The organism is Amycolatopsis sp. 505 (assembly GCF_031625235.1).
Classification (GTDB): Bacteria; Actinomycetota; Actinomycetes; order Mycobacteriales; family Pseudonocardiaceae; genus Amycolatopsis.
Genome location: NZ_JACKQP010000009.1, coordinates 453,590 through 508,850, shown reverse-complemented (window position 1 = coordinate 508,850; position 55,261 = coordinate 453,590). Strand labels below are relative to the sequence as shown.

Annotated in this window: 55 protein-coding genes (2 of these 55 cut by a window edge); 34 read left to right on the top strand and 21 right to left on the bottom strand. The window is 70.5% G+C overall.

Translation table 11 applies throughout. The features are described 5' to 3' along the window. On the bottom strand, positions 1–292 hold the beginning of the coding sequence (gene ilvA / locus H5965_RS33240; protein ID WP_310974725.1) for a threonine ammonia-lyase IlvA. It extends 965 nt beyond the left edge of the window; only the first 292 of its 1,257 coding nucleotides appear in the window; it begins with the start codon at positions 290–292; the stop codon falls past the left edge of the window. Between the two features lie 88 nt (positions 293–380). Between ilvA and H5965_RS33235 the strand changes: the two genes are divergently transcribed. Together H5965_RS33235 and H5965_RS33230 are read left to right on the top strand one after the other, a co-directional pair. Next, entirely contained in the window at positions 381–872 is a 492-nt protein-coding gene (locus H5965_RS33235; protein ID WP_310974724.1) for a SigE family RNA polymerase sigma factor, read from the top strand. Then, entirely contained in the window at positions 869–1,852 is a 984-nt protein-coding gene (locus H5965_RS33230; protein WP_310974723.1) for a hypothetical protein, read from the top strand. The genes H5965_RS33235 and H5965_RS33230 overlap by 4 nt, the downstream gene beginning before the upstream one ends. Here H5965_RS33230 and H5965_RS33225 read toward each other — a convergent pair whose 3' ends face one another. Both H5965_RS33225 and H5965_RS33220 read right to left on the bottom strand, forming a co-directional pair. Then, on the bottom strand, positions 1,853–2,203 hold the full coding sequence (locus tag H5965_RS33225) for a DUF2510 domain-containing protein (protein WP_310974722.1): 351 nt from the start codon (positions 2,201–2,203) through the stop codon (positions 1,853–1,855). Positions 2,204–2,256: 53 nt separating this feature from the next. Beyond that, on the bottom strand, positions 2,257–3,681 hold the full coding sequence (locus tag H5965_RS33220; protein ID WP_310974721.1) for a short-chain fatty acyl-CoA regulator family protein: 1,425 nt from the start codon (positions 3,679–3,681) through the stop codon (positions 2,257–2,259). Positions 3,682–3,910: 229 nt separating this feature from the next. Between H5965_RS33220 and aceA the strand changes: the two genes are divergently transcribed. Beyond that, the gene (aceA, locus tag H5965_RS33215; RefSeq protein WP_310974720.1) at positions 3,911–5,191 is read left to right on the top strand and encodes an isocitrate lyase; all 1,281 of its coding nucleotides are present in this window, start codon (positions 3,911–3,913) and stop codon (positions 5,189–5,191) included. Positions 5,192–5,287: 96 nt separating this feature from the next. Then, positions 5,288–6,895, top strand: a complete 1,608-nt coding sequence (gene aceB / locus H5965_RS33210; RefSeq protein WP_310974719.1) for a malate synthase A — start codon at positions 5,288–5,290, stop codon at positions 6,893–6,895. A 142-nt stretch (positions 6,896–7,037) separates the two neighbouring features. Here aceB and H5965_RS33205 read toward each other — a convergent pair whose 3' ends face one another. Further along, positions 7,038–7,610, bottom strand: coding sequence for a helix-turn-helix domain-containing protein (locus H5965_RS33205; protein WP_310974718.1), 573 nt, complete (start codon positions 7,608–7,610; stop codon positions 7,038–7,040). Positions 7,611–7,700: 90 nt separating this feature from the next. Here H5965_RS33205 and H5965_RS33200 point away from each other — a divergent pair, with 90 nt between their 5' ends. Both H5965_RS33200 and H5965_RS33195 read left to right on the top strand, forming a co-directional pair. Next, positions 7,701–8,159, top strand: coding sequence for a nuclear transport factor 2 family protein (locus tag H5965_RS33200; RefSeq protein ID WP_310974717.1), 459 nt, complete (start codon positions 7,701–7,703; stop codon positions 8,157–8,159). A gap of 45 nt (positions 8,160–8,204) precedes the next feature. Continuing rightward, the gene (locus H5965_RS33195) at positions 8,205–8,996 is read left to right on the top strand and encodes a class I SAM-dependent methyltransferase (protein WP_310974716.1); all 792 of its coding nucleotides are present in this window, start codon (positions 8,205–8,207) and stop codon (positions 8,994–8,996) included. A 4-nt stretch (positions 8,997–9,000) separates the two neighbouring features. Here H5965_RS33195 and H5965_RS33190 read toward each other — a convergent pair whose 3' ends face one another. Continuing rightward, entirely contained in the window at positions 9,001–10,278 is a 1,278-nt protein-coding gene (locus H5965_RS33190; RefSeq protein WP_310974715.1) for a glycosyltransferase family 4 protein, read from the bottom strand. Between the two features lie 112 nt (positions 10,279–10,390). On the opposite strand from H5965_RS33190, the gene H5965_RS33185 reads away from it, so the two are divergent. Next, entirely contained in the window at positions 10,391–12,154 is a 1,764-nt protein-coding gene (locus H5965_RS33185; protein WP_310974714.1) for a sugar-binding domain-containing protein, read from the top strand. Positions 12,155–12,252: 98 nt separating this feature from the next. Here H5965_RS33185 and H5965_RS33180 read toward each other — a convergent pair whose 3' ends face one another. From H5965_RS33180 to H5965_RS33170, 3 genes are read right to left on the bottom strand one after another with little or no spacing between them, the layout of a single operon-like run. Continuing rightward, a complete protein-coding gene (locus H5965_RS33180) occupies positions 12,253–12,741 on the bottom strand; it encodes a glutathione peroxidase (protein WP_310974713.1) in 489 nt (162 codons plus the stop codon). An 11-nt stretch (positions 12,742–12,752) separates the two neighbouring features. Then, complete coding sequence (locus tag H5965_RS33175) at positions 12,753–14,258, bottom strand: glycoside hydrolase family 57 protein (RefSeq protein ID WP_310974712.1); 1,506 nt, start codon at positions 14,256–14,258, stop codon at positions 12,753–12,755. After that, positions 14,255–15,028, bottom strand: a complete 774-nt coding sequence (locus tag H5965_RS33170) for a methyltransferase domain-containing protein (RefSeq protein WP_310974711.1) — start codon at positions 15,026–15,028, stop codon at positions 14,255–14,257. Before H5965_RS33170 ends, H5965_RS33175 begins: the two co-directional genes overlap by 4 nt. A 53-nt stretch (positions 15,029–15,081) precedes the next feature. Between H5965_RS33170 and H5965_RS33165 the strand changes: the two genes are divergently transcribed. Beyond that, positions 15,082–15,507, top strand: coding sequence for a hypothetical protein (locus tag H5965_RS33165; protein WP_310974710.1), 426 nt, complete (start codon positions 15,082–15,084; stop codon positions 15,505–15,507). Here the strand turns inward: H5965_RS33165 and H5965_RS33160 are convergent. After that, positions 15,485–16,330, bottom strand: coding sequence for a DegV family protein (locus H5965_RS33160; RefSeq protein ID WP_310974709.1), 846 nt, complete (start codon positions 16,328–16,330; stop codon positions 15,485–15,487). The genes H5965_RS33165 and H5965_RS33160 overlap by 23 nt on opposite strands. Positions 16,331–16,573: 243 nt before the next feature. Between H5965_RS33160 and H5965_RS33155 the strand changes: the two genes are divergently transcribed. The 4 genes from H5965_RS33155 (at position 16,574) to H5965_RS33140 (ending at position 20,170) form a co-directional block, all read left to right on the top strand. Beyond that, on the top strand, positions 16,574–17,359 hold the full coding sequence (locus H5965_RS33155) for an electron transfer flavoprotein subunit beta/FixA family protein (protein WP_310974708.1): 786 nt from the start codon (positions 16,574–16,576) through the stop codon (positions 17,357–17,359). A gap of 28 nt (positions 17,360–17,387) precedes the next feature. Then, on the top strand, positions 17,388–18,347 hold the full coding sequence (locus tag H5965_RS33150) for an electron transfer flavoprotein subunit alpha/FixB family protein (RefSeq protein WP_086846599.1): 960 nt from the start codon (positions 17,388–17,390) through the stop codon (positions 18,345–18,347). A 159-nt stretch (positions 18,348–18,506) separates the two neighbouring features. Then, a complete protein-coding gene (locus tag H5965_RS33145; protein ID WP_310974707.1) occupies positions 18,507–19,289 on the top strand; it encodes a GNAT family N-acyltransferase in 783 nt (260 codons plus the stop codon). Next, on the top strand, positions 19,286–20,170 hold the full coding sequence (locus H5965_RS33140) for a lysophospholipid acyltransferase family protein (RefSeq protein WP_310974706.1): 885 nt from the start codon (positions 19,286–19,288) through the stop codon (positions 20,168–20,170). Before H5965_RS33145 ends, H5965_RS33140 begins: the two co-directional genes overlap by 4 nt. A 51-nt stretch (positions 20,171–20,221) precedes the next feature. Here H5965_RS33140 and H5965_RS33135 read toward each other — a convergent pair whose 3' ends face one another. Continuing rightward, complete coding sequence (locus H5965_RS33135; protein ID WP_310974705.1) at positions 20,222–21,124, bottom strand: NADP-dependent oxidoreductase; 903 nt, start codon at positions 21,122–21,124, stop codon at positions 20,222–20,224. A 154-nt stretch (positions 21,125–21,278) separates the two neighbouring features. Here H5965_RS33135 and H5965_RS33130 point away from each other — a divergent pair, with 154 nt between their 5' ends. From H5965_RS33130 to mnmA, 4 genes are all read left to right on the top strand, one after another. Next, positions 21,279–22,562 (top strand): response regulator transcription factor, encoded by a 1,284-nt coding sequence (locus H5965_RS33130; protein WP_310974704.1) that lies wholly within the window; start codon positions 21,279–21,281, stop codon positions 22,560–22,562. A 44-nt stretch (positions 22,563–22,606) separates the two neighbouring features. Continuing rightward, a complete protein-coding gene (locus tag H5965_RS33125; protein ID WP_310974703.1) occupies positions 22,607–23,974 on the top strand; it encodes an MFS transporter in 1,368 nt (455 codons plus the stop codon). Positions 23,975–24,038: 64 nt separating this feature from the next. After that, positions 24,039–25,235, top strand: coding sequence for a cysteine desulfurase family protein (locus tag H5965_RS33120; RefSeq protein ID WP_310974702.1), 1,197 nt, complete (start codon positions 24,039–24,041; stop codon positions 25,233–25,235). 4 nt (positions 25,236–25,239) lie between these two features. Continuing rightward, entirely contained in the window at positions 25,240–26,331 is a 1,092-nt protein-coding gene (gene mnmA, locus H5965_RS33115) for a tRNA 2-thiouridine(34) synthase MnmA (protein ID WP_310974701.1), read from the top strand. Between the two features lie 7 nt (positions 26,332–26,338). Here mnmA and H5965_RS33110 read toward each other — a convergent pair whose 3' ends face one another. The 5 genes from H5965_RS33110 to H5965_RS33090 form a co-directional block, all read right to left on the bottom strand. After that, the gene (locus H5965_RS33110) at positions 26,339–27,607 is read right to left on the bottom strand and encodes a DUF222 domain-containing protein (protein ID WP_310974700.1); all 1,269 of its coding nucleotides are present in this window, start codon (positions 27,605–27,607) and stop codon (positions 26,339–26,341) included. Positions 27,608–27,800: 193 nt separating this feature from the next. Next, on the bottom strand, positions 27,801–28,253 hold the full coding sequence (locus H5965_RS33105) for a GNAT family N-acetyltransferase (RefSeq protein ID WP_310974699.1): 453 nt from the start codon (positions 28,251–28,253) through the stop codon (positions 27,801–27,803). A 10-nt stretch (positions 28,254–28,263) separates the two neighbouring features. Then, the gene (locus H5965_RS33100) at positions 28,264–28,665 is read right to left on the bottom strand and encodes a GNAT family N-acetyltransferase (RefSeq protein WP_310974698.1); all 402 of its coding nucleotides are present in this window, start codon (positions 28,663–28,665) and stop codon (positions 28,264–28,266) included. 74 nt (positions 28,666–28,739) lie between these two features. After that, on the bottom strand, positions 28,740–29,783 hold the full coding sequence (locus H5965_RS33095) for an MBL fold metallo-hydrolase (RefSeq protein ID WP_310974697.1): 1,044 nt from the start codon (positions 29,781–29,783) through the stop codon (positions 28,740–28,742). A gap of 104 nt (positions 29,784–29,887) precedes the next feature. Further along, on the bottom strand, positions 29,888–30,712 hold the full coding sequence (locus H5965_RS33090) for a phospholipid scramblase-related protein (protein WP_310974696.1): 825 nt from the start codon (positions 30,710–30,712) through the stop codon (positions 29,888–29,890). Between the two features lie 121 nt (positions 30,713–30,833). On the opposite strand from H5965_RS33090, the gene H5965_RS33085 reads away from it, so the two are divergent. From H5965_RS33085 to H5965_RS33070, 4 genes are all read left to right on the top strand, one after another. Then, positions 30,834–31,871 carry a methionine synthase gene (locus tag H5965_RS33085; RefSeq protein ID WP_310974695.1) on the top strand — a complete coding sequence of 346 codons (1,038 nt, stop codon included), beginning with the start codon at positions 30,834–30,836 and terminating at the stop codon, positions 31,869–31,871. A gap of 85 nt (positions 31,872–31,956) precedes the next feature. Further along, positions 31,957–32,661: a hypothetical protein gene (locus H5965_RS33080; protein WP_310974694.1), complete on the top strand. Its 705-nt coding sequence runs from the start codon at positions 31,957–31,959 to the stop codon at positions 32,659–32,661. A gap of 11 nt (positions 32,662–32,672) precedes the next feature. Continuing rightward, complete coding sequence (ligA, locus tag H5965_RS33075) at positions 32,673–34,853, top strand: NAD-dependent DNA ligase LigA (protein WP_310974693.1); 2,181 nt, start codon at positions 32,673–32,675, stop codon at positions 34,851–34,853. Continuing rightward, on the top strand, positions 34,846–35,340 hold the full coding sequence (locus H5965_RS33070) for a GNAT family N-acetyltransferase (RefSeq protein WP_310974692.1): 495 nt from the start codon (positions 34,846–34,848) through the stop codon (positions 35,338–35,340). Before ligA ends, H5965_RS33070 begins: the two co-directional genes overlap by 8 nt. Positions 35,341–35,406: 66 nt before the next feature. On the opposite strand, the gene H5965_RS33065 is transcribed toward H5965_RS33070, so the two are convergent. After that, positions 35,407–36,060 (bottom strand): amino acid-binding protein, encoded by a 654-nt coding sequence (locus tag H5965_RS33065; protein WP_043781008.1) that lies wholly within the window; start codon positions 36,058–36,060, stop codon positions 35,407–35,409. A gap of 236 nt (positions 36,061–36,296) precedes the next feature. On the opposite strand from H5965_RS33065, the gene gatC reads away from it, so the two are divergent. The 8 genes from gatC (at position 36,297) to H5965_RS33025 (ending at position 44,262) form a co-directional block, all read left to right on the top strand. Next, a complete protein-coding gene (gene gatC / locus H5965_RS33060) occupies positions 36,297–36,596 on the top strand; it encodes an Asp-tRNA(Asn)/Glu-tRNA(Gln) amidotransferase subunit GatC (RefSeq protein WP_310974691.1) in 300 nt (99 codons plus the stop codon). After that, entirely contained in the window at positions 36,593–38,110 is a 1,518-nt protein-coding gene (gene gatA, locus H5965_RS33055) for an Asp-tRNA(Asn)/Glu-tRNA(Gln) amidotransferase subunit GatA (protein WP_310974690.1), read from the top strand. The genes gatC and gatA overlap by 4 nt, the downstream gene beginning before the upstream one ends. Next, positions 38,107–39,612 (top strand): Asp-tRNA(Asn)/Glu-tRNA(Gln) amidotransferase subunit GatB, encoded by a 1,506-nt coding sequence (gene gatB / locus H5965_RS33050; RefSeq protein WP_310974689.1) that lies wholly within the window; start codon positions 38,107–38,109, stop codon positions 39,610–39,612. The genes gatA and gatB overlap by 4 nt, the downstream gene beginning before the upstream one ends. Then, positions 39,609–40,139, top strand: a complete 531-nt coding sequence (locus H5965_RS33045; RefSeq protein WP_310974772.1) for a hypothetical protein — start codon at positions 39,609–39,611, stop codon at positions 40,137–40,139. The genes gatB and H5965_RS33045 overlap by 4 nt, the downstream gene beginning before the upstream one ends. 244 nt (positions 40,140–40,383) lie before the next feature. Next, complete coding sequence (locus H5965_RS33040; protein WP_310974688.1) at positions 40,384–41,478, top strand: Gfo/Idh/MocA family oxidoreductase; 1,095 nt, start codon at positions 40,384–40,386, stop codon at positions 41,476–41,478. Next, a complete protein-coding gene (locus H5965_RS33035; RefSeq protein ID WP_310974687.1) occupies positions 41,475–42,395 on the top strand; it encodes a PmoA family protein in 921 nt (306 codons plus the stop codon). Before H5965_RS33040 ends, H5965_RS33035 begins: the two co-directional genes overlap by 4 nt. Next, a complete protein-coding gene (locus H5965_RS33030) occupies positions 42,392–43,120 on the top strand; it encodes a cupin (protein ID WP_310974686.1) in 729 nt (242 codons plus the stop codon). Before H5965_RS33035 ends, H5965_RS33030 begins: the two co-directional genes overlap by 4 nt. Next, positions 43,120–44,262: a Gfo/Idh/MocA family oxidoreductase gene (locus tag H5965_RS33025; RefSeq protein WP_310974685.1), complete on the top strand. Its 1,143-nt coding sequence runs from the start codon at positions 43,120–43,122 to the stop codon at positions 44,260–44,262. The genes H5965_RS33030 and H5965_RS33025 overlap by 1 nt, the downstream gene beginning before the upstream one ends. Before the next feature lie 113 nt (positions 44,263–44,375). Here H5965_RS33025 and H5965_RS33020 read toward each other — a convergent pair whose 3' ends face one another. Then, the gene (locus tag H5965_RS33020) at positions 44,376–45,584 is read right to left on the bottom strand and encodes a PQQ-dependent sugar dehydrogenase (protein ID WP_310974684.1); all 1,209 of its coding nucleotides are present in this window, start codon (positions 45,582–45,584) and stop codon (positions 44,376–44,378) included. 64 nt (positions 45,585–45,648) lie between these two features. Between H5965_RS33020 and H5965_RS33015 the strand changes: the two genes are divergently transcribed. Next, positions 45,649–46,557: a 2-hydroxyacid dehydrogenase gene (locus H5965_RS33015; protein ID WP_310974683.1), complete on the top strand. Its 909-nt coding sequence runs from the start codon at positions 45,649–45,651 to the stop codon at positions 46,555–46,557. 37 nt (positions 46,558–46,594) lie between these two features. Then, positions 46,595–47,170 (top strand): DoxX family protein, encoded by a 576-nt coding sequence (locus H5965_RS33010; RefSeq protein WP_310974682.1) that lies wholly within the window; start codon positions 46,595–46,597, stop codon positions 47,168–47,170. Positions 47,171–47,391: 221 nt separating this feature from the next. Here the strand turns inward: H5965_RS33010 and ilvD are convergent, their stop codons facing one another. Beyond that, complete coding sequence (ilvD, locus tag H5965_RS33005; RefSeq protein WP_310974681.1) at positions 47,392–49,236, bottom strand: dihydroxy-acid dehydratase; 1,845 nt, start codon at positions 49,234–49,236, stop codon at positions 47,392–47,394. A gap of 126 nt (positions 49,237–49,362) precedes the next feature. Beyond that, complete coding sequence (locus H5965_RS33000; protein WP_310974680.1) at positions 49,363–49,803, bottom strand: PH domain-containing protein; 441 nt, start codon at positions 49,801–49,803, stop codon at positions 49,363–49,365. Between the two features lie 324 nt (positions 49,804–50,127). Between H5965_RS33000 and H5965_RS32995 the strand changes: the two genes are divergently transcribed. The 4 genes from H5965_RS32995 (at position 50,128) to H5965_RS32980 (ending at position 53,893) form a co-directional block, all read left to right on the top strand. After that, positions 50,128–52,020: an acetolactate synthase large subunit gene (locus H5965_RS32995; RefSeq protein WP_310974679.1), complete on the top strand. Its 1,893-nt coding sequence runs from the start codon at positions 50,128–50,130 to the stop codon at positions 52,018–52,020. A gap of 1 nt (position 52,021) precedes the next feature. Beyond that, complete coding sequence (gene ilvN / locus H5965_RS32990) at positions 52,022–52,528, top strand: acetolactate synthase small subunit (protein WP_003080760.1); 507 nt, start codon at positions 52,022–52,024, stop codon at positions 52,526–52,528. A gap of 32 nt (positions 52,529–52,560) precedes the next feature. Continuing rightward, positions 52,561–53,574 carry a ketol-acid reductoisomerase gene (gene ilvC, locus H5965_RS32985; protein ID WP_086842286.1) on the top strand — a complete coding sequence of 338 codons (1,014 nt, stop codon included), beginning with the start codon at positions 52,561–52,563 and terminating at the stop codon, positions 53,572–53,574. Positions 53,575–53,644: 70 nt separating this feature from the next. Beyond that, positions 53,645–53,893: a DUF397 domain-containing protein gene (locus H5965_RS32980; protein WP_310974678.1), complete on the top strand. Its 249-nt coding sequence runs from the start codon at positions 53,645–53,647 to the stop codon at positions 53,891–53,893. On the opposite strand, the gene H5965_RS32975 is transcribed toward H5965_RS32980, so the two are convergent. Beyond that, positions 53,890–54,756 (bottom strand): nuclear transport factor 2 family protein, encoded by an 867-nt coding sequence (locus H5965_RS32975; RefSeq protein WP_310974677.1) that lies wholly within the window; start codon positions 54,754–54,756, stop codon positions 53,890–53,892. The two genes, H5965_RS32980 and H5965_RS32975, sit on opposite strands and share 4 nt — an antisense overlap. 70 nt (positions 54,757–54,826) lie before the next feature. Next, positions 54,827–55,261, bottom strand: the 3' end of a protein-coding gene (locus tag H5965_RS32970; RefSeq protein ID WP_310974676.1) for an ankyrin repeat domain-containing protein. The gene runs 882 nt beyond the window's last position; 435 of the gene's 1,317 nt are visible here — the last part of the coding sequence; the start codon falls outside the window, past its right edge; it ends in the stop codon at positions 54,827–54,829.

The following is a 55,261-nucleotide window of genomic DNA, read 5'->3' as shown; positions in this document are numbered from 1 at the left end:
TGGCGCCGAGCCGGCGGCACGCGTACGCGACGCCCTGTGCGTGGTTGCCGGCGCTGGCGCAGACGACGCCTCTCGCACGGACGTCCTCGTCGAGCTGGACGATGAAGTTGTACGCGCCGCGGATCTTGTACGACCGGACGGTCTGCAGGTCCTCGCGCTTCACCCAGACCTGCGCGTCCACCCGGGACGACAGCCGGGCGCTCGGCTCCAGGGGCGTCCGGGTCACCACCCCGGCCAGCCGCTCGGCGGCCTTTTCGATGGTCGCCGCGGTCACCGTGTCGATGTCGTGCACCCCGGTGAATCTACGACTCGGGCGTCCCGGGCAACCGGCCGGGCCTCCGGGCGCATCAAAGGGGTGTCGAACGAGATGGGGGTCGCCGATGGACGCCGGATTCACCGAGTACGTGACCGCGCGGGCGGGATGGCTGCGCAAGGTCGCGTACTTGCTCTGCGGCGACTGGCACCGGGCCGACGACCTGGTCCAGTCGGCGGTCACCCGGCTCTACGCGAACTGGCCGCGGGCCGCCCGCGCCGACAACGTCGACGGCTACGTGCGCCGCACGCTGGTCAACACGTTCCTCGCCGAACAGCGCACGTCGTGGTGGCGGCGGGTGGATTTGCGCGAAAACGACCAGGACCCGCCCGTGCCCGGCGCGGACGTCGAACTGGCCCTCGACCTGCGGGCGGCCCTGGAACGGCTGCCGGCCCGCCAGCGGGCGACCGTCGTCCTGCGCTACTTCTGCGACCTTCCGGTCGCGGAGACCGCGCGGGCGCTGGGCTGCTCCGAAGGCACCGTCAAGAGCCAGACCGCGAAGGCCGTGAACGCGCTGCGCGAGCTGCTGGGCGAACCGATCCGGGAGGGACGAGCATGACCGACCACGAGCTGGCCACCAAGCTGAAGGAACTGGCCGAGACGCCCGCTCCGCCGCCGCGGATCGACCTCGACCGCGCGCGCCGGGTCGGCGGACGCCGTCGTCGCCTGCGGACCACCGCGCTGGTCCTCGGCTGTGCCGCGTTCGTGACGGCGGGCGGCGTGACGGCGGTGTCGCTGTTCCGGCCGGTCCCGCCGCCGGCGACCACGCCGGTGGCCACCGCACCCTCGCCCACGTCCGTCACGCCGGCGCCCACCGACAACCCGATGGTGGCGAAGGCGAGCTTCGGCTGGGTGCCCGAGCAGATCAAAGGCATCGAGTACGCCGTGGGCGAGCACGGCGACACCGTGCTGGCCGTCGGCCAGGGCGAGCTGGCGCCGATGATCTGGTTGTCGGTTTACGACCAGGACCCACCCCTCCCGCACAACCTCGGCGGGCAGCCGACCCGGATCCCGGTCCGGATCGGCGACCGCGACGGCTACTGGCTCACCACCGACCCGGCCGATCCGCTGAACCACGGGAGCGCCTACCTGCAGTGGCAGGCCCCGGACGGCCGGTGGGCCCGGCTGAACGCGTACTACCTCGCGGTCCCGGACCTGCAGCAGGTGCTGACGCGGGTCGCCGGTGATGTCAGGTTCGGCACCCGGGCGGTGCCCCTGCCGCTGCACATCACCGGCCTGCCGGGGACGTTCCACCTCAGCGACGGTTACCTGCGGCGCCGCGCCGACCAGGACGGCGTCCCGTGGCGGCTGGTGCTGCAGTACACATCGGACGGCGCACTGGTCACCATCAACGTCTCGCCGCCCGGCGGCCCCACCGACGGCCTCGGCGAACCGCAGTGCGTGACGAAGAACGGGTTGAAGGCCTGCGTTTCGTTCGACCAGCCGAAGATTAGCGGCATCACCGCGAAGGAACTCCTGAACCGGATCACCGTGCTCGGCCCGGACGAGGCGAAGTGGACCACGCACGTGATCGGGTGATCAGCGCGGCGGCGTCTGCGTGTGCTCGGTCCAGCGGGTCCCGTCCCACCAGCGCAGGACGCCGGGGGCGCCCGGGTGGGCGTACCAGCCGGGCGGCGGCCCCTGGCGCGCGGACGGCTGGGCGGTCACCGGCGCGGGGTAGGCGTTGCCACGGCTCTCGCCGCCGCGATCGTGGAGGCTCAGCTTGTGCCCGCACGCCCGGCAGTTCGGGGTGAAGGCCTGCACGACCGCGACCCCGCCCGCCGTCGCGACGTTCGCCCCGAGCTTGCCCTGCCGGCGCCCGAATTCGGCGACGGCCGAGTTGGTGCAGCGCTTGCAGTTGGTGCAGCCCGTCCGGACCCGTTCGGCCATGGCGACCCCCTGCCGGGGACGTCGCCGCTGCCCGGTGGCTCGTTACCGGGTGCTCATCCCTTGGGCACTGCCGGGTACGGGACGAAGGTGCTGGTGTTCTCGTCCACGGTGAGCTGCTTGCCGATCGTCGGGAACGCGCGCTGCGAGCACGCCGGGCGTTCGCAGACTTTGCACCCCATCCCGATCGGCGTCGCGGCGGCGGGTTCGTCCAGGTCGAGACCGGTCGAATAGATCAGCCGCCCGGCGTGGCGCAGTTCGCAGCCCAGCCCGACCGTGAACGTCTTGCCCGGGCTGCCGTAGCCGCCGATGTTGCGCGACACCGTGCGCGCGATCCAGAAGTAGCTCTTCCCGTCGGGCAGGGTGGCGATCTGGGTGAGGATCTTGCCCGGCTGGGTGAAGGCCTCGTAGATGTTCCACAGCGGGCACGCCCCGCCGACCCGGGAGAAGTGGAACCCGGCCGCCGACTGCCGCTTCGACATGTTCCCGGCCCGGTCCACCCGCACGAACGAGAACGGCACCCCGCGCTGCTTGGGCCGTTGCAGCGTGGACAGCCGGTGGCAGACCGTCTCGAACCCGACGCCGTAGTGGTCGCAGAGCCGCTCGATGTCGTAGCGGAACCGTTCGGCCGCGGCCAGGAACGGCCCGTAGGGCAGGATCAGCGCCCCGGCGAAGTAGTTCGCCAGGCCGACGCGGGCGAGCGAACGGGCCGCCGGACCGGAGAACGCCCACGAATCGGCCAGTTCGGTGATGAGGTCGTCGTACTCGAGCAGGGCGATCTGCGAAGCCATCCGGAACGCCTGCTGCCCGACCCGCAGGCTCGGCGCCAGCCGCAGCACCCGCGTCACCGGCTCGTAGCGGTGCTGCTGGCCGGCGGCTTCGTCGATGCCCTCGCTGGTCACCTCGACGCCGTAGCGCTGGGAAAGCCGTTCCTTCAGCGCGCCCAGCACCTGTCCGCGCAGCAGCGGGATGTCCGCCGCCATCTTCTCGGCGCGTTCGTCCAATTCCGCGACATAGTTCTCGCGCTCGTAGAAGAAGTCGCGGACCTCCTCGTGCGGCAGCGGCGCGGCGGCGCTCCCGTGCAGGCCCAGCCCGTTTTCCGTGGTCAGCGCGGCGGTGCTCTCGACGGCGTTGCGGTAGCTGCGGTGCAGCTTGACCAGCGCCTGGGCGATCGCCGGGAGGTTCGTGGCCAGATCGTTGAGCTCGCTGGTCGTGACGTCGATGCCGAGGACCTCGTCGAGCAGCGCTTCCTTGACGTCGGCGACCAGCCGGGACGTGTCGTTGTTGGCGAAGAACTCGGTGTCGACGCCGAACGCCTGCGTGATCCGCAGCAGCACCGGCACGGTCAGCGGGCGCGAGTTGTGCTCGATCTGGTTGAGGTAACTGGGTGAGATCTCCAGCACACGGGCGAGGTCGGCCTGGCTCATCGAGCGGCTTTCGCGGAGGTGCCGCAACCGGGCGCCGGCGAAAGTCTTCTCCATCCGAGGCCTCCTTTCCGGAAGGTTTCCGGCCCTGAACGGTTACGTGAACGGTCAAGAACGCGGATTTTCGATCACTTGCGAACCGGCCGATTCGCAACCTTTGCAAAGAGCGTACGTACCCTTCGCACAAATTGGCAAATTGGACGACTGGACCGAGTTTTCGCTGGCGTGTCAGGGTCAGGCCAAGCAAGGCGAGCAATCGCAAACTTCGCAACACCGGGAGAGTCCGATGACGGAACAGGCCAAGCAGGCGGCCGCGGAGCTGGCCGCGCAGTGGGCGAACGACCCCCGCTGGGCGGGCGTGCAGCGCTCCTACTCGGCTGAGGACGTCGTCAAGCTGCGTGGCAGCGTCGTCGAGGAGCACACCCTGGCCCGCCGCGGCGCGGAGAAGCTGTGGGACCTGCTGCACACCGAGGACTACATCCACGCACTGGGCGCGCTCACCGGCAACCAGGCCGTCCAGCAGGTCCGCGCGGGCCTGCAGGCCATCTACCTGTCCGGCTGGCAGGTCGCGGCCGACGCCAACCTGGCGAGCCAGACCTACCCCGACCAGAGCCTGTACCCGGCCAACTCGGTGCCGGCCGTGGTCCGCCGGATCAACAACGCGCTGGGCCGCGCCGACCAGATCAGCTGGGCCGAGGGCAACACCGACATCGACTGGTACGCCCCGATCGTCGCCGACGCCGAGGCCGGCTTCGGTGGCCCGCTCAACGCGTTCGAGCTGATGAAGGGCATGATCGCGGCCGGCGCCGCGGGCGTGCACTGGGAGGACCAGCTCGCGTCCGAGAAGAAGTGCGGTCACCTCGGCGGCAAGGTCCTCATCCCGACCAAGCAGCACGAGCGCACGCTGAACGCCGCCCGCCTCGCCGCGGACGTGCTCAACGTGCCGTCGCTGATCGTCGCCCGCACCGACGCCCAGGCCGCGACCCTGCTGACCAGCGACGTCGACGAGCGCGACCAGCAGTTCCTCACCGGCGGCCGCACCGCCGAGGGCTTCTACGAGGTCCGCAACGGCATCGAGCCCTGCATCGAGCGCGGCCTGGCCTACGCCCAGTACGCCGACCTGCTGTGGATGGAGACCTCCGAACCGGACCTCGAGGTGGCGCGCAAGTACGCCGAGGCGATCAAGGCGAAGTTCCCGGACCAGATGCTGGCCTACAACTGCTCGCCGTCGTTCAACTGGAAGAAGCACCTGGACGACGCGACGATCGCGAAGTTCCAGCGCGAGCTCGGCCACATGGGCTACAAGTTCCAGTTCATCACGCTGGCCGGTTTCCACGCGCTGAACTACTCGATGTTCGACTTGGCGCACGGCTACGCCCGCGAGGGCATGACCGCCTACGTCGACCTGCAGGAGCGCGAGTTCGCTTCGGAGAGCCGCGGCTACACCGCGACCAAGCACCAGCGCGAGGTCGGCACCGGCTACTTCGACCAGGTCGCCACCGCGCTGAACCCGGAGAGCTCGACCACCGCGCTCAAGGGCTCCACCGAAGAAGCCCAGTTCCACTGATCCCGGCCGCGGCCTGACGACGGCAACCCCCACCGTCGTCAGGCCGCGACCTTCCCCCTTCTTTCCTTCCCTGCCCACAGCTCGCGGAGGCACCCCATGGTTGATCGGCTGAACTACCGCATCGAGGTCACCGGCCCGGTCGAGGGCCGGTTCGCGGAAATCCTGACCCCGGCGGCACTCGACTTCCTGGCCAAGCTGGACAACACGTTCGCCGGTCGCCGGCGCGAGCTGCTCGACGCCCGCCGCGTGCGCCGCGAGGAACTGCAGTCCGGTGAGAAGCCGCTCGGCTTCCTGCCCGAGACCCGCCGGATCCGCGACGACGAGTCGTGGCACGTCGCCCCGACCGCGCCGGGCCTGGAGGACCGCCGCGTCGAGATCACCGGCCCGACCGACCGCAAGATGACGGTCAACGCGCTGAACTCCGGCGCCAAGGTCTGGCTGGCGGACTTCGAGGACGCGACGTCGCCGACGTGGCACAACGTCATCGACGGCCAGCTCAACCTGTTCGACGCCATCCGCCGCAACATCGACTTCACCACCGAAGCCGGCAAGCGCTACACCATCGGCGACGACCCGGCGACGATCGTCGCGCGGCCCCGCGGCTGGCACCTGGTGGAGAAGCACATCCGCATCGACGGCCGCCCCGTGTCGGCCAGCCTGGTCGACTTCGGCCTGTACTTCTTCCACAACGCGCGCCAGCTGCTCGCCCGCGGCGTCGGCCCGTACTTCTACCTGCCGAAGCTGGAGAACCACCTCGAAGCGCGCCTGTGGAACGACGTCTTCCTGCTGGCCCAGCGCGAACTCGGCATCCCGCGCGGCACGATCCGCGCGACCGTGCTGATCGAGACGATCACCGCCGCGTTCGAGATGGACGAGATCCTCTACGAGCTGCGCGAGCACGCGGCGGGCCTCAACGCCGGCCGCTGGGACTACATCTTCAGCCTCATCAAGAACTTCGCCGCGCACGGCGCCGACTTCGTGCTGCCGGACCGCGCGCAGGTCACCATGACCGTGCCGTTCATGCGGGCCTACACCGAGCTGCTGGTGAGCACCTGCCACAAGCGCCGGGCCCACGCCATCGGCGGTATGGCGGCCTTCATCCCGAGTCGCGATCCCGAGATCAACGCGACGGCGATCGAGAAGGTCCGCGCGGACAAGGAACGCGAGGCCGGCGACGGTTTCGACGGCTCGTGGGTCGCGCACCCCGGCCTGGTCCCGGTCTGCCGCGAGGTCTTCGACGGCGTGCTCGGCGGCTGGCCCAACCAGCTCGGCAAGCTGCGCGAAGACGTCCACGTCACCGCCGAGGACCTGCTGGACGTGGCCAGCGCCGGCGGCGAGGTCACCGAGGCGGGCGTGCGCGCGAACATCAACGTCGCGCTGCGGTACGTCGACGCGTGGCTGCGCGGCACCGGCGCGGCGGCGATCCACAACCTCATGGAGGACGCGGCCACCGCGGAGATCGCGCGCTGCCAGGTGTGGCAGTGGATCCGCAATGGCACGAAGCTCGAGGACGGCACGGCGCTGACCCGCGAGCTGGCGGTCGAATTCCTGGACGACGAACTCGCCTCGGTGCGGGCCGACCTCGGCGCGGGCAACCGCCTCGACGACGCCCGCGAGATCTTCACCGAAACCGCGCTGGGGGAGAAGCTGCCGAGCTTCCTCACCACGGGTGCCTACGCGCGGTACCTCACGGACGCCCGGTAGCAGGGGCCCCGGCCTCCCCTACCTGACGAGGGGAGGCCGGATTCCACACTGTTGGGATGGTGTGGGTCCGGACCGGTCCGGTGACGGCGGCTCCCCGTCACCGGACCGGTTCATGTCCGTCACAGGAGGAAGACCCGCCGCGTCACGAAGACCGCGGGCGGTTCGCAGCAGGAGTCGTCACTCCCAGGTGTGCTTCCAGTAGGACTTTCGCGGCCTCGCCCGCCGTGTCCGCCTCGCGCGGGTCCCCGGTGATCGCGGCGAGCACGGTCGCGCCCTCCATGAGTGCGAACAGCTGGTCCGCGACGCTCCGGTCCGGCACCAGACTGCGCAGGTAGGCCCGGACCTCGTCCTTGTGCTTGCGGATCGCGGCGGCGATCCCGGGGGGCGGCTCGCCGAACTCGCCGAAGGAATTGATGAACGCGCAGCCGCGGAAGCCCGGCTCGGCGAACCAGTTCTTCAGCCAGGCGAACACGGCCAGGGGGTCGTCGCCGCGGGCGTGGACGAAATTGCGCAACGAGCCGCGCCAGCGTTCGTCGCGGCGCAGCAGGTACGCCTCGACCAGGTCGTTCTTCGCCGGGAAGCACTGGTAGAGCCGCTTGAGGGAGACGCCGGAGCGTTCGCGGACCGCGTCCATTCCGACTGCCTGAACGCCGTGGGCGTAGAAGAGGTCCTCGGCGGCTTCCAGCAGCCGGTCGGTCGCCTCCGTGGAATCCATGTCACCTGCCCCTGGCGCTGAGAATGATCGTTCTCTAGTCTAGCGGGAGCAGTGGAGAACGCACGTTCTCCGCGTCCGGAAGGAGCTCACATGACCCCGCGCCCGCCGTTCCCGCCGTTCGACGAGGACACCGCCCGCCAGAAGGTCCAGGCCGCCGAAGACGCGTGGAACACCCGCGACCCGGAGCGCGTCTCGCTCGCGTACACCGAGGATTCGGTCTGGCGCAATCGCGACCAATACGTCGTCGGGCGCGCCCGGATCGTCGAGTTCCTGACCGCGAAATGGGCACGCGAGCTGGACTACGCCCTGCGCAAGGAGCTGTGGGGCTTCCGCGGCAACCGCATCGGCGTCCGGTTCCAGTACGAGTCCCGGACCGCCGAGGGGCAGTGGTTCCGCAGCTACGGCAACGAGCTCTGGGAGTTCAGCGACGAAGGCCTGATGCGCCGCCGGGAAGCGAGCATCAACGACGTCCCGATCGCCGAAGCCGACCGCCGCATCTTCGGCCCGCGGCCGGAGTCGGAGCACGGCGTCCTGCTGCCGGTCTTCTAGGTCCGCCCTGAGCGGAACCGGCCGCGGCCGGGCAGGTCGACGGGCATGGTCGGAAAAGTGACGACATCGGCGTTCGGCGGCGAAGTGAGCGAGTTCTACCAGCGGTTCCGCCGCGGCTACCCGCCCGAGGTCGCGGACGAGCTGGCCACGGCGTTCGCGCTGACTCGCGACGACGTCGTCCTCGACCTCGGCTGCGGCACCGGCCAGCTCACCCGGGCCCTGGCGCCACGCGTCGGAGCCGTGCTGGGCATGGACCCGGAGCCGGCGATGCTGGCCCAGGCCCGGAGGGCGACGGCGGAGCCGAACGTCGCCTGGCTGCTCGGCGCGGACTCCGACGTCGCCGCGCTGCCGGCCGCCCTCGGGCCGGGGCGCCTGGCCGCGGTGACGGTGGCGCAGGCGTTGCACTGGATGGACCACGAGCGGCTGTTCGCGGCGGTCCGTCCGCTGCTGCGTCCCGGCGGCGGGATCGCGGTGGTGACCAACGGCGAGCCGCTGTGGCTGCAGGACACGGCGTGGTCGGCCGCGCTCCGGGACGTCCTCTCCGCCTACCTCGGCACCCCGCTGCACCGGACCTGCGGCACGGACGACGCGAGCCAGGAGCGGTACGCGAACGCCCTCGCGGCCGCCGGCTACGCCGTGAGCTCGACGGTCGTCGAGTACTCCGCGCCGCTGAGCGTCGAGGAAATCGCCGGTGGCGTTTTTTCGGCAATGAGCCCTGACCAGCTGCCCGGCCTCGACGCGAGGCCGGAATTCACCGAGCGCATCCGGGCGGCGGTCGCCCCGCACGGCCCGGTGCGGGAACGCGTCCGGGTCCGGCTCTTGACCGGAACCCGGTGAGGATCTAAACCTCCGGGATCTCGGCCGGGACCGGCTCGAAGGCGTTGCCGGTGGCGATCTTGGGCCGGGGCAGCTCGACCGGTTCGCCCGGCTTCGTCCGCCGGTAGACCTCGGCGGTCGCTTCGGCGATCCGGCCCCAGTCGAAGTCGGCGGCCAGCCGGGACTGCGCGGCCTGCGCCCGCTCAGCCGCGGCCTCGGCGTCGGAAAGCACCGTCGTCACCGCGTTGGCCAATTCCGCGACATCGCCGGGACTGAACGCCAGCCCGGTCTCGCCGTGCACGACGACCTCGCCGAGACCGCCGGCCGTCGACGCCACCAGCGGCGCCTTCGCGGCCGCGGCCTCCAAGGCGACGATCCCGAACGGCTCGTACCGGCTCGGCAGCACCACAGCGTCGGCGGCGGCGAGCGCCGCGCGGAGGTCGCGGTCGGAGAGGTGCCCGACGAAGTCGACCGCGCGCCGCACCCGCAGCTTCCGCGACTGTTCGACCAGCTCGTCGAAGTGTCGTCCTTTTCCGGCAACGACCACGCGGGTGCCCGGGTGGCGGCGCCGGATGCGGGGGAGGGCGGCCAGCAGGTCCTGCACACCCTTCTCCCACTCGAGTCGTCCGAAATAGAGCAACAGCGGCGCACCGGCCGGGCTGTAGACCTCGCGGGCGCGCGCGATCTCGTCCGCGGGCACCTGCCAGCCGCGCTCCTCGATGCCGTTGTGGATCACCGTGACGTCGTCCGCCTCGACCTCGAAGAGGTGTGCGACCTCGCGGCGCATCGCCTGGGAGCAGGTGATCAGCGCGTCGGCCCGGTTCGCCAGCCACCACTCGACCGAGTGAACCTGCTGGTTCAGCGGGTGCGACAGCCAGCCGGAGTGCCGCCCGGCCTCGGTCGCGTGGATCGTGCCGACGAGCGGTACGCGCGCGGCCTCGGCGATCGCGATGGCCGGATGGGCGACGAGCCAGTCGTGCGCGTGGACGACGTCGGGCTGCCAGGCGCGCAGCAGGTCCTGCGCCGCGCGGATCATGGCGTGTCCCATGGCCAGCGTCCAGGCGACGAGGTCCCGTTCGAAGGTCACGTGCATCGGGTCCTCGGCGACCCGGATGATCCGCACGCCCTCGACGACGCGGTCGGTGCGCGGGTGCGTCCCGGCGTCGGTGCCCGCGGCGTGCCGGCAGAGCACCACGACGTCGTGGCCCTGGCGGGCCAGGTGGGTGGCGAGCGCGTGGACGTGCCGGGCCAGGCCCCCGATGGCCACGGGCGGGTACTCCCAGGACAGCATCAGCACTCGCATGGGCAGAGGTTACTCGCGAGTCAGAAGGCGTCGGCGCGCCCGTGCTCGCGAAGTGTTCACATGTGATCTCGATCACTGGCCGGGGTGCGGATCTCTGCCACCATCGATCGGGATGACTCCTCCCGAGGACCCCGGCTGGCGCCGGCTCGACCCGCCCCTGCCGACTCCGTGGAGCGGCGACGTCGCTCCGGACAACGCCCTGCCCGAGTACCCGCGACCGCAGCTGACGCGGCCTCGCTGGCTCAACCTCAACGGCGTCTGGGAGTACGCGGGCTGGCCGTCGTCGCCGGACGAACCACGGCCGTCCGGTTACGCCGAGCGCATCCTGGTCCCGTTCCCGCCGGAATCGGCGTTGTCCGGAATTCGACGACGCGACGAAGTCCTCTGGTACCGGCGCCTCTTCGAAGTCCCGGCCGACTGGCACGGCTCGCGCGTCCTCCTGCACTTCGGCGCGGTCGACCAGACGGCGAAGGTCTGGGTCAACAACCAGCTCGTCGCGACCCACGAGGGCGGTTACACGGCGTTCAGCGCGGACGTCACCGACGTCTTGCGTGCTTCGGGGCCGCAGGAGCTGACCGTCCGCGCCGACGACCGCACCGACATCGAGCCCTTCCCGGTCGGCAAGCAGCGCAACGCGCCCGGCGGGATCTGCTACACGCCGTCGTCCGGAATCTGGCAAACGGTGTGGCTGGAGCCGGTCCCCGAGGTTCGGATCGAGCGGCTGGACCTGACCCCGGACCTGACCGGCGTGACGGTGTTCCCGCAGGTCACCGGCGGTGCCGAGGTCGTTGTCGTCATTTCGGCAAACGACGTCGAGGTCGCGCGCGCCTCGGGCCCGGCCGGGACGCCAGTGCGCGTGGATGTTCCTTCGCCACGCCTCTGGACCCCCGACGACCCACACCTTTATTCGCTGCGCGTCCGGCTGCTCGACGAGCGTGGTTCGATTTCGGACGAAGTCGGCAGCTACGCCGGACTGCGGACAATCGGCCTGGTCCCGGACCCGCAGGGCCGCCCGCGGATTGCGCTCAACGGCCGGGTCACTTTCCTGCACGGTCCGCTCGACCAGGGCTACTGGCCGGACGGCATCTCGACCGCGCCCACCGACGACGCCCTGCGGTTCGACCTCGAGAAGACGAAGGAGCTGGGCTTCAACTTCGTCCGCAAGCACGTCAAGGTCGAGCCGGCCCGCTGGTACTTCTGGGCCGACACGCTGGGTTTGGTCGTCTGGCAGGACATGCCCTCGCTGACCGTGTCGTTCGACGGCCCGCCCGGGATCGCGCCGGACCCGGTCCCGCGGGCGCGCGAGCGATTCGAGGCGGAGCTCGCCGAAATGGTGACGCAGCTGCGCGCGGTCCCGTCGATCGTGGGCTGGGTCCCGTTCAACGAGGGCTGGGGCGAGTTCGACACCGCGCGTGTCGCGGAATTGGTCAAAACCCTCGACCCGACCCGGCTGGTGATCGCGAACAGCGGCGTCAACTGCTGCTTCTCGCGGCCGGACAGCGGCGCGGGCGACGTCTACGACGACCACACGTACGTGGGCCCGGGTACGCCGTCGGTGCGCGACGGCCGCGCGATCGTCGACGGCGAGTACGGCGGCCTTGGTCTGATTTTGGACGACCACCGCTGGCCCGGCCCGCCCAACGCGTATGAAATGACGCCGACCCGCGAGCGGCTCACCGAGCGCTACGCCGAGGTGAGCGCCGCCCTCGAGCGGGTGGTCGCGGAGCGCGGCTTGTCCGGCGCCGTCTACACCCAGACGACGGATGTCGAAAACGAGGTCAACGGGCTGCTCACCTACGACCGTCGCGTGGTCAAAGTGGATCCGGTGGTGGTCGCGAAGTGCGTGCGGGCGGCGATCGAAACGGGTTCGTCCTGATTTCGGCAAATGCGTGACGGTGCCGGGCGGCGGCCGGCCGCCCCGTCGATCCGGTGAATTCCGGCGACGGCGGGGGAACGGCGTCCCCCGCCGTGGTATCAGGCCGGCAGCGCGGCCTCGATGGCCTTGACGACCGTCTCGTCCTCGGGCTCGGTGCGCGGCCGGAACCGCGCCAGGACTTCGCCGTCGGCGCCGACGAGGAACTTCTCGAAGTTCCACTGGACGTCGCCCGCGGTGCCCTCGGCGTCCGCAGTCTCGGTCAGCTCGGCGTAGAGCGGGTGCCGGCCCTCGCCGTTGACGTCGATCTTCTCGAACAGCGGGAACGTGACGCCGTAGGTCGTCGAGCAGAACGTCTGGATCTCGTCCGCGCTACCCGGCTCCTGGCCGGCGAACTGGTTGCACGGGAACCCGACGACGGAGAAGCCCTGCTCGCCGAAGCGTTCCTGCAGCCGCTCGAGACCGGAGTACTGCGGGGTCAGGCCGCACTTCGACGCGACGTTGACCACGAGCAGCGCCTTGCCGGCGAACTCGCCCAGCGAGCTGTCCCGCCCGTCGAGGGTCTTGAGCGGAATGTCGTGGATCCCCATGAAGGTCCCTTTCAGTCGTGCTTCAGCGCCCGGGCGTCGAGGTGCCCGAACGGTCCGTCGTCGGCGCGGTAGGCCGCGGCGAGTTCCTCGGCCCGTGCGCGATCGCCGCGGCGCAGCAGCCCCGCCAGTGCGTCGAAGCGCTCGGTGTGGACCGCCGCGCGGCGACGGGCGTAGTCCGCGGCCGAGTCCTTGGTGACCATGAACGCCCAGTCGCTTTCCAGCGCCAGCATCGCCTCGGCGACGGCCTGGTCGGCGACGGTGTCGCGAGCCGTGGTCGCCAAACCGGCAACGAGGTCGAGCAGCCGCTCCTGCAACGCGCTGTTGGCGGCGACCATGTCCTTGACCTGCTCGCCGTCCCAGACGCGCCAGTCCTTGCCGGAACCCCACGACGAGGCAGGCAGGTCGATCGGCTCGCCGACGTGGCCGGCTTCCATCGCGCCCTTCAGCGTCGTCACCCGCACCCCGGCCTCGGGGAGCGCGCGCAGCACGCCCTCCAGCCAGGCCGGTCCTTCGTGCCACCAGTGCCCGAACAGCTCCGTGTCGTACGCGGCGACCACGAGCGCCTCACGCCCGTGTTGCCGCTTCAACGACCGCAGCCGCGTCACCACCGTCTCGACGAAGTCCTTGACGTGCGTCCCCAGCACGTCCGCGGCGAGCGCCGGGTCGTACGGCGCCTTGTCCTGCGGCTCGACCGTCTTGCCGGTGACCCGCGCCGCCTTGAGGCCGACCTCGTGCTGCCAGGTGTGGAAGTCGCGGTAGGCGGCGTGGCCGGGGTAGCCGGCTTTCGGCGACCAGACGCGGTAGGTGACCTCGAGGTCCCGGCCGAACGCGAGGACGTCGGTGCCGCCGACCGGCCGCGCGGTCCAGGTGTCACCGCGCAGCGACGGGCCGTCGACCAGGAACCGCCGCACGCCGGCGGCCGCGTAGTCGTTTTCCATGCCAGGCGCGTAGCCGCACTCCGGCGCCCAGATTCCCTCGGGCCGCGTCCCCAGCCGCAGGGCCGTGTCGGCGAGACCGGCGTCGAGCGCGAACTCCCGCACCCGCGGGTCCAGCAGCGGCTGGAACGGATGCGCGAGGGGCCCGCCGAGCAGCTCGATGGTCGAATTGTCGACCAGGGACCGCAGGACCGGGGAGAAGCCGTGCCGCCACCGCGTCCCGAGCTCTTCGGCCGCGCGGACGGCGGTCCGGTGCTCGGCCGCGGCGAGCTCGCGCAACAGCGGGTCGCCGCGCCACAGCGTCGCCGCGTGCTGGGCACGCAGCTGCCAGTGGCCGAGCCAGTCATGGAACGCGCGGATGCTGTAGGGGTCGTCGAGCTGCGCGGCAAGCACCGGCGTCACGCCGAGCGTCAGCACGTCGCGGCGGCCTTCCTCGGCGAAGCGCTCCAGGAGCTCGACCATCGGCAGGTAGGAATGCGCCCACGCCTGGTAGAGCCACTCCTCGCCGACCGGCCAGCTCCCGTGGTGCGGCAGCCACGGCAGGTGGCTGTGCACAACCAAGCAGAAGGTGCCCTCGCTCATCGGCGCACCGCCACGGCGATCAGGTCGAGGCTCGCGTCGAGGTCGTCGCCGTGGATGTCGAAGCCGGTGGCCTCAATCGCGGCGACGTCGGCGAGCAGCGCGTCCGGCCACTCGGCCTGCCCCGGGAGCTTGCCCATGACCACGTCGAGCTGGGCGTCGATGATCGAGCCGCCGTACCGCTCGTCGAGCGCGCGCACGGCCTCGCCGTGGTGCAGCCCGTGCAGGGTCTCGACGTCGAAGCCGGCGTCGGTGAGCAGCCCGGCCAGCTCGGCCGGCGCGAGCTCGCGGGTGTGGAACGGGTTCAGCGGCGTGTCGCTGTCCGGGGTGAAGGTCAACCGGTTCGGCGTGGTGACCAGCAGTTTGCCGCTTTCCGGCAACACCCGCCGGCACTCGGCGAGGAACCCGGCCTGGTCCCACAGGTGCTCGATGACCTGGAAGTTCGCCACGACGTCGACCGCGCCGTCCCGGACCGGGAGGAAGGCCAGGTTCGCCCGCGCGACGGCGACCTCGGGGTAGCGGCGGGCGACGTGTTCGGTGGTCGGGACGTCGTAGTCCAGCGCGAGCACCCGGCGGGCCGTGGTCGCGAGGAGGCTCGCACCGTAGCCCTCACCGCAGCCGGCTTCGAGCACCGTCGCGTCCGCGCAGTGGGGGAGCAGGGCGGCGTACGCGGCTTCGTGGCGCCTGAACCAGTAATTCTCCTCGGCGATGCCGGGGACGGTCCGTTCGCCGGTCAGGTGCAGCGCCTCGGCCCGGGTGGCTGGGGTGGTCACCTCCGCGACCCTAGCGGGTGTCACATCCGGCTCGGCTCTCTCGTTCCGTGGCCATGCAACGGACCATCACCCGCGTACTGCTCGTGTTCTTCGGCCTGGTCGAGGCCGTGGTCGGAATTTGGCCACTGGTCTCGCCCGCCGGCTTCTACCAGGACTTTCCCGGCTTCCGCGCCGGCTGGGTGGCGATGGACGGGCCGTTCAACGAGCACCTCCTGCGCGACTTCGGCGGCCTCAACCTGGCCCTCGCTGCCCTGCCGATCGGGGCCGCCGTGATCGGCACCACAGCGGTCGCGCGGCTCGCCGGCGTGGCGGGGCTGCTGTTCGGCCTGCCGCACTTCCTCTACCACCTCGGCCACGTGTCGCATTTCGGGCAAATCGATCAGGTGCTGATCATCACGACGACCGCTCTGGGCGTCGTGGTCCCGCTCGCGGTGCTGGCGGTTCCGGGACGCCGGGTCAGCCCACCGGCGACACCGTGATGCCGAGCGCGCCGGGTCCGAGGTGCGCGCCGATGACCGTGCTCGCTTCGACGACCATGCTCTCGGCCATCGCGGGCACCCGGCGTTCGATCTGCCGGCCGATCTCCAGTTCGTGGTCGCTGGCGCCGAACCGGGTCACGGCGATGTCGGCGCGGAACCCGCCGGACTTCTTCACGGCGAGATCGACCATCTTGGCCAGAGCGCGCCGCGTGCCGGGGACGCGGGCGAGCGGCGCGACCTCGCCGTCCTTGACCGTGAGCAGCGGTTTGATCGAAAACGCACTGCCGAGCATGGCCTGCGCGGCGCCGATCCGGCCGCCGCGGCGGAGGTACTCGAGGGTGTCGACGTAGATGAACTCGGTGCTCGTCGCGCACCGGCGTTCGGCGGCCTCGATGACCCGGCCGGCGTCCCCGCCGGCCGCGGCCGCCCGCGCGGCGGACACGGCGGCGAAGCCGAGGCTCATGCCGGTGGTCCGGCTGTCCAGGACGTGCACCGGGATGCGGACCTGCTGGGCGGCCTCCCGGGCCGCGCGGACGGTGTCGGACATGCTGCCGGAGATGTGGACGCTGACGATCGCGGTCGCTCCGGCGGCGGCCGCTTCCTGGTAGGTCCAGAAGAACGCCCCCGGGTCCGGGGGCGCCGTGGTGATCACCTGCCCGGCTCTCATGGCGTCGATCACTTCGCCGCGGTCGAAGCGGTTTTCGTCGTCGTAGTGACTACCCAGGCTCAGCTGGATCTGGACGACGCCGATGGCCCAGCGGGAAGCGACGAGGTCGGGCAGGCAGGAGCTCGAGTCGGTGATGACGGCGATGCGCGCGGGCATGGTGGGGGAGGTTAATGCCTGACACCCACCGCCAGTAGGCCGTGGTTGGTCCGATCGGACGAACGGCAGTTCGGGTGGGGTAACCGGTCGACTACCGGGACGATGGTCCCAATAGATTGCGCATCCAGGTGAATGGCGTCACCTCGACGGGTCCTGCGCGCCGATTGGCCCTAATCTACCGGCCAGTAGAGCACTGTCCCGTGGTCGACCGCGGGCCACGAACCGGGAGGTCGAAGCAGACCCATGACCAACATCGTCGTCCTGGTCAAGCAGGTACCGGACACCTACTCGGAGCGGAAGCTCAACGGGTCCGACCACACCCTTGACCGCGAATCCGCCGACGCCGTGCTCGACGAGATCAACGAGAAGGCCGTCGAAGAGGCGCTGAAGATCAAGGAAGCCGGCGAGGGCGAGGTCACCGTGATCTCGGTGGGCCCCGACCGCGCGACCGACGCCATCCGCAAGGCGCTGTCCATGGGCGCCGACAAGGCCATCCACGTCTCCGACGCGGCGCTGCACGGCTCCGACGCGATCGCCACCGCCAAGGTGCTCGCCGCCGCGATCGGCAAGGTCGAGGGCTTCGACCTGGTCATCGCCGGCAACGAGTCGTCCGACGGCCGCGGTGGCGCCATCCCGGCGATCCTCGCCGAACTGCTGGGCCTGCCGCAGGTCACCTACGTGCGCGAGCTGACCGTCGACGGCTCGACGCTCAAGGCCACCCGCGAGACCGAGGACGGCCTGACCCACCTCGAGGCGAGCCTGCCCGCGATCGTGAGCGTCGGCGAGAAGATCAACGAGCCGCGCTACCCGTCCTTCAAGGGCATCATGGCCGCGAAGAAGAAGCCGGTCGAGACGTTCACCATCGCCGACCTGGGCGTCGACGCGGGCGAGGTCGGTCTCGCCAACGCCTGGTCCACGGTGACCGAGTCGTCGCCGAAGCCGCCGCGCACCGCCGGCGAAAAGGTCGAGGACGAGGGTGACGGCGGCACCAAGGTCGCCGAGTACCTGGTCGGCCAGAAGCTCATCTGACAACGGCTCTTCGAGGAGGAACAAGAACATGGCTGAAGTACTCGTCCTCGTCGACCACGTCGACGGTGAGGTCAAGAAGGTCACGCTCGAGCTGCTGACCGCCGCCCGCGCGCTCGGTGAGCCGTCGGCCGTCGTCGTCGGCCCGACCGGGACCGCCGCCAAGGCGAAGCAGGCGCTGGCGTCGCACGGCGCCGCCAAGGTCTATGTCGCGGAAGGCGACGACGCCGCGAACTACCTGGTCACGCCCAAGGTCGACGTGCTCGCCGCGCTCGCGCAGCAGGCGTCCCCGGCCGCCGTGCTCGTCACCGCCAGCGGTGAGGGCAAGGAGGTCGCCGCCCGCCTGGCCGTGCGCCTGGGCTCCGGCCTGATCTACGACGCCGTGGGCGTCAACGGCGACGGCGTCATCGACCAGTCCATCTTCGGTGGTGCGTTCTCGGTCAAGTCCAAGTCGGCCAAGGGCGCGCCCGTCGTCTCGATCCGCCCGGGCGCCGTTGAGGCCGAGCCGGCCGAGGGCGCGGCGGCCGAGGAGACCGTCGAGCTCCCCGCGGTCGACGCGGCCAAGGCGACTCGCATCACGGGCGTCGAGCCGGTCACCGGCGGCGACCGCCCGGAGCTGACCGAGGCCTCGATCGTGGTCTCCGGTGGCCGCGGCGTCGGCTCGGCGGAGAAGTTCGACGTCGTCGAGAAGCTGGCCGACTCGCTCGGCGCGGCTGTCGGCGCTTCGCGTGCCGCTGTCGACTCCGGCTACTACCCGGCACAGTTCCAGGTCGGCCAGACCGGCAAGACCGTGTCGCCGCAGCTGTACATCGCGCTCGGCATCTCCGGCGCGATCCAGCACCGCGCCGGCATGCAGACGTCGAAGACGATCATCGCCGTCAACAAGGACCCGGAGGCGCCGATCTTCGAGATCGCCGACTTCGGCATCGTCGGCGACCTGTTCAACGTCGCGCCGCAGCTGACCGAGGCGGTCGAGAAGCGCAAGGGCTGATTCCCCAGCTCGCAGGGGCCTTCCGGGACTTCCCGGGAGGCCCCTCGCGCGTTTTCGGGACCTGAGAGAAGCCTGAGAACCCGCCATTCACCGAACATGCACTAATCGGTCATCGGATGGCACTCTCCGCGGCTTCCAACGCGCAGGTACACCTTGACCATGACGACGTCACAGCTCCTCGTCAGCACTGATCAGGCGGGTGCCGAGCTCCCCGCCGACGCCCCCCGGTACTCGCTTCTCGTCGCGCACGCGAACGACGAAGTGGTCGCGGCCCAGAAACTGCGGCACCGGGTTTTCGCCGAGGAAATGGGTGCGCGCCTCCACTCCCCGCGGCCCGGTCTCGACGTCGACGAGTTCGACGAATTCTGCGACCACCTCGTCGTCCGCGACGACAACACGGGCGACATCGTCGGCTGCTATCGCATGCTGCCGCCGGAGCGTGCCGCCCAGGCCGGGAAGCTCTACGCCGACAGCGAATTCGACCTGACGGCGATCGAGGGCCTCCGCCCGTCGCTGGTGGAAACCGGCCGGTCGTGCGTGCACCCGGACCACCGCAGCGGCGCCGTCGTCAGCCTGGTCTGGGCCGGGATCGCCCGCTACATGCTCCTGTCCGGCCACCGCTACCTCGCCGGCTGCGCGTCCGTCCCGCTGGTGGACGACGGCTCCTTCGCCGCCGGCGTGTGGGACGTCCTGCGCGCCAAGCACTACTCGGACGAGGGCACGCGCGTCACGCCGCTGATCCAGTGGGACGCCTCGGGCGTCGAACGCCCGGCGCGTCCGACGCTGCCGCCGCTGATCAAGGGCTACGTCCGCCTGGGCGCCAAGGTCTGCGGCCCGCCCGCGCTCGACACCGACTTCGGCGTCGCCGACTTCTTCGTCCTCCTGGACCTGCACAACGTCGACGAGCGGTACCTCAAGTTCTTCCTCGGGACCCAGGGATGAGCCACGCCTGGATGCCGGCCTCGCCGTGCGGCGACGGCTGCCTGACCACCGACGACCCGGTGGTCGGCTTCCCGCGACGGATCCTGCGCTTCGCGGCGGCGATCTCGGTCGTCGTCGCGGCGCTGGTGTCCGCGCCCCTGCTGCTGGTCGCCCCGGGCCGTCAGCGCCTGCTCCGGCTGATCTTCCGCGGCATGCTGCGGGCGTTCGGCGTCCGGTTGGACATCCGAGGGGGCGCCGACTTCCTGACCGCGCCCGCCGGCCGTGGTGCGCTGGTGGTCAACAACCACATCTCGTGGCTGGACATCGTCGCGATCAACGCCCTGCGGCCGATGCGCGCGCTGGCCAAGAAGGAGATCGCGAGCTGGCCGGTGCTCGGCGGCCTCGTCCGCCGAGGCGGCAGCATCTTCCTCGACCGCGAGCGGCTGACGACGCTGCCCGCCACGATGGCAGCGCTGGCCGACGCCCTCCGGACGGGTTCCCTGGTCAGCGTCACCCCGGAAGGCACGACGTGGTGCGGCCTGGCCTCGGGACGCTTCACGACGGCGACGTTCCAGGCGGCCATCGACGGCGGTGTCCCGGTGCGCCCGATCGCGCTGCGCTACCGCCTCGCCGACGGCCGCGAGACCAGCCGCCCGGCCTTCATCGGACCGGAGTCACTGATCGCGTCCCTGCGCCGGGTCGCGGCCCTGCGGGGTCTGGTGCTCGAGATCCACGTCTGCCCGGAGATCGCCCCGGGCCGCGCGGAAACCCGCCGCGAACTGGCCGCCCTCGCCGAGTCGGCGGTCCATTCCGCGCTGGGCACGGTGCAGATCCCGGTCCAGCAGCGCCGCCGGACGCCGCGCCGCCAGGCGGCCCCACTGGCTTCGCCTCCCGCGAAGTGATCCGGGCCCTGTCGCCGCGATCCGGCGACAGGCCCGGATTGGTCCCTCCGGTCAGCCGACGGCGATGGTCAATTTTCCGCCAGGGTGCCCGCCCTCGCTCTCGACCTGCGCCGCGGCCGCCTCGGCCAGCGGATAGCTCCTGCCCTGCGCGATGCCGACCCCACGATCGGTCACCCAGCCGGCGATCCCAGTGAGGACCTCACGGGTCTGCTCGCCCCCGCTGGAGAACGGGATCCCCAGCTCGAACGCGGCGGCATCGGCGATGGTGACGACCCGGTCCTTGCCACCCCGCAGCTCGACGGACCCCGGCAGCACCCCGTGCCCGGCCGCGTCGAAAACGGCGTCGATCGGCCCGGACGCCGCCTCGCGGACCCGCTCCACCCAGCCGTCGCCGTAGAGGACGGGCACGACGCCCAGCGACTTGAGGTCGTCGAGGCTTCGGCTTCCTCCGGTCCCGACGACGGTCACCCCCTGCGCGACGGCGACCTGAGCGGCGAACCGCCCGACCGTGCCGCTGGCGCCGTGGAGCAGCAGCGTCTCGCCCTCACGGACCCCGAGCAGCCCGAGGACGCGAAGCGCGGTCTCACCGGCGACGGGCAACGCGGCGGCGTCCGCCCAGGAAAGGCTCGCAGGCTTCGGCGCGATCGTCTGCGCCAGGGCGTACTCGGCGTAGGCGCCGGTCTCCGACCAGCCGAACACCTCGTCGCCCACGGCGAAGTCCGCGCCCTCCCCGACGGCGTCGACGACGCCGGCGACCTCGAGGCCCGGGATGTGCGGGAACGGGACCTGGAAATTCTGCTGCATGGCGCCGTTGCGGATCTTCCAGTCGATCGGGTTGACCCCGGCGGCCCGCACGGCCAGCCGAACCTGCCCCGGGCCCGGCTCCGGCGCCGGGACGTCGGACAGCTGCAGGACTTCCGGTCCGCCGTATGCGGAGAAGGTGATCGCTCGCATGGTGGTGTCTCGCTCCTTGGTTCGTGACCTTCGGTTCGAATGTCCTCCCCTGAAAGTCAACTCGCCCGCCGGAGCCGCCGAACCGTCCGGACGAGCAGTGTTCACTAGCCGGACGAGCAGGTCGGCGGATCCCGATCGCGCCTACCTTGGGGTCATGGACGCTTCCTGGTCGGATCCGCGGCACGTGCTGGACGTCGTCGAGCACCTCCTGTCGGCGCCGCGGCCCCAGTTCCTCAGCCGGTTCACCGCCGAGCTGGGCAAGCTGATCCCGCACCGCGCGGCGGCGATGCAGACGGGCGACTGTCCCCGCAGCCCGCTCAAGTCCATCGGCGACGAAGCGATCACTCAAGCCGTGACGAGCGTCGAGCTGCAGCGGCTGGCCGATCGCAGCGAGCCGGGCAAGGCCCTGCTGATCGACGGCGTCCTCGGTGGCGTCGAGCGCCGTCTGGTCCTGCTCGCTTCGAGACCGGCGGTCGGCCAGGGCGCGGTGATCGCCGTGGTGCCGGAGGCCGCCGAGCCGCCGTCCGCCGAACTGGAGCTGGCGGCGCGGCTCTGGCACATCGTCAGCACCGACGCGGGCCAGCGGGCGACGGATCCGGAGCCGGACGTCCTGGCCAGCAGCCTCGCCGCGGCGTCCGCACGCGCCCAGGCGATCACCGACCTCGGCCAGACGCACGCGGCAACCCTGGTGACACTCCTGTCGGTCCTCCGCTCCGGCCGGCTCTCCGACGCCGTCGCCCGCCGCACCGCGGTCGACCTCGCCGCCGACGCCCTGCTCGAGCTCAAAGGCGTCGTCAACCGCGACCAGGCCCTGTCCGCGGAACAGACGGACGCGGCGTTCGCCGTCCTCAAGAGCCAGCTCGCCGACCTGGTCCGGCACACGGAGGTCGACGTCGACCTCGTCGACCCGATCGGCGACGCGTCCCTTCCGCAGGACGTCGCCCACACGGCACGCACCCTGACCCGCGGCTTGGTGCTCGCGGCCGTGGACCGTCCCGCGACCACGCGCCTGAGGGCGTCCTGGCGCGTGGACGGCCCGGTGCTGCGGATCACCGTCCGCGACGACTGTCCCGAAGTCGCCGACGCAGTCCCGCCCCGAGGCCTGACCGAGCGGCTCACGGCCCTGGGCGGCCACTGGGAGGTCGACGCCGTGCCGGCCTGGGGCACGACGGTCACCGCAGTACTCCCGCTCGGCGTGGCCGAACCGCCGGAGCTGCGTCCGCTCGACCGGCTCAACCCGCGCGAACTGGAGGTGTTGTCGGGTATCTCCCAGGGCCTGCGCAACCGGCAGATCGCCGAACAACTGCAGCTCAGCGAGCACACGGTGAAGTTCCACGTCCGCAACATCCTCGACAAGCTGGACGTGACCTCCCGCGGCGAAGCGGCCGCGCTGGCCCGCGACCTGCCGTTGGAGCCGGTAGCGCACCGCTCCGCCTGAGCCGCCTTGACCTCCAGCGGACTGGAGGTTGCACGCTGCTGATCATGGCCTCGACGATCGACTCCGCACCCCGTCGCCGCAGTGTGCTCTGGAGTGCGGAACACCGGCTGACCACGATCGCGCTGCTGCTCGTGGTCACTTTGGTCGCGTTCGAGAGCATGGGCGTGGCGACGGCGATGCCCACCCTGGTCGCCGACCTCCACGGGCTGTCGCTCTATTCGTGGCCGTTCACGATCTTCCTGATCTCCAGCGTGGTGGCGACGGTGCTGTCGGGCCGGATCGGCGACCGCTGCGGCCCGGCGCCGGCGCTGCTCGCCGGGCCGTTGCTCTTCGCGGCCGGTCTCGTGGTCGCGGGGACGGCGACCGGAATGCCGATGCTCCTCCTCGGCCGCGCGCTGCAGGGCTTCGGCTCGGGGCTGCTCCTCGTCTCGGTCTCGCTCCTGATCGCCCTGACGTTCACCGACCACGAACGCCCGGTCATCTACGCCGCGAACGCGGCCGCCTGGGTCCTGCCCGCGGTCATCGGGCCTTCGGTGGCCGGAGTCGTGACGGTCAGCATCGGCTGGCGCTGGGTCTTCGTCGGCTTAGTGCCTCTCGTGGCCATCGGCGTGCTCATGCTGGCCGTGGTCGTCCGGCGCTTGCCCGCGCACGAACCTGCCAAGGGCGGCCGACGGGCGAGCGTGGCACAAGCGATCATCGCCGCGCTCGGCGTCGCGGCCTTGACCTGGGCGGCTCAGCACCAGTCGCTGGTCGCGCTCGGCTACGGCGCGGTCGGGCTGATCGCACTGGGTTACGCGCTCCGCACCCTGTTGCCGGCCGGGACGTTGACTTCCCGCCCCGGCCTGCCGACAGTCATCGCTTCCCGAGCCCTTATCGCCGGGGCATACGCCGGGATGGAGGCGTACCTCCCGCTGACGATGAGCGCGGTCCACGGTTACAGCCCCGCCCTCGCCGGCCTGCCGCTGACGATCACGGCTTTGGGCTGGTCAGCGGCGTCGGCGGCCCAAGGCCGCTACCTCGGTTGGTCGAGGGAGGCTTCGCTGCGTACCGGGTTCTGGCTCGTCGCGGCAGGCCTGGTCTGCTTCGGCCTGGTTTCGCAGCCGTGGTTCCCCGGGTGGGCCGCATTCGTGGCCTGCGCGGTGGGTGGCGCAGGCATGGGGATCGCGATGCCCGCGATTTCGGTCCTTCTCCTCCGTTACTCGCCTGAAGGCGAGCGAGGATTCAACACGTCAGCGATGCAGCTCGCGGACTGGGTCGGCTCCGCGCTGCTCATCGGCCTGGGTGGCGTCCTGCTCGGGATGGTCGGCTCGGTTCTGGACCCGTCGCCGGCGATGGCCCTGCTCACGGTGGCCTTGGTGGCACTCGCGATGGTAGGTGTCCGGCTGACCGGGCGGTGGCCGTCAAAGGTGTGACAGCCCACTTCCAGAGCCAGGGTGCACTTCGTCACGCGCTGGAGCGGACTACCCTGGAACAGCGATGACCTATCTCGACCATGCGGCAACCACTCCGATGTTGCCCGAAGCCATAGCGGCGATGACCGAGGCGCTGTCCACCGTGGGCAACGCCTCGGCGCTGCACTCTTCGGGCCGGAGGGCCCGGCGGATGGTCGAAGAAGCCCGCGAAACCATCGCCGAGGCGCTGGGTGCTCGGCCCTCCGAGGTGATCTTCACCGGCGGGGGAACCGAGAGCGACAACCTCGCGATCAAGGGCATCTACTGGGCGCGCCGCAGCGAGCGGCAGCAGCGCAGCCGCATCCTGTGTGGTGCTGCAGAGCACCACGCCGTGCTCGACACCGTGGAATGGCTCGAGGCCCACAGCGGCGCTGAAATCACTCTCCTGGACGTCGACAGCCAGGGCCGCGTGTCCCCTGACGTTCTCCGCGCAGCCATCGCCGCGGATCCCGAGACTGTGGCGTTGACCACCGTGATGTGGGCAAACAACGAGGTCGGCACGATTAACCCGATCGCCGAGCTGGCGGCAGTATGCGCCGAGTTCGACATCCCGTTCCACACGGACGCCGTCCAGGCCGTCGGGGCTGCTCCGGTGGATTTCGCCGCCAGTGGCGCCGCCGCTCTCACTCTGACCGGACACAAGCTCGGTGGCCCGTTCGGGGTGGGAGCGCTTCTGCTCGGACGTGACGTGCCTTGCGCCCCCCTGCTGCACGGCGGAGGCCAGGAGCGCAATGTCCGCTCAGGCACCCTGGACGTCCCGGCGATCGTGGGATTTGCCGCTGCTGTCCGAATCAGCGTCGCGACCCGTGCCGAGTACGCGAAACGCGTCGAGGAACTCCGGGACGAGCTCGTCGAGTCTGTCCAACGCGAGGTTCCCGATGCTGTACTCAACGGTGGAGACGGAGAGAGGCTGCCCAGCCATGCCCACTTCACTTTCCCCGGGTGCGCCGGCGACAGCCTGTTGATGCTGCTCGACGCCAGAGGCATCGAATGCTCGACAGGATCCGCGTGCACAGCTGGCGTCGCCCAGCCGAGCCACGTTCTGCTCGCCATGGGTGCCGAACCGGCGGCGGCTCGCGGTTCCCTCCGGTTCTCTCTCGGCCACACTTCCACCGCCGCGGACGTCGAGGCCGTGGCTGCGGAGATCGGTGGCGTCGTCATGCGCGCCCGGCAGGCCGGCCTCGCCGGAATGCGCAAGCAGACCCAGAAGCAAGAGGTGTAAGGCAATGCGGGTTTTGGCCGCGATGAGCGGAGGAGTGGACTCGGCGGTTGCCGCGGCGCGCGCGGTCGACGCCGGGCACGACGTGGTCGGCGTGCACCTGGCCCTGTCGGCCAAGCCGGGAACTCTGCGGACCGGCTCGCGCGGATGCTGCACGATCGAGGACTCGCACGACGCCCGCCGGGCCGCTGACATCCTCGGAATTCCGTTCTACATCTGGGATTTCGCCGAGCGCTTCACCGAAGAGGTTGTCGAAACCTTCGTCGGCGAGTATGCAGCAGGACGCACCCCGAACCCCTGCGTCACCTGCAACGAGAAGATCAAGTTCGAAGCACTGCTCGAAAAGGCAATGGCGCTCGGATTCGATGCGGTCGCGACAGGCCACTACGCGCGTCTCGCCGTGGTCGACGGTGTGCCTGAGTTGCGTCGTAGTGCGGACAGTGGCAAGGACCAGTCCTACGTGCTCGCGTCGCTCACACCGGAACAGCTCAGCCACGCCATGTTTCCCCTGGGCGGTTCTTGGAAGACCGACGTACGGGCTGAGGCGGAGCGGCGAGGCTTGTCCGTCGCCAATAAGCCGGATAGCCACGACATTTGCTTCATCCCGGACGGCGACACCAAGAAGTTCCTGGAGAACCGGCTGGGACAGCGTCCCGGCGAGCTCGTTGACGCCGAAACGGGTGCGGTGCTCGGCCGACACACCGGGGTGCACGGTTTCACGGTCGGCCAGCGCAAGGGCCTGGGCATCGACGCTCCGGCGCCGGATGGTCGTCCTCGATACGTCCTGTCGCTCGAACCGGTGTCGGGTTCCATAAGGGTCGGCTCCGCGGCCGGGCTCGGCGTCAAGGTGATCGAGGCCGACCGCGCGATCTGGCCCAGTGGTCGGCCGCTGACCGAACCCACTGAATGTGTGGTCCAGGTCAGGGCCCATGGAGGCATCGTCGATGCGGTCGCCGACGTGGACAACGACACCATGACCGTGCACTTGCGCGAGCCGCTGCGCGGAGTCGCTCCGGGCCAGGTCGTCGTTCTCTACCGACCCGATCCCGACAGTGGGGACGTCGTCCTCGGCAGCGCGAAGATTTCGGGCACCCGCTGATCTTTAGTCACTTTCGCGGCCGGTTCGACCGTCGGCCGGGGTGCATCGACGGCGGCGTTGTCGATTGGACCTGTCCGGTCGGTGTAGCGACGTTCACAGTGCCGTCTGGGGTGACTTCGTAGTCCCAGCCAGGCAGTCCCGTCAGCTTGCTGTGCCGAGAGCAGAAGGTGACTGCCTGATCCGCAGCGCCTTCGGCCTCACCCCTCGCGCGAGTCGCTTTGACCCCGCAACTCTGTGCGGGGCGGGTACATCCGGGGTGCCGGCACTCTTGGTCGCGAACCCGGATGAACTCGTTCTGATCGATCGGGTAGCGCGTCGGCGACAGTTCGGCCGCGTGACCGGTTCGCGGGTCGGTGAGAACCCGGCGCAGCGTCGTGCCAGGGCCGCTGATGATCTGGCGAGCCAGCGCGGCCGCGATGGGCCCGCGACCGGACAGCGCTGCCGGGGTCTGGTTGAGGCCGAGGTAGGTGGCCAGGTCGATGTGCAGGAAGACCTCGGTGCGTTCACTCGGGCCGCCGGTACCGCTGAGCAGCAGATCGATGGCCACGTCGGCGCGGAGCTGGTCCAGCGTTCGCGGTTCGTCCGGTGTCTTCAACGCACGGGCGGCCTGGTCGACGCGGGCATAGGCGGCGGTCGCCTTCTCGGTCGGTGCGTTGTTGACCGACAGATGGGTCACGCCGGTGTCCTGATGATGCAGGGTGAGCCGCCGCTCGACGAGCTTTCGCTCGTTGCGGAGCGCTGCGCCCTCAGGGTCGGCCTGTGCGGCCGCGTAGGCCGCGGCGCGGCGGACCTGGGTGGCATTCCGGCCCGGTACGCGGTCCTCGAGCGTCTCGTCGACGACGCGTACGTGGTCTCCGGACAGCCATGCCGTCGCGTCGGTGACCTTCATGGCGCGATAGAGATCGAGCCGGCCGTCGTCCATCAGGTTCAGCATGTGGGGAAGGCGCGCGATCAACGCGTTGGCCGCAGAAACGATGGCGCTGGCGCGGTGTTCCGTTATGGACAAGGCCAACGCGACTTCGGATGACGCGCTGGGCGCCCGTCTCCGGCGCACGCTCAGGTCGGCGATCGCTCTCAGTTGGAGTGCTTGCAGCTTCGAGATTTCCGCGTCGGTGTCGCGGATCAGATCGACGACCTGCTCGTCTTTCATGCGCTGCAACGTGTTCGGGTTGGCGCGAATCGATCGCAGCACGAAGGGGAGTACGAAGGGAAGTTCGCCGTCGGCGCTTTGGGTGGGGGCAGGGACGAGGTTGCGGATCGGTTGTGAAGAGGTCATGAGCACGACGGTACGACGGCTCGCAAGGAAAGTCATCGAAAGGGAGCGAACGGTCCATTCGTGCCATTCGCTTGACGAATCGCTGTTGCTTCGGGGATCGTGCGCAGGCATGGACATCCGCGTCGCGACCGAGGGGATACTAATGTCCAAAGTGGATAAGCGCAGCCGCTGTGCGCCTGATAGCCGCCGCTGCCTAGAGCTTCAGCTTGAATCCTGTGTGGCTGGGGATGAATCCGAGGCGCTCGTAGAACCGGTGCGCTTCCGCCCTGGACGTGTCCGACGTGAGTTGCACAAGGGCGCACCCGCGCCGCCGCGATTCGTCGATTGCCCAGCGGACGAGATCGGCTCCCAGTCCGGTGCCCCGATGGTCGGCGTGGATCCGGACGGCCTCGATCTGGCCCCGGAGCGCGCCGCGCCGGGCGAGGCCTGGAATGATCGTCAGTTGCAAGGTACCGACCGGCTTGTCGTCGAACGCGACGACCATCAAAAACTGATGGGGATCCGCGTCGATCTCGTCGAAGGCACGCAGGTATGGCTCGAGGTCGCCGGGATCGTCCCGGGTGGCGCCGAGTTGGTCGTCCGCCAGCATGTGCACGATGGCGTCGATGTCTTCACGCTGTGCCCTGCGGATGGTGTAGTCGGCCACGAAGCCAGTATCACAGGACGCGGGTGAATCCCTGGTAGCTGTACTCGAAACCGAAGCGTGCGTAGAAGTCTCGTAGGTCGCCACGGTTCAGTCCGGAGTCGAGATGGATGCGCGTGCAGCCGCGCCGACGGGCTTCGTCGATGCCCCAGGTCAGGAGCGCGCTGGTCACTCCGCGCCGGGCCGCGCGGATGCCTTCGAGCAGACCGCGGGGCGCGCCGTCCCAGGCGAGGCCCCTGAGCAGCGTCAGCTGTGCAGCGCCGGCGACGCCATTGTCGTCCTCGGCGACGACCAGTGTGACGTGCGGAGTGTTCATGAGTTCCCGGAGCGCGGCTGCCAATGGTCCGCCCGGAGCGCCGAACAGGCGCACGAGCGCCTCGATGTCCGTTGCCCGGGCGCGTCTGATGACCTCCATTTCATCCAGTATGCAGGAGGCCTGAGGGCGGGCCTAACTGCAACGGGGCGGCTACTCGCAGTGCTGACCGCGTCTCAGGGCAGCGCGTAACGGCGAACGCCGTCGACAACCTGGGCCTTCAGCTTTCCCTGCGACACCAGAAGGTCGAGGTGTGCTGCTGTTTCCAAGACCGCGAGCATCTGATTGAAGGAGTCCATTTCGGACAGTTTGCGGTTGCGGCGGGTCCAGCCGATCCGGTGTGCGGCCTCGTACGCGCAGGTCGCGCCGGCCACAATCTGCGAGGCGATCGTCTCGAGCCGCTGCCGGTGGTGTTCCAGCAGTTCGTCGACCCGAGTGTGCACGCTCTCGGACACCGGGCCGTGCGCGGGAAGCATGCGGCGGTCCGGCATGGCTCGCACCAGGCGAAGGGAGTCGACGAAGTCGTTGAGCGGCAGCTCGGCCGGCACCGGCTGGAACCCGATCGAGGGCGTGATGTGCGGCAGCACGTGGTCGCCGGAGAACAACAGGTCGGCAGTGTCGTCGACGAAGACGACGTGTCCCGACGTGTGTCCCGGGGTGGCGACGACATCGAATTCGCGCCCGGGCAGGATCGACCTCGGTCCTGGCGTCAGCCATTCGTCGGGTGCCTCCCAGAGGTCGGCTTCGGTGTGTCGGCGGTTCGTGCCGAACTGCCGGGCCAGCGCTTCCACGACTTCGCCGGCTCCGGCCTGGAACAGCAGGTCGACCTGGGCTTCCATCGGCAGGCGGTCGGGATTGCCGGACGCCTTGAGCGATGGCTCTTCGTCCTGGCCGAGAGCGATCTTCGAACCGAAGTCCCGGCGGAGGACCACTGCCTGCGAATAGTGGTCGCGGTGCACGTGGGTAACGAGGAACTCGCTGACGTCGGCAAGTTGTGCGCCGATCCCGCTCAGGGCGTCGGCGAGCTGTTGCCGCGCCACGGTCAATGCCCAGCCGGAGTCGACCAGGACCAGCTTCTCCCCGTCAGTGATCGCGTAGACGTTGACCGCACGCAGAGCGTCGTTGGGCAGCGGCAACGGGATCCGGTAGACGCCGGAGGAGACCTCGTAGATCCCGGGCTCGGTCCAGTTCCTGTCGCTGCTTTCCGGCAACGGTTCCACGGTGACCTCCGTCCCGGCGAGACTGCGGCGTCCCGGCCTTTCTTCACCCTGAGCCGTGCCGGGCCCGCTGTCCACCGGGAGGAGATGAGATGCCGGTCACTCGCTCAGTCGGTGTCCTGCTTCAGGGCGGTGTCGATCGTCAAGGCCGCGGCGACCACCATGCTGGCGAGCGGATCCGGCAACGGGTGGGGGATCTCCACGACGTAGTTGTCCGCCGTGGTGAAAGCGGCTTTCAGGATCCCACCCCAGGTCTTGGTCACCCGGGCGACCTCGGTGCCGGCGTGGTCGCGAATCGAGAAGTTCCAGGCGCGCCAGTTCTCGGCGAAGATCCCGCCGATCGACTGGCCGTCGACGATGAAGCCGAACCGGATCTTGCCGAAGACGTTTTCCTGGACGATCTCCCCGATCGGCGTCTCGTCGGCCCTGGTGACCAGGAAGCGGGACTTGAACACCTTCGCCGGCCGCGTCACCTTGAGGACGGTGCTGTGGTTGGCGTCGCGGACCTCGAACTTGTGGGTCAGGAACTGGTCGTAGTTGGTAAGCAGGCGGATCGCCTTCTTCAGCGTGCTCTGGCCCACCTCGACGACCCCGCCGAGCTGGTTGCCGTGCTGGTCGAAGACGCCGAATTCGTTGGCCATCTCGATCAGCTTGGCGCGCTGGTTGACCACGAGCACCGGCTCGCTGAACAGGGTCCCGCCCCCGGCGCGCGTGCCGCCTCGGCCGCGTGTCGCGCGATTGACCTGGTTCTGGATCCGGGCCGGGTCGTGGGCGCGCTCGATGTCCAGCTCGATCGGCTCGGAATCGCTCGGTGGTGGGAAGGCATGGGCCGGCCGGGTGTCGGTGGTCCAGGCCTGGCCGTCCCACCATCGGTGCAGACGGGGGTCCCGCGCGTCCGGGTACCAGCCCGGCTGCGGTGGCGAACTCGTCATGGCCGGTCAGCCTATCGCCGCGGGCGCACTCATGGTGCCGGTCAAGGGAAATGCGGTGAATGTCCGCATCGTGGTGCCCCGGCCGGTGTTCGCCCTCGGAGATCGACCAGAATCGGTGGTCGTGAGTGAGCGAATCTGGCCCAGCGGCGCCGCGACGGCGATCGGCTCGATGCCGGGCACCGATCCCGCCGAAGCGGCCGCGGTCGTGTTCGGGGAACTGCCCGACTTCCCGCATCTGCCCGAGCTGCCGGCCCGCGGCGTCGGCGCGGACATGCTCGGCCGGACCGCCGCGCTGCTCGTCGACCTGGCCGTCGACGTGGTGCCGAGTGGCTACCGCGTTGCGTCCCGGCCTGGGCACGAGCATCGCCGGGCCGTCGATCTGCTTCGCTGGGATCTCGACGCCGTGCAAGAAGCGCGCGAAAAGGCCGGTGTCACGCCGCCGGTCTTCAAGGTCCAGGTGGCCGGGCCCTGGACGCTCGGAGCCGGAATCGAGCTGCCCCGGGGGCATCGGGTGCTCACCGACCGCGGGGCCTTGCGCGACTTTACATCGTCCCTGCTGGACGGCCTCGCCGAGCACGTCGCGGAAGTGCAGGCCAGGACCGGCGCGCCGGTGGTGGTCCAGTTCGACGAACCGTCGTTGCCCGCGGTGCTGGCCGGCAGCCTGTCGACGCCGTCCGGATACGGGAACGTCGCCGCGGTGCCGGCGCCCGAGGCTCGTCAGCTGCTCACCACGGTCATCGACGGCGCCCGGCGGGTCACCGAGCGCCCGGTGATCCTGCACTGCTGCGCCGCGAAACCGCCCCTCGGTCTGCTGCGAGAAGCCGGCGCGGACGCCCTGGCCTTCGACCTCGCCGCGCTCGACGGTGCCTCTGCCGCGTTCCTCGACGAGATCGGCGAAGTGTGGGACGGCGGAGCCACGCTGTTCCTCGGCGCTGTGCCGGCCACGGCGTCCGGGGCCTCTCCGAGTCTAAAGGACGTCGGCGAGCCGGCGTTCCGGCTGGCCGACCGGCTCGGATTCAACCGCAGCGTCCTCGCCGAACGAGCCGTACCCACGCCCGCCTGCGGCCTCGCCGGCGCGACACCGGAATGGATGCGCCGTGCCCTCTCTCTCACACGGGATCTCGGCAAAGCCTTCGTGGAGCCGCCGGAGGGCTGGTGACGGAATCCGGCGACTCACCGGCGTCCGCCTCGGCCGGCAAGTAGCGTTGGCGAGGTAGCCGACCGAACGAGGACCACCCGAAACCATGCGTCTGTTCCGCCGCAAGAACGCCGCCGCCGATCCGCCCGACCCGCGCACCGCATGGCCCGAGCAGCCGGTGCCGGACGACCCGGCCACCGCCGCGGAGGCGTTCTGGCACGGCTGGTTCGACCTGCTCCCGATGGTGAGCGCGGCTCTCGGTGAGGGTGAGCCGCACCGCGTCGAGCACGAGCTCTGCCAGCTGGTCGAGGCGCTGCACCCGCGGCTGCACTTCTCGCTCGAGCGTGGTCGCCAGGCGATCTACGCCCTGGTCGTGACCGGCCAGGAAGACCCCGAAGTACGGCCGTTCACCGACGCGTGGCGCGCCGCCGCGCCGCCGGACGACGCGATCTGGGAGTACCACGACTCGGTCCCACCCGTGCCCGATCCGACCGAAGTCACGGTCAACCTCGGCGAGCACCGGATCGCGCTGGCCGACGTCCGGGTCGTCGCCCAGGTGGACGACGACGAGCACGTGGTCGACGTCGCCGTTTTCCACCCGCGCTTCGGCGACCTCGACGACGCGACCCGGCGGACCATGACCTTCCTGCCGCTCGACGCGACATTGGGTGAACGGCTCGCCGCCGAACGGTTACGGCGCGTCGAGACCGCGGAGGCCGAACCGGCCGGCTCCATCACCCTTCTGGAGTTCCGTGAACTGGTCCGCGGACTGGGCGGCGGACCAGACGAAAATGTCGGTACCTCCGGCTAGGGTTACCACCCGTGAGCAGCACCGAACTTCCCCAGGACCAGGTTGCGGCGGTCGACGCCCCGGTGGCCGCGGAGGACGTCACCGACGTCCCGGCCGACGTGCGCGAGCGGCACAGCGCCCTTGCCGAGGAGCTGCGCGACCACCAGTTCCGCTACTACGTCCTGGACTCGCCGATCATCTCGGACGGACAGTTCGACGAGCTGCTGGGCGAGCTGCAGCGGCTCGAGGACGAGCACCCGGCGCTGGTCACGCCCGATTCCCCGACCCAGCGGGTCGGGGGCACGTTCTCGACGGAGTTCACCGCGCACGACCACCTCGAGCGCATGCTCAGCCTGGACAACGTGTTCGACCAGGACGAGTTCCTGGCCTGGGTGGAACGCGTCGAGAAGGAGGTCGGGCGCACCGAATTCCTCGCCGAACTGAAGATCGACGGCCTGGCGATCAACCTCCTGTACGAAAACGGCCACCTGACCCGAGCGCTCACACGAGGTGACGGCCGGACCGGCGAGGACGTCACGCTCAACGTCCGCACCCTCGACCAGGTGCCGCTGACGCTGGCGGGCACCGACGAGTTCCCGGTGCCCGCCCTGGTCGAGGTGCGCGGCGAGGTCTTCTTCCGCGTCGAGGACTTCCTCGAGCTGAACGCGAAGATGGTCGAAGCCGGCAAGCCGCCGTATGCGAACCCTCGCAACACCGCGGCCGGGTCGCTGCGGCAGAAAGACCCCAAGATCACTCGCGAGCGTCGGCTGCGGCTGATCTGCCACGGGCTCGGCAAGCGCGAGGGCTTCGAGCCGCAGCGCCAGTCGGAGGCCTACGACGCGCTGGCCGCGTGGGGTCTCCCGGTGTCGCCGCACAGCAAGGTCCTGACCTCGGCCGACGAGCTCACCGCGCACATCGCCTACTGGGGCGAGCACCGGCACGACGCCGAGCACGAGATCGACGGCGTCGTCATCAAGGTCGACCAGGTGGCGTTGCAACGGCGACTAGGCACGACCTCGCGCGCACCCCGCTGGGCGATCGCCTACAAGTACCCGCCGGAAGAGGCGATCACCACGCTGCTCGACATCCAGGTCGGCGTCGGCCGGACCGGGCGGGTGACCCCGTTCGCCGTCACCGAGCCGGTGACGGTCGCGGGGTCGACCGTGGCCAGGGCCACCCTCCACAACCAGGAGGAGGTCAAGCGCAAGGGCGTGCTGATCGGAGACCGGATCGTCATCCGGAAGGCCGGCGACGTCATCCCCGAGGTGCTGGGGCCGGTGGTGGATGCGCGCACGGGCGACGAACGCGAGTTCGTCATGCCCACCCACTGCCCGGAATGCGGTACCGAGCTCGCCTACCAGAAGGAAGGCGACAAGGACATCCGCTGCCCGAACACCCGGTTCTGCCCCGCGCAGCTGCGGGAGCGCCTGTTCCACCTGGCCGGGCGCGGCGCCTTCGACATCGAGGTCCTCGGGTACGAGGCGGCGGTCGCGTTGCTCGACGCGCGGGTCGTCGCCGACGAGGGCGACGTCTTCGATTTGAACGAAGACAGCCTCGCCGAAGTCGAACTGTTCCGGACGAAGGCGGGCGAGCTGTCGGCGAACGCGCGGAAGCTGTTAGCCAACCTCGATGCCGCGAAGGACAGGCCGCTGTGGAAGGTGCTGGTCGCCCTCTCGATCCGGCACGTCGGGCCGACCGCGGCTCAGGCGCTGGCCCGTGAGTTCGGCTCGATCGAGCGGATCGAGCAGGCCACCGAGGAGGAGCTTTCGGCCGTCGACGGCGTCGGCCCGACCATCGCCCACGCGACGCAGGAGTGGTTCGAAGTCGCGTGGCACCGCGAGATCGTCGAAAAGTGGCGACGGGCCGGCGTGCGGATGGAGGAGGAGCGCGACGAGTCGATCCCGCGCCACCTCGAGGGGCTGTCGATCGTGGTGACGGGCTCGCTCGACGGCTTCTCCCGCGACGAAGCGAAGGAAGTCATCATGGCGCGCGGTGGCAAGGCCGCCGGGTCCGTGTCGAAGAAGACCGCGTTCGTCGTCGTCGGGGATTCGCCTGGTTCGAAATACGACAAGGCGGTTCAGCTCAAGGTGCCGGTGCTCGACGAGGCCGGCTTCCGCGTACTGCTGGAGCAGGGCCCCGACGCGGCGCGGGAGGTGGCGCTGCCGACCGGCGAGGAGGCCGCGGAAGAAGAAGCCGGGGGAGTGGATGGGTGACGTCGAGATCCGGCCGCCGCGGGCCGAGGAGTATGCGGCGGCGGGCGAGGTCACGGTGCAGGCGTACGAAGCCGATGGTCACCTGGCCGGCGACGTCGGCTACGACGCGGCGCTCCGCGACATCGCGCGTCGGGTCGAGGCGGCCGAGGTCCTCGTCGCTGTGGACGGGACCGGTGAGGTGCTCGGGACGGTGACCGTCGTGGACCCGGGGTCCGAGTACGCCGAGATCTCACGTCCGGGTGAGCTCGAGTTCCGGATGCTGGCGGTGGCGCCGTCGGCGCGTGGTCGCGGTATCGGCGAGGCCCTGATCAAGGCCGTGTTCGACCGCGCACGGGCGCGGGGGCTCCGGAAGGTGGTGCTGAGCAGCCTCGACCGGATGCACAGCGCGCATCGGCTCTACGAGCGTCTCGGGTTCACGCGCCTGGCCGAACGGGACTGGCGGCCGTTCCCGCACATCACGCTCATCGCCTATCAAATCGACGTCTGACCTGGGCCTCGTCGAAAAAGGGACGGACCCATGAAGGGCTCGTCCCTTTTCGACGACGTGCGAAGGCTAACCGTCGAGGACGACCGCGACGATGCCGGCGAGGTGGGCGAGCCGGGCGACCTCGGCGGCGCGGAAGTTCGGGCCGCCGGGGCGGGCGACGAGCAGCGCCTTGCCCGGCTTGCCGAGCGGGGTCGCGGCGAGCTCGGTGCCGAGCTCCTTCCACGTCTCCGGGATCCACGCTTCCTCGCTGTCGAGGACCGTCGCGCGCTCGAGCGGCAGCCAGGGCAGGTCGGTGATCGGGGTCTCCGGAGCCGCGCTGGACGACGCCAGCCGGACCGCACCGGTCTCCGAATGCTCGACGATCATCGCCCAGCCGGCGCGCACGATGCGGGGGACGCCCTCGGCGAGGATGTCGAGCCCGGACTTCGGCTGCGCGGCGATTTCCTCCACGAGCTCGAGCTCGCGGTGCGTGTCCAGGACGCCCGCGTAGGGACGGACCGCGTCCACTTCGACGCCCTCGACGCTCTCCGCGGCCGTGATCAGCGCGTCGGGCAGGCGGCCCGACGGTAGCTCGACCACCAGGTCGTCGACGGCGACCCCGCTGCCGCGCTCGACGACGTCCACGCTGAGGATGTCGGCGCCTACCGTGCCGAGCGCCGTGGCGACCGCGCCGAGGGTCCCCGGGCTGTCCGGAAGGAGGACCCGGATCAGGAACGACACCACGCGCCCCTCTCACCTCTGGCGTCCCAGCCTTGCCGTGGGACGCTCGATGCCGGTCGCCGATTGTGACAGACCCACCCGGCTCGCGGGACCTGCTGTCCGCCGGGCGGGATGTGAGCGTCGCCGGACGGCAGCCGGCCTGCGCCGGGCGTAACCCAGTCGAGTCCGCCCGCGCCGCCACCATAGACTTGCAGCTTCCGAGACAACCCGCACAGCACAACCCGGGAGTCACCCGCGTGCCCAACATTTCCCGAGACGAGGTCGCGCACCTCGCGAAGCTGGCCAGGCTGGCCGTGACCGACGACGAGATCGACGTCTTCGCCGGCCAGCTCGACCAGATCCTGGACTCGGTGGCCAAGGTGAGCGAGGTCGCCGCCGCCGACGTGCCGCCCACGTCGCACGCCGTGCCGCTGACGAACGTCTTCCGACAGGACGTCGTCGTCCCCGGGCTCACGCAGCAGCAGGCGCTGGCCGGTGCGCCGGCCGCCGAGGACGGGCGTTTCCGGGTGCCGCGGATTCTGGGGGAAGAGCAGTGACCGAGCTCATCAAGCTGACCGCCGCCGAGCTGGCGGGCAAGATCCACTCGCGCGAGGTGTCCGCGGTCGAGGTGACCCAGGCTCACCTGGACCGGATCGCCGAGGTCGACGACCACATCCACGCGTTCCTGCACGTCGACACCGAGGGCGCGCTGGCCGCGGCCAAGGCCGTCGACGAAGGCCTCGCCGAGGGCCAGGCGCCCGCGTCACCGCTGGCCGGCGTGCCGCTCGCGCTCAAGGACGTCCTGACCACCGAGGGCGTGCCGACGACCTGTGGTTCGAAAACGCTCGAAGGCTGGCTGCCGCCGTACGACGCCACGGTGACGCGCAAGCTGCGCGAGGCCGGCGTCGTCATCCTCGGCAAGACGAACATGGACGAGTTCGCCATGGGGTCGTCGACCGAGAACTCCGCGTACGGCCCGACGCACAACCCGTGGGACCACGCCCGCATCCCGGGCGGGTCGGGCGGTGGCTCGTCGGCGTCGATCGCGGCGTTCGAGGCCGCCATCGCCATCGGCACCGACACCGGCGGGTCGATCCGGCAGCCCGGGTCCGTCACCGGCACGGTCGGGGTCAAGCCGACCTACGGCGGGGTGTCCCGCTACGGCCTCGTCGCTTTTTCGTCCTCGCTCGACCAGGCCGGGCCCTGCGCGCGGACGGTGCTCGACGCCGCCCTGCTGCACGAGGTCATCGCCGGGTACGACCCGCGGGACTCGACGTCCATCGACGCGCCGGTGCCGCCCGTCGTCGCCGCTGCCCGCCAGGGCGCGAACGGTGATCTGAAGGGCGTCAAGGTCGGCGTCGTGAAGGAGTTCGGCGGCGACGGCTACCAGCCGGGCGTGCTGCGGTCGTTCCAGGCCGCGGTCGAGCAGCTGCGGGCGCTGGGCGCCGAGGTCGTCGAGGTCTCTTGTCCGCATTTCGTCTACGCGCTGCCCGCTTACTACCTGATCGCGCCGAGCGAGTGCTCGTCGAACCTCGCGCGGTTCGACGCCATGCGCTACGGCCTGCGCGTCGCCGACGACGGCACGCACAGCGCCGAAGAGGTCATGTCGCTGACGCGCGAGAAGGGCTTCGGCGCCGAGGTCAAGCGGCGGATCATGCTGGGCACCTACGCGCTGTCGTCCGGCTACTACGACGCCTACTACGGCTCGGCGCAGAAGGTGCGCACGCTCATCACGCGTGACTTCGACGCCGCCTTCGAGCAGGTCGATGTCCTCGTTTCGCCCACGACGCCGACCACGGCGTTCAAGATCGGCGAGCGCGTCGACGACCCGATGGCGATGTACCTCGCCGACTTGTGCACGATCCCGTCGAACCTCGCCGGCAACGCCGCCATGAGCGTGCCGAGCGGGCTGTCCGACGAGGACGGGCTGCCGGTCGGGCTGCAGATCATGGCCCCGGCGCTCGCCGACGACCGGCTCTACCGGGTCGGCGCCGCCTACGAGGCCGCCCGCGACGCCGCCGCCGGCGGGGCGCTCATCCACAAGGTCCCGGAGCTGGGAGGAACGAAGTGACTGCCGTGGCCGAGTTGATGGACTACGCCGACGTCATCGAACGCTTCAACCCGGTCCTCGGGCTCGAAGTGCACGTCGAGCTGAACACCAACACGAAGATGTTCTGCGGCTGCCCGAACGAGTTCGGCGGCGAGCCGAACACGAAGGTCTGCCCGACCTGCCTCGGCCTCCCCGGCGCGCTGCCGGCGGTCAACGGCAAGGCCGTCGAGGGCGCCATCCGGATCGGTCTCGCGCTGAACTGCGAGATCGCCGAGTGGTGCCGGTTCGCCCGGAAGAACTACTTCTACCCGGACATGCCGAAGAACTTCCAGACGTCGCAGTACGACGAGCCGATCGCCTTCAACGGCTACCTCGACGTCACGCTCGACGACGGCGAGGTCGTGCGCGTGGAGATCGAGCGCGCGCACATGGAGGAGGACACCGGCAAGTCGCTGCACGTCGGCGGCGCCACCGGCCGGATCCACGGTGCCGAGCACTCTCTGCTCGACTACAACCGGGCCGGCGTGCCGTTGATCGAAATCGTGACAAAGCCGATCGAGGGCACCGGTGAGCGGGCGCCCGAGGTCGCGCGGGCCTACGTGAGCGCGTTGCGCGACCTGCTCCGCGCCCTCGACGTGTCGGACGTTCGGATGGACCAGGGCTCGCTGCGGTGCGACGCGAACGTCTCGCTGATGGCGAAGGACGCGACCGAGTTCGGAACGCGCACCGAGACGAAGAACGTCAACTCGCTGCGCAGCGTCGAGCGCGCCGTCCGCTACGAGATGACGCGGCAGGCGGCGATCCTCGCCGAGGGCGGTTCGATCAAGCAGGAGACGCGGCACTTCCAGGAGGCCGACGGCACCACGTCGTCGGGCCGGACGAAGGAGACCGCCGAGGACTACCGGTACTTCCCGGAGCCCGACCTGGTCCCGATCGCGCCGTCTCGCGAATGGGTCGAGGAGCTGCGCGGGACGCTGCCGGAGATGCCCTCGGAGCGGCGGAAGCGGATCCAGCAGGAATGGTCACTTTCCGACGAAGCCCTGCGTGACCTGCTGAACGTCGGTGCGGTCGACCTCGTCGCGGCCACCGTCGAGGCCGGCGCGTCGCCGGATGAGGCCCGTGGGTGGTGGGTCAACACCCTCGCCCAGGAGGCCAACGCGCGCGAGGTCGAGCTGACCGACCTGCCGATCACGCCGAAGCAGGTGGCCGAGGTCATCGGGCTCGTGTCGTCCGGTGAGCTGACGAACAAGCTCGCCAAGGAGGTCGTCCAGGGCGTGCTCGCCGGTGAGGGCGAGCCGCGGGAGGTCGTCGAGAAGCGCGGGCTGAAGGTCGTCTCGGACGACTCGGCGCTGCTCGCGGCGATCGACGAGGCCCTGGCGGCGCAGCCGGACGTCGCGGACAAGATCCGCGGCGGCAAGGTCGCCGCGGCGGGCGCCATCGTCGGTGCGGTCATGAAGGCGACCAAGGGGCAGGCCGACGCCAAGCGCGTGCGCGAGCTGATCATCGAGCGCGTCGGTTCCTGACCTTGCCGGGATTCGTCAAAAGCGTCACCTGGCGCGAGTGGCTCGGCCTGGCGGCCGGGCTGCTCGCGCTGGGGTCGACGTTCCTGCCGTGGACCACGCTGACCGCCACCAGGCCGGACATCGAAGACATCCTCGCGCAGCTGCCCCAGGGTGACGTCGTCCGTGACGCGTGGCACTCGAGTTTCTTCGCCTGGTGCCCGCCGCTGCCGTTGCTGGTGGCTGGGCTGGTCGTGGTCGTTTTCGGGCGAATCCGCACCGTGCGCGTCAGCGGCCTGCCGCAACTGTGGCTGGTCGTTGCCGCGGCGTCACTGCTGCTGATGGTGCTGGGCTGGGTCACCCTGGAGTGGGAGTTCGACGCCGACCAACGCGGGATCTTCGAGGCCGCGGGGGTCGCCATCAGACCCGGACTGGGCCGGTTCCTCGGGTTGTTCGCGGCGCTGGTGTCCGGCGTCGTCGCTTTCCTGGACATGCGGGCGATGCGGGCCGAGAGCCGGAAGCCGCGGAAGACTCGCAGCACGAACGGCTGATCTTCGCGTTCCTTTCGGTAAGAATCCTGCCACTGGAGAATTTTCGACCGGGTGCGGGAGTCGTCCGACCGGTGGATCGCGGTCGTTGACAACGTTGACATCGCAGTCGGCCGTTGCGTGAGAAAGCGCTTTCTGGAACGGTCGGAGAGGGCAGGCCCCGCCACGGAGATCGCCGCCTCCGCAGGTGAACGGGCTGGGTGGATCGGCGCTGCTGGGGTGCCGGAGCCGTGGAGGGAGACCCGGGTTGGCTCAGAGAAAGCGCTTACGGGTGGCGGTCATCGGGACCGGGGCCATCGCCGAGAGCCACCGGACCGCCTTCGAGGCCCACCACGGAGACGTCGACATCGTGGCCGCCGCCGACGTCGACGAGGCGCGGGTCGCCGCTTTCTGCGCCGGGACCGCGCACGCCAAGCCCTACCGCGACCTGGGCACCCTGCTGGCCGAGCGGGAACCGGACCTCGTCTCGATCTGCACGCCGCCGAGCCTGCACGTCGAGCAGACGAAGAAGGCCCTTGGCAGCGGCGCCTGGGTCTGGTGCGAGAAGCCGCCTTGCCGGTCGCTCGCCGAGTACGACGAGATGACCGTCGCCGAGCGGGACGGTGGGCCGTACGCCGCCTTCGTCTACCAGCAGCGGTCCGGGGCGGCCGCCGCGCACTTCCGGGAGCTGCTCGCCGGTGGGGAGCTGGGGCGTCCGCTCGTTGCGCACTGCCAGACCACCTGGTACCGCGATGCCGCCTACTACTCGGTGCCGTGGCGGGGACGCTGGGAGACCGAGGGCGGCGGGCCGGCCATGGGGCACGGCATCCACCAGATGGATCTGCTGCTTCACCTGCTCGGCGACTGGGCCGAGGTGCGGGCGATGACCGCGCGGCTCGTGCACGACGTCGAGACCGAGGACGTCTCCACGGCGCTCGTCCGGTTCGAGTCGGGGGCGCTGGCGACCGTCGTCAACAGCGTCCTCTCGCCGGACGAAGTGAGCCGGATCCGGATCGACTGCGAACGCGCCACCGCCGAGCTCAGTCACCTCTACGGATACGGCGTCAAGGACTGGCGCTACACGCCGGCGCCGCAGGTCGCCGAAGCGGACGTCGCGCGGTGGCATACCCCGGCTGCCGACGTCGACAGCTCGCACGCCGCCGCCTTAACGCCGATCCTTGCCGCTTATCGGGCCGGGCGGCGGCCGCCGTGCAGCGGGGATGACGGGCGGCAGGTGCTGGAGTTCATCGCCGCGCTCTACAAGTCCGCCGCCACCGGGCTCGGCGTGCGCCGCGGGGAGATCGGGCCGGGTGATCCCTTCTACCGCTCGATGGCGGGCGACCAGGCAGGAGGCCGCGGATGAGCGCGACGATCACGGTGACCCACCGGCACGGCGAGAGCGTGTCCGTCGAGGCGGGCGGCGTCCAGCTGATGTCCTATGTGTACAGGCCCGACCCGGTGGCCTTCGAGTCGCGCAAGCCCTACGCCCACCCGCTGCGGACCCTCGGCGGCCGGCACGTCAGCGGGTACCGGCCTGCCGACCACCGGTGGCACAAGGGGCTGCAGATGACGTCGAGTCACCTGTCCGGGCAGAATTTCTGGGGCGGCCACACCTACGTCCCCGGCGACTGGTACCAGGAACTTCCCGACCGCATCGGCTCCATGCGGCACGACGGGTTCGCCGCCTTCACCGTCGCACGCGATCGGCTGGCCTTCACCGAGGACCTCACCTGGGTCGCCAACGGCGGGGACGAGTGGGCGCGGGAGCGGCGGGACATCGTCGTCCACTCGGTCGAGCCGGACGACGGGTCCTGGGCGCTCGACTGGTCGATCGAACTGACCGACCTCCGGGACGTCCCGCTCGTGTTCGGCAGCCTGACCACCGCCGGGCGCGAGCTGGCCGGGTACACCGGCCTGCACTGGCGCGGGCCCCGGGACTTCGGGGGCGGACAGGTCCTGGGCCCCGGGGACCTCGAAGGCGAGGCGATGATGGGTGCCCAGGCGCCGTGGCTGGCGTTCGTCGGCGAGCACGACGATGTCGACGCGCGTTCGACGCTCGTCTTCGCCCACGCGCCCGAGAACGACAAGGCGATCCACGAGTCGCACTGGTTCGTCCGGGCCCAGGAAGCGCCCATGGTCGCCTTCTCGTGGGCGTTTTTCGACGAATTCGACCTGCCACCGGGCGAAAGCTTCGCCTACCGCTACCGGATCGTCGTCGCCGACGGGGCCTGGGACCGCGACCGGGTGGCCCGCTACCTCGACGGGCACGGCTGGTCATGACCGACTTTCCGCTTCCGGGTGGCATCGGCGTCTCGCACCTGCGCGCCTACGACTGGGCGGCCGAGGACGGCGTCTGCGGCGGCAGCCCGCACGTCCACCTCGCCTGCACCGAGGCCTATGTCGTCACCGGGGGTCATGGGGCCGTCCAGACGCTGAGCGCCGGCGGCTACGCGGAGACGCCGCTGGAGCCCGGCGTGATCGCGTGGTTCACGCCCGGGACCGTGCACCGGATGGTGCAGGGTGACGGCCTGCGCGTCACCGTCCTCATGCAGAACAGCGGGCTGCCGGAGGCCGGTGATGCCGTCTTCACGTTCCCGCCCGATGTGCTCGCCGACCCGGCCGCCTACGCCGAGGCCGCGGCGTTGCCGAAAACCGACGACGCCGCTCGGCAACGCCGTGACCTGGCCATTCGTGGGTATCTGCCGCTGCGGGACGCCCTGCGGGACGGCGATCCGGAACCGCTGCGGGCGTTCCACCGGGCGGCCGTCGCGCTCGTCGCGCCGAAGGTCGCAGAGTGGGTACCGCGCTGGCAGGCCGGGGCGTTGCGGGCCGCCGAACTGACCGGTGCCCATCTCAAGGCGCTCGCCGACGGCGACGGGAGCCATCTCGACCGGTCCGGCCTGCGGGTCACGACGCCGTCGAACCCGGACGGTTACGGCATGTGCGGACGCCGGGCCGAATACGACATCCCATGGGACCGATCCGACCAGGAAGGCTTGCAGTGATGAACCAGTCCAGCATCGGAGTGCTGCTCAACGGGGTGACGGGCCGGATGGGTTACCGGCAGCACCTGCTCCGGTCGGTCCTGGCGATCCGCGAGCAGGGTGGCGTCATCCTGCCGGACGGCAGCCGCGTGCAGCTCGAGCCGATCCTCGCCGGGCGCAACGCCGCGAAGCTCAAGGACCTCGCCGACCGCCACGGCCTGACCGCGTGGACCACCGACGCCGATTCCGCGCTTCAGGACGTCGACGTCTACTTCGACGCGCAGCTGACGTCGGCGCGCGAGCCGTCGGTGCGGGCGGCGATCGCCGCGGGGAAGCACGTCTACGCCGAGAAGCCCCTTGCCGAAAAACTGACATCGGCGCTGGAGCTGGCCGGGCTCGCGCGGGACGCCGGGATCTGCCACGGCGTCGTGCACGACAAGCTGTTCCTGCCCGGGCTACTCAAGCTGCGGCGGCTGGTCGACGGCGGGTTCTTCGGGCGGATCCTGTCGGTGCGCGGCGAGTTCGGCTACTGGGTCTTCGAGGGCGACTGGCAGGAGGCGCAGCGCCCGAGCTGGAACTACCGGGCCGAGGACGGCGGCGGGATCGTGCTCGACATGTTCTGCCACTGGAACTACGTGCTCGAGAACCTCTTCGGCCGGGTCGAGGCCGTGACCGCGAAAGCGACAACGCATATCCCGCGCCGCTGGGACGAGCAGGGCGAGGCGTACGCGGCGACGGCCGACGACGCCGCGTACGGCATCTTCGAACTGGAGTCGGGGGTCATCGCGCAGATCAACTCCTCCTGGTCGACGCGGGTTTTCCGCGACGAGCTGGTCGAGTTCCAGGTCGACGGCACCGAGGGGAGCGCGGTCGCCGGGCTGCGGCGGTGCCGCGTCCAGCACCGGTCGGCGACGCCGAAGCCCGTCTGGAACCCGGACCTGCCGGCGACCGAGCCCTTCCGCGACCAGTGGCAGGAAGTGCCGGACAACGCCGAGTTCGACAACGGCTTCAAGGCGCAGTGGGAGGAGTTCGTGCGGGACGTCGTCGCCGGGCGGCAGCACCGCTACGACTTCTTCTCGGCCGCCCGGGGGCTGCAGGTCGCCGAAGCCGGGCTGACGTCGTCGGCCGAGGGGCGGCGGGTGGAGCTGAAGCCCCTGGCGTGAGCCGAGCTGTCACACGCTCGGCTGGTGCCACGCCGATCGGCCGGCTGCGGGCGCGCGACGGCCGATGCGGTTTTCGCCGTGGTCGAATATCGGCGACGGCGGAAAACCGCAGGTCAGTCCTTGCCGTTGCCCCCGCCGGACGTGGCCGGGGTGATCAGCACGACGCGGTCGTCGCTGGAGACCGGGGTGCCGCCGTCCTTGTTGACCGTGCCCGCCACCGCCAGCTGCGGGTTGATCATGCTCATGCCGGCGAGCCGCCCGTACGTCACCGGCGGCTTGCCGGTCTTGCCGTCGAGACTGACCGTCGGCTTGCCGCTGATCGCGCCCTCCGGGGTCACCGGCAGGTTCTGCAGGTTGCCCGCCAGTGACGTGCCGATCGAGAGCGAGCCGTTGGCGTCCACGAAGTCGGCGCAGCCCGCGACGCCCGGCTTGTCCGGCCACGTCCACGCCGGCGTCGTCAGCGGCTGGCCGCCCTGGACCCGGTAGAGGGCGTCCTTGTCGGCGAGGTGGTCGGTGACCCAGACGCGCCCGCCGTCGGCCGACGCGCACACCCCGCCCGGCGAGTGCAGGCCGGTCGCCACCACGAGCGCGCCGTTCGGGTTGCCCGCCGCGGCCTTGCCGGAGGTGTCGATCCGCAGCAGCTTCCCGGCGAGGGAGTTCGGGTCGGCCGCCGCGCCCGGGTTGCCCGCGTCGCCGGTCGCGACCAGCAGCGCGCCCCGGTTGTCGGTGCCGATCGTGCCGCGGTTGCCGGACGCGCCCTTCGGGATGCCGGTGACGACCGGCTTGGGCGCCTGGCCCTTGGCGAAGCGCACGACACGGTTGTCGGTCGCGGTCGTGATGTAGGCGAAGACCAGCTGGTCCTCGACGTACGACGGCGACAGCGCGAGGCCGGTGAGGCCGCCGTCGCCAGCCGCCTGGACGTCGAGCTTCGCGAAGTCCGTCGCGTCCTTGCCGCCGGTGGCCAGCAGGACGCGGCCGCTTTTACGCTCGCCGGCCAGCGCGCTCGGCGCGGAGCCGTCACCGGGCAGGCCGGCCACCGCGGCGACGGTGTCCAGGCACGTCGCGATCACCGCCGGGTCGAAGTCCTTGCAGCCCTGCGGCGGCGGCACGGGGGCGGCCGACTGGCCGGGCCGCGCCTGCTTGCCGTCGCTCCCGGAGTCCGCGCCGGGCCCCTGGACCTCGGGTGGCGACTCGGGGCTCGGCATGGGGGCGGGGCTGAACGTCTGGCCCGCCGCGGTGTCGTCGAACCGCGCGCACCCGGCGGGCAGCAGGACGCCGCAGGCCAGGATCGCCAGCAGGGCCGAGCGGTAGCGGGTGCGCATGATCCCCCAGCCTAGGGGCCGGTGCGTGAACCATGAGTGAGTACTCCTCGATTACGTTGGGATCATGACGCTGACCGTGCTGGTGCCCGACGACGAGGGCCTGACCGTGCTCGCCGAGGTCCCGCGGGTCCTGCCCGTGCGCTACCAGTGGGGCGAACCGGTGCCGCCCGAGGCCGCGAAGGCCGAGGTGCTCATCCCCGGCAAGCACCCGCCGGGGGAGCAGCTGTGGCGCACGGTGCCGAACCTGAAGCTGATCCAGCTGCTGTCCGCCGGCGCCGAGGACTGGGTCGGCAAGGTGCCCGACGGCGTCCTGCTCTCGACCTGCCGGGGCGCGCACGGCGGGAGCACGGCCGAGTGGGTCGTCGCCGCGCTGCTGTCCATTTACCGGAAATTGGACATCTTCGCCGCGGCGCAGCGCGAAGGCCGCTGGGACCGGCAGACGGCGGACACGCTGCAGGGCAAACGCGTGCTCGTCATCGGCGCCGGCGACCTCGGACGGCACTTGCGGCGCCGGCTGGAGCCGTTCGACGCGCGGTGCACGATGGTCGGGATGACCGCGCGGGAGGGCGTGCATGGCGTGCGGGAGCTGCCCGGCCTGCTGGAGCTGCACGACGTCGTGGTGCTGATGGTGCCGCTGACGTCCCGGACCCGCGGGATGGTCGACGCGGAGTTCCTCGGGCGGATGCGCGACGGCGCGGTGCTGGTCAACGTCTCGCGCGGCGCCGTCGTGGACACGGACGCTTTGGTCGCGGAATTGACCACGGGCCGGTTGCGGGCCGCTCTCGACGTCACCGATCCCGAGCCGCCGCCGGCCGGGCACCCGCTGTGGACGGCGCCGGGGCTGCTGCTGACGCCCCACGTCGGCGGGGCGGTGCGCGGGGTGCGGGGGCGTTCGTACGCGGTCGCCGCGGCGGAGATCGCCCGGTACGCCGGTGGCGAGCTGCCGGACAACCTCGTCCACGGTGAATACTGAGCTCGCCAGGCCCGCGCGATTCCCCTAACCTGCGCGGGTGAGCAGTGGAGACGACTTTTCGCAGCAGCCCACCAGCCTCCTGTCGGGCGTCGAGGACGATCGGTCGGACGACACGCCGCGCCAGGGCGGGCTCGGCCTCGGCCTGCTGATCCTGCGGCTGGCGCTCGGCGTGACCATGGGCGCGCACGGGCTGCAGCACCTGTTCGGGTTGTTCGGCGGGCCGGGCATCGGCGGGTTCGCGCGGGTGCTGGAGACGTACGGCTACCACAAGCAGACGACGCTGCTGTCGTGGATCACCGGCATCACCGAGGTGGCCGGCGGGGTGCTGGTGATCGTCGGGCTGTTCACGCCGCTGGCCGCGGCCGGCCTGCTCGGGGTGGCGGCCAACGCGGTGTACGCGAAGTTCCACGGCGGGTTCTTCGAGGGCTCGGGACAGGGGTTCGAGTTCGAGCTGCTGCTGGCGGCTTCGGCGTTGAGCCTGCTGTTCACCGGGGCCGGGCCGATTTCGCTGGAGCGGAACACGCCGTGGCGGAAGCGGCCGTTGCCGCTGGGGCTGGTTTCACTGCTGCTGGCCGCCGCGGCGGCCGTGGTGGTCATCGTTTTGACGAGGTAGCGGCCCCTGGGGACAACTCGGCGGCCTCGGTCAGCCCTGTGGACAACTCGGCTCCGGCGGGCGGGAACTGTCGGTCGGCTTCGGTAACGTTGAAATCGGGGGTCCCCCGAGCGGCGGGGGTGTGCTGGACGTGGAAAAGGCCGCCCCGGCGAGCCGGGACGGCCTTCTCGGAAACCTCGAGAACGCCGCCCTGGCGGACCGGGACGGCCTTCTCGAAAAACTTACTTGTTCACGTCCCGGACCGCGCCCGTGTCCGCCGAGGTTGCCATCCGGGCGTACGCGCGCAGGGCCGCCGTCACCGGGCGCTGGCGGTCCTTCGGCTGCCACGGCCTCTCCGACGCCTCCATCTTCGCGCGGCGCTCGGCCAGGATCGCGTCGTCCACCAGGAGCTCCAGGCGGCGCTCGTGGATGTCCAGCAGGATCCGGTCGCCGTTCTCCACCAGGCCGATCAGGCCTCCCGCCGCGGCCTCGGGGGAGATGTGGCCCACCGAAATGCCCGAGGAGCCGCCCGAAAAGCGGCCGTCCGTGATCAGGGCGCACTTCTTGCCCAGGCCCGAGCCCTTCAGGAACGCCGTCGGGTGGAGCATTTCCTGCATGCCCGGGCCGCCCGCCGGGCCCTCGTAGCGGATCACCAGGACCTCGCCCGGCTGGATCTCCTTCTTCAGGATCGCCGACACCGCTTCCTCCTGGCTCTCCAGGACCCGGGCCGGGCCCTCGAAGTGCCACAGGTCCTCGTCGATGCCCGCGGCCTTGATCACCGCGCCGTTCTCCGCCAGGTTGCCGCGGAGGATCGCCAGGCCGCCGTCCTTCGTGTACGCGTGCTCGACGTCGCGGATGCAGCCCTCCGCGGCGTCGGTGTCCAGGGACGACCAGCGGTTCGACGTCGAGAACGCCTGCGTCGTGCGCACCCCGCCCGGCGCCGCGTGGAAAAGCTCCACGGCGGAAGCAGAGGGCGACGACGCCCGGATGTCCCACGCGGAAAGCCACGACTCGAGATCACGCGAGTGGACCGACCACACGTCCGTGTTGAGCAGGCCGCCGCGGTGGAGCTCGCCGAGGATCGCCGGGATTCCGCCCGCGCGGTGGACGTCCTCCATGTGGTAGTCGGAGTTCGGCGCCACCTTCGACAGGCACGGGACCCGGCGGCCGATCGCGTCGATGTCGGCGATCGTGAAGTCGACCTCGCCCTCCTGAGCGGCCGCGAGGATGTGCAGCACCGTGTTCGTCGAACCGCCCATGGCCATGTCCAGCGCCATCGCGTTCTCGAACGCCGCCTTCGACGCGATCGAGCGCGGCAGGACCGACTCGTCGTCGTTTTCGTACCAACGGCGGCACAGCTCGACGACCGTGCGCCCGGCCTCCTCGAACAGCGCCCGGCGCGCGGCGTGCGTCGCCAGCGTCGAGCCGTTGCCGGGAAGCGACAAACCGAGGGCTTCGGTCAGGCAGTTCATCGAGTTCGCGGTGAACATGCCGGAGCACGACCCGCACGTCGGACACGCCGAACGCTCGACGACGGCCAGCCCGTCCTCGTCGACCTCGGGGCTCGCCGACGCCGCGATCGCGGTGATCAGGTCGGTCGGGGCCTGCGCGACGCCGCCCACGACCACGGCCTTGCCGGCCTCCATCGGGCCGCCCGAGACGAAGACCACCGGGATGTTCAGGCGCATCGCCGCGTTGAGCATGCCCGGGGTGATCTTGTCGCAGTTGGAGATGCACACCAGCGCGTCGGCCTGGTGCGCGTTGACCATGTACTCCACCGAGTCGGCGATGATCTCGCGCGACGGCAGCGAGTAGAGCATGCCGGAGTGGCCCATCGCGATGCCGTCGTCGACGGCGATCGTGTGGAACTCGCGCGCGACGCCGCCCGCTTCCTTGACCGCCTCGGCGACGATCTCGCCGAGGTCCTTCAGGTGCACGTGGCCCGGCACGAACTGCGTGTAGGAGTTGGCGATCGCGACGATCGGCTTGCCGAAGTCGCTGTCGGTCATGCCCGTGGCGCGCCAGAGCGAGCGGGCGCCCGCCGCGTTGCGGCCGTGGGTGGTGGTCCGGGAACGGAGAGGCGGCACGGGAACTCCCAGGTCAAAGGGTGGCCGGCGAAACTGGTAGGACCAATTTACGCTGCCGGGTGAGGCTCGTCCGTTGAGGGTGGGGGCGGGGACCGGGTAACGGCCGCGCCCGGCCCGCCGCGAGGGTTACTCGGCCGACGGCGTCCCGGGCTTGATGTCCTCGTCCTGCAGCACCCCGCTCGGGTCCGCGACCAGGCCCTCGCTGACCAGCGACAGCACCGGCAGGTGCCGGGTCCGCACGGTCGGCAGCGGCACCTTCGTGTCGTCCTGCAGCACCGCCTGCACGCGCGCCCGCTTCGTGATCGCGAGCCCCTTCAGCGCCGACCACGGGATGTCGCGGTGGCCGAACACTGTGCGGACCGCCAGGCCCGAGCGCGTCGCGATCGTGCGGTGGCGGACCACGAACACCGCCAGCGCGATCGGGAAGATGTAGAGCCACTGCAGGTACGGGATCTCCCCGAGCGCGATCGGCGTCACGCAGATCGTCAGGAGGGCGATCGCCATGAAGGACGTGCGGGGGACGCGGAAGACGGCCTTCCGGCCTTCGTCCTGCTGTTTTTCGGCCACCCGGAAATGGTGCACCGCGCGCACCGCCGGCCCGGACCCGGGTCTCGCCGGTGTGACCCACGTCCACCATGCGGACACACCATCCCGCAGAGTTGACACCCGGAGGGCGTTCGGTCTAGCGTCATCGCCGTGACACCGCTGACCGGCCTCGTACTTCCCAAGCGCGTCGACGCTTAGGGAAGACTTTCCGCTGCGTCGACGCGCGAACCCTCGTGCGACCTTACGGTCGGCGAGGGTTTTTTGTTGCCCTAGGGAAGCAATTCCCCGCCCCACCGCACAAAACCGACCCGAACGAGTGACACCGAGACCCACGAGGCAGATCCGATGACCAGTGCGACGTCGCGCAGCGACGCGAAGCCCGGGCCGACGCCCGGAACGCCCGGAGCACGTCCGAAGCCGGCCCCACCGGCGGGAACGCCGGTGCGCGTCACCGGCGCCCAGTCCCTCGTGCGCTCGCTCGAGGCCGTCGGCGCCGAGGTGGTCTTCGGGATCCCGGGCGGCACCATCCTGCCCGCCTACGACCCGCTGCTGGACTCGACGAAGGTCCGGCACGTCCTGGTCCGCCACGAGCAGGGCGCCGGCCACGCCGCCACCGGCTACGCGCAGGCCACCGGCAAGGTCGGCGTCTGCATGGCCACCTCGGGCCCGGGCGCGACCAACCTGGTCACCCCGCTCGCCGACGCGAACATGGACTCGGTCCCGGTCGTGGCCATCACCGGGCAGCAGTCCCGCGCGCTGATCGGCACCGACGCCTTCCAGGAAGCCGACATCTGCGGCATCACCATGCCGATCACCAAGCACAACTTCCTCGTCACCGACCCCGCGGACATCCCGCGGACCATCGCCGAGGCGTTCCACCTGGCCGCGACCGGCCGCCCCGGCCCGGTCCTGGTGGACATCCCCAAGGACGTGCTGCAGGAGATGACCTCGTTCTCCTGGCCGACGGAGCTGCGGCTGCCGGGCTACCGCCCCACGCTGCGCCCGCACGGCAAGCAGGTCCGCGAAGCCGCGAAGCTGATCGCGAAGTCGCGGCGCCCGGTGCTCTACGTCGGCGGCGGCGTCATCAAGGCCGAAGCGCACGAGCAGCTCAAGCAGCTCGCCGAACTGACCAACATCCCGGTCGTCACCACGCTGATGGCGCGCGGCGCGTTCCCCGACTCGCACCCGCAGCACCTCGGCATGCCGGGCATGCACGGCTCGGTCGCCGCCGTCGCCGCCATGCAGCGCGCCGACCTGCTGATCGCGCTCGGTGCCCGGTTCGACGACCGGGTCACCGGCCAGCTGTCCTCGTTCGCGCCGGACGCCGCGATCGTGCACGCCGACATCGACCCGGCCGAGATCTCCAAGAACCGCAAGGCCGACGTCCCGATCGTGGGCGACTGCAAGGAGATCATCGGCGAGCTCATCACCGCCGTGAAGGCGGAGTTCGACCACAGCGGCCGGCCCGACCTGGCCGACTGGTGGACCCAGGCCGACGACTGGCGCAAGACCTACCCGGCCGGCTACGAGTGGCCCGACGACGGTTCGCTGTCGCCGCAGTACGTCATCGAGCGGATCGGCGAGCTCGTCGGCCCGGACGCCGTCTACGCCGCGGGTGTCGGCCAGCACCAGATGTGGGCCGCGCAGTTCGTCAAGTACGAGAACCCGCGCACCTGGATCAACTCCGGCGGCCTCGGCACCATGGGCTTCGCGGTGCCCGCCGCGATGGGCGCGCAGTTCGGCGTCCCGGACACGCAGGTGTGGGCGATCGACGGCGACGGCTGCTTCCAGATGACCAACCAGGAGCTGGCCACCTGCGCCATCGAGGGCGCGCCGATCAAGGTCGCCGTCATCAACAACGGCAACCTGGGCATGGTCCGGCAGTGGCAGAACCTCTTCTACTCGGAGCGGTACTCCAACACCGACCTCGGCACGCACAAGCACCGCATCCCGGACTTCGTCCTGCTGGCCGAGGCGCTGGGTTGCGCGGGCCTGCGCTGCGAGACGAAGGAAGACGTCGACGCCACCATCCGCCGCGCGATGGAAATCAACGACCGCCCCGTCGTGATCGACTTCGTCGTGGGGAAGGATGCCCAGGTGTGGCCGATGGTCGCGGCCGGCACCGGCAACGACGAGATCATGGCGGTCCGGGGCATCCGGCCGCTGTTCGACGACGACGAAGTTTCGGTCGAGACGACCGAGGCCGCCGCGGAAGCCGCCGGAGAGGGTGAGCGCTGAGATGAGCGTCCACACGCTGAGTGTCCTGGTCGAGAACAAGCCGGGTGTGCTCGCGCGCGTCTCGGGTCTGTTCTCCCGCCGCGGGTTCAACATCGAGTCCCTCGCCGTCGGGCCCACGGAAAACCCCGAGGTGTCCCGCATGACGATCGTGGTCGCCGTGGAAGAGCTACCGCTCGAACAGGTGACGAAGCAGCTCAACAAGCTGGTCAACGTGATCAAGATCGTCGAGCTGGAACAGTCGACCGCCGTGCAGCGCGAACTGCTGCTGGTCAAGGTGCGCGCCGACAACACCGTGCGCAGCCAGGTCCTCGAAACCGTCCAGCTCTTCCGGGCCAAGGTGGTGGACGTCTCTCCCGAGGCACTCACCGTCGAGGCCACCGGGACGTCCGACAAGATCGGTGCGTTGCTGCGGATGCTGGAGCCGTATGGCATCCGCGAACTCGTGCAGTCCGGCATGGTCGCGGTGGGTCGCGGCGCCCGTTCGATCACCGCCACATCACCGCGATAAAGAAGTAAGTCAGGAAAGGAAGCAGTACCCCCATGGCAGTGGAAATCTTCTACGACGACGACGCCGACCTCTCGATCATCCAGGGGCGCAAGGTCGCTGTCATCGGCTACGGCAGCCAGGGCCACGCCCACTCGCTGAGCCTGCGCGACTCCGGCGTCGACGTCCGCATCGGCCTGCCCGAGGGGTCCAAGTCGCGGGCGAAGGCCGAGGAGCAGGGCCTGCGCGTGCTCACCCCGGCCGAGGCGTCGGCCGAAGCCGACCTGATCATGATCCTGGCGCCGGACACCAAGCAGCGCTTCATCTACGAGCAGGACATCGCCCCCAACCTCAAGGACGGCGACGCCCTCTTCTTCGGGCACGGCTTCAACATCCGCTACGACCTGATCAAGCCGCCGTCGAACGTCGACGTCGCGATGGTCGCCCCGAAGGGCCCGGGCCACCTGGTCCGCCGCCAGTTCGTCGACGGCAAGGGCGTCCCGGCGCTCATCGCCGTGGAGCAGGACGCCTCCGGCAACGCCCAGGCGCTCGCGCTGTCCTACGCGGCCGCCATCGGTGGCGCCCGCGCGGGTGTCATCAAGACGACGTTCACCGAGGAGACCGAGACCGACCTCTTCGGCGAGCAGGCCGTGCTCTGCGGTGGCGCGTCCGCGCTGGTGCAGACCGGCTTCGAGGTGCTCACCGAGGCCGGCTACGCCCCGGAGATCGCCTACTTCGAGGTGCTGCACGAGCTGAAGCTGATCGTCGACCTCATGTACGAGGGCGGCATCGCGCGCCAGCGCTACTCGATCTCCGACACCGCCGAGTACGGCGACCTGACCCGCGGCCCGCGCGTCATCTCGCCGGCGGTCAAGGAAGAGATGAAGAAGATCCTCGGCGAGATCCAGGACGGCACGTTCGCGCGTGAGTGGGTCGCCGAGGACGAGGCCGGCCGGCCGAACTTCACCAAGCTCGAGGAGCAGGGCAACCAGCACCCGATCGAGGCGACCGGCAAGAAGCTGCGCGACCTGATGTCGTGGGTGGACCGGCCGATCACCGAGACCGCCTGACGTTTCCGCCGACGCCGAAGGGGACGCTCGCTGCCGGGCGTCCCCTTCAGTGTCTCGTTACGCTGGCCGCATGACCGATGACAAGGAGCACATCCGGCACCACCTCGACCTGTCACGGGCCGAGTGGATCCGGGGTGAACCTGCGGGCGTCACCCTCGAAGAGGTCGTCGAGTACGCCTTCGTGCCGCACACCGACGGCGTCACCTACGTCGCGATGCGGAAGTCGACGGATCCGGACGGCGTGGTCCTGGTCTTCACCCCGTCGGAATGGGACGCGTTCCTCAAAGGCGTCGACGACGGCGAGTTCGACCTGCCCTAGGAGAGTTTCGCGGCCAGCTCGGGGATCCGGCCGAGGTCCCCGGCGATGCCGAGGTGGTCGCCGTAGTCGCGGGATTCGACGACCAGGCCGTCGCGAACCCGCATGGCGAAGATGTTCGCGATGCGGACCGGTTTCCCGCCGTAGCTGCCCTGGTAGGCGAACTCGCCGATCAGCACTTCGGGATCGGTGCCCTGGTAGGTCACCAGGTCCGCGACCGAGAACCGCGGGTCGAGCGCCTTGCCCGCCGCGAAGTGCGCCCGCAGCTCGTCGCGGGTGCGCAAAACCCCGGAACCCGGCTGGAACGGGTGCGTGACGTGCGTTTCCTCGGCGTACAGCTCCGGCAGCTCGTCCCAGCGGCCGCCGGCGACGCCGTGCACGAGCCGCTCGAACACCGTGCCCGAGCTTTCCGGCGTGACCGGGGACAGTTCCCGCGGCGGCGCCTGCTCATACGCCTTCACCAGCTGGTCGACGCCGTCGCGGATGACCGCGAGCCGCAGGTAGTCGTGGTAGTCGCGGGAGTGGACGATCAGGCCGTCGCGCACGCGCAGCACCTGGATGTTGGCCGTCGGGATGGTCCGCCCCGTCTCGACGGATTCGGCGTCGTAGTCGTATTCGGCGACGATCACCTCGGGGTCGGTGGTCTCGTGCACGACGATGTTCTTGCGCTTGAGCCGCAGGGTGCCGGCGAGGGCGCCGGTGAACCGTTCGTGGATCGCCGCGCGGCCGGTGGTGCGGGTGGGCCGCGGCACGGCCTGCGGGTGTTCGACGACGGCGTCTTCGGCGTAGAGCGCGGAAAGGTCTTCCCATCGCCCTTCGCCGATGCCGTCGGACAGCGCGGCGAAGACCTCGCGGGGTGTGGTCACGAATCCTCCCAGTGGGCAAAACGGAGTCAGTAGTCCGTCTACGACGATACGGACTACTGACTCCGGTTGTCTACCGGAGCAGGTCGCGCGCGGCCGGCTGCCCGCACACCTCCGCCCACGTCTCGGGGGTGCTGCCGAAGATCGCGTCCCGCGCGCCGGGGTCGGCCCCGCTCTCGACGAGCACGCGGATGACGTCGAGGTGACCGGACTGGGCGGCCAGGTGCAGGGCCGTGACCCCCTCGCCGTGGTTCGGGCCGCCGAACGTACCGGGGAAGTTCACGTCGGCGCCGAGCTCGAGGAGCGTCCGGACGGCGGCGAGCTTGCCCGACGCCGCCGCCCAGGCCAGCGCCGTGCCGCGGTAGACGTCGGCGTTCACGTCGGCGCCCCGCGCGACGAGCGTCCTGAGTGCGTCGGCGCGGTCGTTGCGGGCCGCCCAGGACAGCGCTTCGTTCCGGACTTCGACGGGGTCGTCGGCCGGCTGCCAGGCCGGGAAACCGCTGTGGGG

Excerpts from the sequence above, each read along its gene's own strand:
- H5965_RS33230 (WP_310974723.1), top strand. The coding sequence starts at position 869 with ATGACCGACCACGAGCTGGCCACCAAGCTGAAGGAACTGGCCGAGACG.
- H5965_RS33135 (WP_310974705.1), bottom strand. The coding sequence starts at position 21,124 with ATGCGAGCGATCACCTTCTCCGCATACGGCGGACCGGAAGTCCTGCAG.
- H5965_RS33130 (WP_310974704.1), top strand. The coding sequence starts at position 21,279 with ATGGACGCTTCCTGGTCGGATCCGCGGCACGTGCTGGACGTCGTCGAG.
- H5965_RS33090 (WP_310974696.1), bottom strand. The coding sequence starts at position 30,712 with ATGACGAGTTCGCCACCGCAGCCGGGCTGGTACCCGGACGCGCGGGAC.
- aceA (WP_310974720.1), top strand. The coding sequence starts at position 3,911 with ATGACGGAACAGGCCAAGCAGGCGGCCGCGGAGCTGGCCGCGCAGTGG.
- H5965_RS33020 (WP_310974684.1), bottom strand. The coding sequence starts at position 45,584 with ATGCGCACCCGCTACCGCTCGGCCCTGCTGGCGATCCTGGCCTGCGGC.
- H5965_RS32980 (WP_310974678.1), top strand. The coding sequence starts at position 53,645 with ATGACCGATGACAAGGAGCACATCCGGCACCACCTCGACCTGTCACGG.
- H5965_RS33070 (WP_310974692.1), top strand. The coding sequence starts at position 34,846 with ATGGGTGACGTCGAGATCCGGCCGCCGCGGGCCGAGGAGTATGCGGCG.
- H5965_RS33195 (WP_310974716.1), top strand. The coding sequence starts at position 8,205 with ATGGTCGGAAAAGTGACGACATCGGCGTTCGGCGGCGAAGTGAGCGAG.
- H5965_RS33205 (WP_310974718.1), bottom strand. The coding sequence starts at position 7,610 with ATGGATTCCACGGAGGCGACCGACCGGCTGCTGGAAGCCGCCGAGGAC.
- H5965_RS33185 (WP_310974714.1), top strand. The coding sequence starts at position 10,391 with ATGACTCCTCCCGAGGACCCCGGCTGGCGCCGGCTCGACCCGCCCCTG.
- aceB (WP_310974719.1), top strand. The coding sequence starts at position 5,288 with ATGGTTGATCGGCTGAACTACCGCATCGAGGTCACCGGCCCGGTCGAG.
- H5965_RS33220 (WP_310974721.1), bottom strand. The coding sequence starts at position 3,681 with ATGGAGAAGACTTTCGCCGGCGCCCGGTTGCGGCACCTCCGCGAAAGC.
- H5965_RS33150 (WP_086846599.1), top strand. The coding sequence starts at position 17,388 with ATGGCTGAAGTACTCGTCCTCGTCGACCACGTCGACGGTGAGGTCAAG.
- H5965_RS33160 (WP_310974709.1), bottom strand. The coding sequence starts at position 16,330 with ATGCCCGCGCGCATCGCCGTCATCACCGACTCGAGCTCCTGCCTGCCC.
- H5965_RS33015 (WP_310974683.1), top strand. The coding sequence starts at position 45,649 with ATGACGCTGACCGTGCTGGTGCCCGACGACGAGGGCCTGACCGTGCTC.
- H5965_RS33030 (WP_310974686.1), top strand. The coding sequence starts at position 42,392 with ATGACCGACTTTCCGCTTCCGGGTGGCATCGGCGTCTCGCACCTGCGC.
- H5965_RS33025 (WP_310974685.1), top strand. The coding sequence starts at position 43,120 with ATGAACCAGTCCAGCATCGGAGTGCTGCTCAACGGGGTGACGGGCCGG.
- H5965_RS33180 (WP_310974713.1), bottom strand. The coding sequence starts at position 12,741 with ATGGGGATCCACGACATTCCGCTCAAGACCCTCGACGGGCGGGACAGC.
- H5965_RS33165 (WP_310974710.1), top strand. The coding sequence starts at position 15,082 with ATGCAACGGACCATCACCCGCGTACTGCTCGTGTTCTTCGGCCTGGTC.
- H5965_RS33110 (WP_310974700.1), bottom strand. The coding sequence starts at position 27,607 with ATGACCTCTTCACAACCGATCCGCAACCTCGTCCCTGCCCCCACCCAA.
- ilvN (WP_003080760.1), top strand. The coding sequence starts at position 52,022 with ATGAGCGTCCACACGCTGAGTGTCCTGGTCGAGAACAAGCCGGGTGTG.
- H5965_RS33080 (WP_310974694.1), top strand. The coding sequence starts at position 31,957 with ATGCGTCTGTTCCGCCGCAAGAACGCCGCCGCCGATCCGCCCGACCCG.
- H5965_RS33200 (WP_310974717.1), top strand. The coding sequence starts at position 7,701 with ATGACCCCGCGCCCGCCGTTCCCGCCGTTCGACGAGGACACCGCCCGC.
- H5965_RS33190 (WP_310974715.1), bottom strand. The coding sequence starts at position 10,278 with ATGCGAGTGCTGATGCTGTCCTGGGAGTACCCGCCCGTGGCCATCGGG.
- mnmA (WP_310974701.1), top strand. The coding sequence starts at position 25,240 with ATGCGGGTTTTGGCCGCGATGAGCGGAGGAGTGGACTCGGCGGTTGCC.
- H5965_RS33120 (WP_310974702.1), top strand. The coding sequence starts at position 24,039 with ATGACCTATCTCGACCATGCGGCAACCACTCCGATGTTGCCCGAAGCC.
- H5965_RS33100 (WP_310974698.1), bottom strand. The coding sequence starts at position 28,665 with ATGGAGGTCATCAGACGCGCCCGGGCAACGGACATCGAGGCGCTCGTG.
- H5965_RS33225 (WP_310974722.1), bottom strand. The coding sequence starts at position 2,203 with ATGGCCGAACGGGTCCGGACGGGCTGCACCAACTGCAAGCGCTGCACC.
- H5965_RS33235 (WP_310974724.1), top strand. The coding sequence starts at position 381 with ATGGACGCCGGATTCACCGAGTACGTGACCGCGCGGGCGGGATGGCTG.
- H5965_RS32995 (WP_310974679.1), top strand. The coding sequence starts at position 50,128 with ATGACCAGTGCGACGTCGCGCAGCGACGCGAAGCCCGGGCCGACGCCC.
- H5965_RS33155 (WP_310974708.1), top strand. The coding sequence starts at position 16,574 with ATGACCAACATCGTCGTCCTGGTCAAGCAGGTACCGGACACCTACTCG.
- H5965_RS33140 (WP_310974706.1), top strand. The coding sequence starts at position 19,286 with ATGAGCCACGCCTGGATGCCGGCCTCGCCGTGCGGCGACGGCTGCCTG.
- ilvC (WP_086842286.1), top strand. The coding sequence starts at position 52,561 with ATGGCAGTGGAAATCTTCTACGACGACGACGCCGACCTCTCGATCATC.
- H5965_RS33145 (WP_310974707.1), top strand. The coding sequence starts at position 18,507 with ATGACGACGTCACAGCTCCTCGTCAGCACTGATCAGGCGGGTGCCGAG.
- H5965_RS33035 (WP_310974687.1), top strand. The coding sequence starts at position 41,475 with ATGAGCGCGACGATCACGGTGACCCACCGGCACGGCGAGAGCGTGTCC.
- H5965_RS33125 (WP_310974703.1), top strand. The coding sequence starts at position 22,607 with ATGGCCTCGACGATCGACTCCGCACCCCGTCGCCGCAGTGTGCTCTGG.
- H5965_RS33175 (WP_310974712.1), bottom strand. The coding sequence starts at position 14,258 with ATGAGCGAGGGCACCTTCTGCTTGGTTGTGCACAGCCACCTGCCGTGG.